The organism is Sphingomonas sp. Ant H11 (genome assembly GCF_000797515.1).
In the GTDB taxonomy this organism is placed as follows: Bacteria; Pseudomonadota; Alphaproteobacteria; order Sphingomonadales; family Sphingomonadaceae; genus Sphingomonas.
In genome coordinates, this window is record NZ_JSBN01000008.1 from 1 (window position 1) to 57421 (window position 57421).

The following is a 57421-nucleotide window of genomic DNA, read 5'->3' on the forward strand; positions in this document are numbered from 1 at the left end:
CGTTCACAGAGCGACATCCGCGCGGATCGCGATCATTGACCGGTTGCTGGCCGATCAGCGCGCGCGGCTCGCCGCGAAGCAAGCGCCGGTCGCGCGCCTGATGGCGGCGCTGCAATCGCTCGCGCGGCGTCCCGCGGTGATCAGCATGGTCCAGCCCGGTTCGGTCGACGATCTGGTTCACGTCCGCGCGGTGCTGTCGAGCACGCTGCCGGTCATCCGCGCGCGCACCGCCGATGTCCGCGCCGATCTTGCGCACACGCGGGCGCTGCAGGAACAGGCTGCGCTGGCGACGCGCGCGCTGGCCGAAAGTCGCACACGGCTGGAGGCGCAGCGGCTGGCGCTGACGCGGTTGGAGGCGGAACACCGCTTGCGCTCGCGCACGTTGGGGCGCGATGCGCTGTTCGAATCCGACCGGGCCATCGCGCTCGGCGAAAAGGCCCGCGACATCGTCGATCTGATGGATACGATCGGCAATCAGGCGGCGACGCGGGAGAGCCTGGAATCGCTCCCGGGACCGTTGCCGCGTCCGCCGCGGCCGGGGGAAGTCGCGGCACCGGTCGACCAGGGGCACTGGTCGTCCGCCGCCCCGCCTTATCGTCTGCCGGTCCAGGGCAAAATCGTAACCGGCCTTGGCGAAGTGTCGGCGGCGGGCGTGCGGTCGCGCGGGCTGACGCTTGCGCCACTCGCGGGTGCGCAAGTCGTCGCGCCCGCTGCCGGACGCATCGCCTTTGCCGGGCCGTTTCGGGATTATGGGGCGATCGTCATTATCGATCATGGCGGCGGCTGGACGTCGCTGGTGGCAGGGCTCGGCAGCGTCAGCGTGCGGATCGGCGAAGCCGTCGGGCAGGGCGCGCCGATCGGTCAGGCCCAGCGTGGCGAGGCTCCGCGCGTGACCGTCGAACTGCGGCGGCGCGATCGCGCGGTGGACATGACCGCGCTGATCGGCTGAGTCACGCTGCGTTCAGGGCCACCATGCTTTGCTCTGCGATGAAACCCCGCTACGGTGCGGCGATACCCTCTTGGTCGTACGAGTATCGAAACGATGTCGCGCTTTTCCACCTCGCTGTTTCAGGCCTCCGCAATTGCCGCGGTGCTGGCCATTGTGCCGATCGGCACCAGCGCAATGGCGGCGGTCGACACCGGCACGTACCGCGAAATGTCGGTGTTTCTCGACGTGTTCAACCGGGTGAAGGCGGAATATGTCGACAAGGTCGATGACAAGGTGCTGGTCAAGGGCGCGATCCAGGGAATGCTCGCCGCGCTCGATCCGCACAGCGCATATGAGACCGGGCTCGATTACGACAATCTCAAGATCCAGACGATGGGTAGTTATGGCGGCCTTGGCCTCACCGTCACGATGGAGGATGGCGCGGTCAAGGTGATGTCGCCACAGCCCGATGCGCCGGGCGCGCGCGCCGGGATCAAGTCGGGCGACTATATCACGCATATCGACGGCAAATTGATTTTCGGCGATTCGCTTGATGAATCGATCCAGAAGATGCGCGGCGCGCCGGGCACCAAGGTCGCGCTGACGCTGTTGCGTCCAGGTCGCGACAAGCCGATCCAGGTCACGCTGGTGCGCGAGAAGATCGTGCAGAAGCCGGTCAAATGGAGCGTAAAGGACGGCGTCGGCGTCATCACCATCACCGCCTTTTCGGAACATACCGGGGAGGCGGTTACGGGCGCGATCCGGGGCATCGTCAAGCAACTCGGCCATGATCCGCTCGGTTACATCATCGATTTGCGCGACAATGGCGGCGGCTTGCGCGACGAGTCGATCGCCGTTGCCGACAACTTCCTCAGCAGCGGTGAAATCGTCTCGCAGCGCGGTCGCGACAAGGCCGATATCGAGCCGTTTTACGCCGAATCCTATGTGAAGGGCGATCTGGCGCATGGCGTGCCGATCATCGTGCTGACCAACGCCGGGACCGCGTCCGCGTCGGAAATCGTCGCGGGGGCTCTGCAGGATCACCACCGCGCGCTGGTGATGGGCGAACGCTCGTTCGGTAAGGGGTCGGTGCAGACGGTGATCGATCTTGGCGACAATGCCGCGCTGCGATTGACCACTTCGCGGTATTATACCCCGTCGGGACGATCGGTGCAGGAGGGCGGGATCGAGCCCGATATCGCGGTGCCGCAGCTTTCCGACCCCGATTACAAATCGCGCCCGGTGTTCCGCGAGGATGATTTGCGGCGCCATCTCATCAACGAGGTGAAGGCCAATAACGGGGCTCTGGAGGAGGACGGCAAGGTCGATCCGCGCTTTGCCGCGACGGCGGAAGAGTTGAAGGCCAAGGGGGTCGACGATTTCCAGCTTAGCTACGCGCTGAAAACGCTCGCGCGGCTGTCCTCGACCCAGCAATCCGTGACCGCGGCGAAATAAGCGATGATCCGGGACCGTTTTCGCGCCGCACGTTTGCTCGCGTTGCTGATTCCGCTGGCGTTGCTCGGCGGTGCGCTGGCCTTTCAATATATCGGCAAGCTCTATCCGTGCGAGATGTGCTGGTGGCAGCGGTATCCGCACATCGCGGCGCTTGTGCTGGCGGCGCTGGCGTTTGTCGTGCCGGGACGGGCGGCGCGGACCGCGCTCGTCGGGCTGGCAGCTTTGGCGATTTTGCTGAGCGGCCTGATCGGCGTCTATCATGCCGGGGTCGAATATCATTGGTGGGCGGGCGTTACTGCCTGCACCTCCACCGTATCGGGCCCAATCACGCTCGACAGCATCATGAACGCGCCGATCATCCGCTGCGACGTGGCGCAATGGACGTTGTTCCATATTTCGCTCGCCGGATACAATGCGCTCTTTTCGAGTGCGGGCGCGCTCGCCATCTTCGCGCTGATGCAGAGGAAGGCAGCATGACTCGTTGGAAACCTGGCGACCCGAAGCGTGCAACCGCATCGATGGTACGGGTCGATCAAGCAGGCGAATATGGCGCGACGCGCATCTATGCGGGGCAGCTTGCAGTGCTGGGCGATCGCAGCCCGGCGGCGCGCGCGATTGCCGGCATGGCCAATCAGGAAGAACGCCACCGTGCGTTTTTCGATTCGATGATGGCGCGGCGCAGTGTGCGCCCGACCGTGCTGCAACCGTTTTGGGATGTCGCCGGTTTCGCGCTTGGGGCGGTAACGGCGGCGATGGGTCCTGAAGCCGCGATGGCTTGCACTGCCGCCGTCGAAACGAGATCGACAAGCATTATGCCGAGCAACTCGATGTGCTAGGTGACAGCGATCCGGAGCTTTCGGCCGCCATCCGCGATTTTCAGGCCGAAGAGGTCGAACATCGCGAAACGGCGCTGGCGGCAGGTGCGGAAAACGCTGTCGGGTATCCGTTGCTCAGCGCGGCCATCCGGCTGGGGTGCAAGGTTGCCATCGCGACCGCGAAACGGATTTGACGGGAGACAGGATCATGGCGAACCTGACGACGAAGACAGCGCTGGCGGCGACATTGCTTACGGGCATTGGCCTGGGCGGTTTGGTGCCCGCGCCGCTCGCGGCGCAGAACGTGCCGGTACCGACGCTGGTGATCTACGGCACGCAAAAGTGCCCGACCGATGCCGATGGCAATGAAATCGTGGTGTGCGTCCGCCGCAAGCCTGGCGAGCAGTTCCGCATTCCCAAGGAATTGCGCGAATTGAAGGTCACGCCGGAAAACGAGAGCTGGGCGGCCAAGTCAGCGGCCAATGATCGGGTTGGTGCGACGGGAATCGGCAGTTGCTCGACGGTAGGTGCCGGCGGATCGACCGGCTGCTTCGCGCAGGCCGGCCAACGCTATAAGCGCGAAAAGCAGGACGCCAAAGCTGACCAGCGCGCCATAGAAGCCTCTTTGCCGTAATGGGTTGAGCGTGCAAGTGCGCGAGATGCGAACGGGGCCGTCGCTGATTGGGAGTTGCTCTGCGCTTCCCTTGGGCCGCTCGCTCGGCCAATGGCTGTTCGCCTGATTACATGAGAGAGCCTGACACGACCGTTCGCGCGCCCCATGCGGCGGCGCTTCTGCTGTTCGCGCTGGTGTGGCTGTCGTGCATATGGTTCGGCTCGTTCGAGCTCAATCCCAACAACGCCACACGCCTGTTTGGCGCACTCGCGCTGGTCGAACGCGGTGAGGCGACGATCGATCGCTATGAGACGCTGACGATCGACAAAGCGCAGTTCGCGACCAAGACGGGCACGCATTACTATATGGACAAGGCCCCCGGCATGACGCTGATGGCGGCACCGGTGGTTTGGGCGGCCGACCATTTGGCGGGAGCGCAGTCCTATGACGAGGTGATCGACATCACCAATCTCCGGCTCGCGAATTTCCTGCGGCTTCGCTTGTGGCTGGCGGTGGCATTCGGCGCGGCGGTGTTGACGGCCTTTGCCACCGTGCTGCTGTTCGATTTCGGCACCGGACTCACTGGCAGCCCAGCCGCCGGGCTGTTTGCGGCGCTGGGCTATGCCTTGGGATCGGTGATATGGGGCTGGTCGACCACGATGTTCGGCCACGCTTCGGTCGCGGCGCTGTTTCTGATCGCGACCTGGGCGATCTGGCGCGGCACATCGGGCGCGAAGGAGCTTGGGCGTTGGCGCTATCCGGTGATGGCCGGGTTGGCGCTTGGCTGGGCGGTTGCGGTGGAATTTCAGGCGGCCTTGGGCGGCATTGCCATCGGGCTATGGGCCTTGTGGCGCAGCCGGGGGGCGGTGTGGCCGATGCGGTGGCGATTGTACGCGCTGGCGGTCGCGGCGGCCGTGGTCGCGGTGCTGCCGATGTTGGCCTATAATCAGTTTGCCTTCGGAACCCCGTTCATGACCGGCTATCGCGGCGTGGTCGGGTTTAGCGGGATGAACCAGGGGCTGTTCGGCCTGACCTATCCAAAACCGGAAGCGCTGCTTGGCATTACCCTGGGACTCCGGCGTGGATTGTTCTGGGTGGCACCCGCGCTCGCAATGGGTGCGGCGGGCGTGATCCTATTGCTGCGCGATCGCGCGACGCGCGACCTTGGCGTGCTGGCGGTCGCGGTGATCGTGATCGTACTCTCGCTCAATGCGTCCTACGCTTATTGGGATGGCGGCGCGTCAACCGGGCCGCGCCATTCGGTGCCAGCGATTCCCTTTCTCGCGCTCGGCCTCGCTCCATTCTGGGTATCGCTGCGCTCGCGCGCGGCCAAGCGCTCGGCGGCGGCACTGCTCGCGCTGTCGATGATCGTCAATCTGGTGATCGCATCGACCGACATCTTCGCGCCCGAAAACATGGCGATGCCGGTGTGGACGCGCAATTTTTGTCGGCCTGTTCGCGCACGGCAAGTTCAATACACTGGCCAATGTCTATTGGGGGTGGCAGCCGTGGTTCGGTTTTGCGCTGTATCTCGACGTCGCGCTGCCGACGCTGGCGCTGATCCTGTGGTGGACGCGGCGCGCGGAGCGGGATCGGCAGCGTACGGGGTCAGTATAAGCGGCCGCCATTGGGCACGGGCAGCGTGGGCTGAATCAAGACGACCTCGCCATCCTCGTCGGGAAAGCCCAGCGTCAGCACTTCGGACATCACCGGACCGATCTGGCGCGGTGGAAAATTCACCACCGCGGCCACTTGGCGACCGGGCAATTCCTCCAGCGTGTAGCGTTTGGTAATTTGCGCCGAGGACCGCTTGATCCCGATCTCCGGCCCGAAATCGATCTTCAACCGATAGGCCGGCTTGCGCGCCTCCGGGAAGGGCAAGGCCTCGACGATCGTCCCGACGCGGATGTCGAGCTTCAGGAAATCGTCGAAGGTGGCGCGCTCAGAAATCGACATCGTCATAATGTTTCGGCGGCACGATGCCCTCCATCCGTTCCGACAGCAAGGGACGGAAGCTCGGGCGGCTCTTGAACCCGCGATACCATTTCGCGGTCTGTTCGTGATTCTTCCAGTCGATTCCGCCGAGATAATCGGCGACCGAAATTTGCGCCGCGGCGGCGAGGTCGGCCAGACTCATCGTCGATCCTGCCATCCAATTATGATGGTCGAGCAAATAATCGGTATAATCGAGGTGGCGCACCGCCGCCTTCATCGCGTCGCGCAGGCGGCGCGCATCGGGCGGTTCCTTGGTGACCAGGCGCTTTTCCATGCGTTCGTGCAGCAGCGGCGCGACGATGTCGGCGAAGAACTGCGAATCGAACCAGGCGACGAGACGGCGGATTTCGGCGCGGTTGACCGCCGTGCCGTTGAGCATCGCGTTCTTCTCGACGGTTTCCTCAAGATATTCGCAGATCGCCATCGAATCCATCAGGCGGATGCTGCGCAGCGCGTCGGTCATCACCGGCACCTGGCCCGCCGGGTTCAGGTCAAGAAACTCGTCCCGCTGTTCCCACGGGTTTTCGCGGACGAGTTCGCAGCCGACGCCCTTTTCACCGAGCAGCAGGCGCACCTTGCGCGAGAACGGGCAGAGGGGGAATTGAAAGAGTTGCCACATAGGCCCGTCGTAGAAGCTGCGCGGCGGTGGGGGAAGATGGCTTGGCGCGGGATTCGTTCGATCGACCCCGTCCCGAGATGTCGGACGCCAATCCGGACGTTAGCGTAGCGACTCCATTTCCGCCCGCGTCTGGTCGAGCAGATGATGGATGCGGTCGGAAGTGCGCTTGAGCTCGGCGCTCATGCTGGCGACATCCTGCATCGCACGCCCTGTTGCGGCGATCGCACCGCGTGCGCTTTCGTGCAGGTCGCGGCGGTAATTGGGGTTGGAGCGTGCTGCCAGATCCCCAAGGGTGTTGTCGGGACGGACATTCGCGCGCGGATCGGCATAATGCGCCAGCGGGCCGACATGGGTCTGGAGCAAGGCATCCGCGAATTCGTCGACGGTTGCCGCAAGGCCTTCCTGGACAAGTGGCATCGACAGCGCCGAGCCGAGTTGCTGCGCATCGACTGCGGGCGGTTGCGGTGCGCGGTCCTGCGCGAAGGCTGGCCCCGCCAGGCAGAGTGCGAACACACCGATCAGAAAAGGACGCATGACAACCTCGAATCTGGCCTGGAACATGGGCCGAGCGCGCGAACCGTTAGCATGATTCGCGCGCCCGGTCGATCATTCGGCGGCGATCTGCTCGACCCGGTCGTCGAGTGGATGCGCGAGGCGGGTCAGCATTTCCTTGGGCACCACTTGCCAGAAATGGTCGACCGCGCGGCCCCAATCGTCGAGCAACGCGCCCGACCATTTGCTGTCGGTCGCGGCATGATGCGCGCGCACCAGGCCGAGCAGCACCGCTTCCCAATGCAGCGAGGACAGGCGGTTCCAGGTGATGTTCTCGGGGTTGGCGCGCCGCGCGAAGCTGCCGTCGGCATCATAGATGAACGCCATGCCGCCGGTCATGCCTGCACCGAAATTGGCACCGACCGGGCCGAGCACGACGCGGTGCCGCCGGTCATATATTCGCAGCCATTGGCACCGCAGCCTTCGACCACCACGGTCGCGCCCGAATTGCGCACCGCGAAGCGTTCGCCCGCCTGACCCGCTGCATAGAGCTGCCCGAGGTTGCGCCGTAGAGCACGGTGTTGCCGATGATGGTGTTGTCCTGGCTGGCGAGCGGCGAACTGACCACCGGGCGAACGACGATGTTGCCGCCCGACAGGCCCTTGCCGACATAGTCATTGGCGTCGCCAAACACTTCGAGCGTGATGCCCTTGCACAGGAACGCGCCGAGGCTCTGCCCGGCCGAGCCGCGCAGGCGGACATGGACATGCCCGTCGGCGAGGGCCGACATGCCGAAGGTCCGCGTGATCTCGCTCGACAGCCGAGTGCCGACCGCGCGGTGCGTGTTGCGCACCGAATAGGTCAATTGCATCTTCTCGCGCCGGGTGAAGACGGCGGCGGCGTCCTTTATCATCTGCGCATCGAGGCTGTCGGGCACTTCGTTGCGGCGCGTTTTCAGGCTGAAGCGGCGCTGATCGTCGGGTGCATCGACCTTGGCGAGGATCGGGTTGAGATCGAGGTCATCGAGATGCTCGGCACCACGGCTGACCTGGCGTAGCAATTCGGTGCGGCCGATCACTTCGTCCAAGCTGCGGAAGCCGAGCCGGGCGAGGATGTCGCGCACTTCCTCGGCGATGAAGGTCATCAAATTGATGACCTTTTCGGGCGTACCGCCGAATTTGGCGCGCAAAGCGGCGTCCTGCGTGCACACGCCGACCGGGCAGGTGTTGGAATGGCATTGCCGCACCATGATGCAGCCCATTGCTACCAGCGACAGCGTGCCGATGCCGAACTCTTCCGCGCCCAGGATCGCGGCGATCACGATATCGCGCCCGGTCTTGAGGCCGCCATCGGTGCGCAGCTTGATCCGCCCGCGCAGGCCGTTGAGCGTCAGCGTCTGGTTGACCTCCGACAAGCCCATTTCCCACGGCGTTCCGGCATATTTGATGCTGGTCTGCGGCGAGGCCCCGGTCCCGCCGACATGCCCGGCGATCAGGATGACGTCGGCATGCGCCTTCGCCACGCCCGCCGCCACCGTGCCGATCCCGGCCGAGGAAACGAGCTTCACGCACACGCGCGCGATCGGGTTGATCTGCTTCAGATCATAGATGAGCTGCGCCAGATCCTCGATCGAATAGATGTCGTGATGCGGCGGTGGCGAGATCAGCGTCACGCCCGGCGTCGCATGGCGCAGCTTGGCGATGAACTCGGTCACCTTGAAGCCGGGCAATTGCCCGCCCTCGCCGGGCTTTGCCCCCTGCGCGACCTTGATTTCGATCTCGTCGCAGGCGTTGAGATATTCCGCTGTCACGCCGAAGCGGCCGCTGCGATTTGCTTCACCCCCGAATTGGCGTTGTCGCCATTGGCATAGGTTGATAGCGCGCACTGTCCTCGCCGCCTTCGCCCGACACGGCCTTGGCACCGATGCGGTTCATCGCGATGGCGAGCGTTTCATGCGCTTCCGGGCTGAGTGCGCCCAAGGACATGCCCGGCGTCACGAAACGCTTGCGGATTTCGGTGATCGCCTCGACCTGATCGACCGGCACGCCCTCGGCCGGGAAGTTGAACTGCAGCAGGTCGCGCAGATAGATGGGCGGCAGCCCCTCCACCCCGCGCGAGAATTGCAGATAGGTGGAATAACTGTCGGTCGACACCGCCGTTTGCAGCAAGTGCATGAGTTGCGCGGAATACGCGTGCGTTTCGCCGGTGTGGCGCTGGCGATAGAAGCCGCCGATCGGCAGCGATGCCACCGCCGAGTCATACGCCTTGTCGTGCCGCAACTGCGCGTTGAGGTGGAGCGAGGCATAGCCCTCGCCCGAAATCTTCGCGGGCATCCCCGGGAACAGGTCGTTGACCAGCGCACGGCTGAGGCCGACCGCCTCGAAATTATAGCCGCCGCGATAGCTGGAGATTACCGCGATCCCCATCTTGGACATGATCTTGAGCAGGCCCTCGTCGATCGCGGTGCGATGCCGCGCGAGGCACTGCGCCAGAGTCAGATCCCCGAACAGGCCGCGCGCATGGCGGTCGGCAATCGCGGCCTCGGCGAGATAGGCGTGGACCGTGGTCGCGCCGACACCGATCAGCACCGCATAATAATGCGTGTCGAGGCATTCGGCCGTCTGGATGTTGATGCTGGCATAAGAGCGCAGCCCCATCCGTACGAGGTGCGTATGGACAGCCGCCGCCGCGAGCACGCCGGCGATGCCGATCCGGTCCGGGCCGATGCCCATGTCGCTCAGGAACAATTCGCTCTTGCCCTGACGCACCGCCGTCACCGCTTCGGCACGGATGCGCGCAATCGCGGCGCGCAGCGTCTCGGGGCCGCCACCGGCTTCGAAGGTGCAGTCGATCTCGGCCGCTGTGCGCCGAAATGCGCCTTGAGCTGCGCCCAAGCGGTGCCGTCCAGCACAGGCGATTGCAGCACCAGCACGCCATCGCGCCGATCCTCGGTGTCGAGAATATTGGCCAGGTTGCCGAAGCGCGTCTTGAGCGACATCACATGGCGTTCGCGCAGCGGATCGATCGGCGGGTTGGTGACCTGGCTGAAATTCTGCCGGAAGAACTGGCTGATCAGCCGCGGCTTGTCGGAAATGACCGCGAGCGGGGTATCGTCGCCCATCGAGCCGATCGCTTCCTTGGCGCTTTCGACCATCGGCGCGAGGATCAGCTCCATATCCTCCAGCGTCTGCCCGGCGGCGATCTGGCGGCGTGTCAGCTCGGCGCGCTCGAAATGCGTGATCGCCTCGCCTTCGGGCTGCGGCAGATCGTCGATCCGCTTGAACGCGCCGATCATCGCGGCATAGTCGGCCTCGCCCGCGATGCGGTCCTTGATCGCGCGGTCGTGCAGCAGCACGCCTTCATCAAGGTCGATTGCGAGCATCTGCCCCGGTCCCAGCCGGCCCTTTTCGACCACGGTCGATTCGGGCACGACGACCATGCCGCTTTCGGAGCCAACGATCACCAGACCATCGATCGTGCGGACATAGCGCAAGGGGCGCAGCGCGTTGCGGTCCATGCCCGCCACCGCCCAGCGGCCATCGGTCATCGCCAGTGCGGCGGGTCCGTCCCACGGCTCCATCACGCTCGCCAGATATTGATACATGGCGAGGTGTTCGGGCGGCATGTCGATGCTGTCGGCCATCGCCTCCGGCACCAGCATCAGCTTGGCGGTCGGCGCATCGCGGCCAGAGCGGCAGATCGCCTCGAACACCGCGTCGAGCGCGGCGGTGTCGGATGCGCCCGCCGGGATCACCGGCTTGATGTCCTCGGACTGCTCCCCGAACGACAGGCTCGCCATCTTGATCTCGTGGCTGAGCATCCAGTTCTTGTTGCCGCGAATGGTGTTGATCTCACCATTGTGCGCCAGCGTGCGGAACGGTTGCGCCAGCCACCATTGCGGGAAGGTGTTGGTCGAATAGCGCTGATGGAAGATCGCGACGCGGCTCTCGAAGCGCGGATCGCGCAGATCGGGGTAGAAGATCGACAGCGATTCGGCGAGGAACAGGCCCTTGTAGATGATCGAGCGGCACGACAGCGAGCAGATGTAGAAGCCCTGGATCTGTGCCGCGATGACGCGCTTCTCGATCCGGCGGCGGACGAGATACAGGTTCTTCTCGAACTCGGCGGCGGTCTGGTCGTCGGGCAGGGGCCCCGCGATCATGATCTGTTCGATCTCGGGACGGGTGGCGAGGCCCTTCTGCCCGATCACCGACACGTCGACCGGCACCTGGCGCCAGCCATAAATGGTATAGCCTTCCTCGATGATCGCGCTTTCGACGATCGTGCGGCAGGCTTCCTGCGCGCCGAGATCGGTACGCGGCAGGAAGATCATGCCGACCGCGAGCCGGTTGGGCAGCGGACGGTGGCCCGAGGCGGCGATCGCATCGTCGAAGAATTTGAGCGGCAGATCGATATGCAGGCCAGCGCCGTCGCCGGTCTTGCCATCGGCGTCGACCGCACCGCGATGCCATACGGCCTTCAGCGCATCGATTGCCGACTGCACGACGCGGCGCGAGGGCGTGCCATCGGTCGCCGCGACGAGACCGACGCCGCAAGCGTCGCCCTCAAATTCGGGGCGGTACATGCCGTGTTCGGCGAGATAGGCGCGTTGGTCGATCATTGCGTTTTCACTGGCGGCTGGAGGGCGGTGATTTGCTTAACGAGATCTGCGATGTCGGACTGCACCGTTTTCATCGATTGCGTCATTATGTTGCGTTGCCAGGCGGCGATGTCCGGATCGCTCATGATCGTCATGGAATTCGCCGTGTAAACCTTGCCGGTCGGGGTCGAGAAGAATGCCGACAAATCATGGAGTTGGGATATATCGAACCGACGCGCGTAAGCGTGCGCCATCGCGTCGGCCATTCCGGGCAGGTTTGCGTTTAATACCTGGGTCGATCGAGCGAATTGACGAGCGACAAAGGCATCGAAGATCGTTTTGACGCGCGGGTCCTTGTTAACCGCAGCCGCAAATTCAGGATTGGCCATGAGCGGCTGACGAATGTTGGCGGTCATCGCCGCCATCATACCGTTCATCATTTGCTCCCGGGTGGCCGGGGGGAAGATTTGGTCGATGAGCAAGCGGGCTGCGGCGAGGCGGGCTGGATCAACTGCGGGCACCGCAGCTTCCGACGTTGCGGTCTGGCTGATGGCGGGGGCGGCGGGGGCGAGGATCGCGGCCGCGAGCAAGATCATCCTCTTCACGCCGCTTTCCTCCCTGCGCTCGCCTTCGCCTTCAGATATTTGTGCATGCTCGCCGCGACATCGCGGCCGTCGCGGATCGCCCAGACGACGAGGCTCGCACCGCGCACGATGTCGCCTGCTGCGAACACGCCGTCGAGCGATGTCATCAGCGTTTTGTTATCGACCAGCACGGTGCCCCAGCGCGTCGTGCCGAGTTCGGGTGCACCGAACAGCTTCGGCAGATCCTCGGCATCGAAGCCGAGCGCCTTGATGACGAGATCGGCGGGCAGATCGAAGCCTCCCTCCGGGTCGATTTCGGGCGCGCGGCGGCCCGAGGCGTCGGGTGCGCCGAGGCGCATGCCGCTTGCTTTCACGCCGCCGACCGCCTCACCGCCGGTGAAGCTTTCCGGCGCGGAGAGCCAGACGAACTCGACGCCTTCCTCCTCGGCGTTGTTCACTTCGCGCTGCGAGCCGGGCATGTTGGCGCGGTCGCGGCGGTAGAGGCATTTTACCGACGCCGCATTCTGGCGGATCGCGGTGCGCACGCAATCCATCGCGGTATCGCCGCCGCCGATGACGACGACATGCTTGCCCGCTGCATTGAGGCTGCCGTCATCGAAGGCGGGCACGGCATCGCCGAAATTCTTGCGGTTGGAGGCGGTGAGGAAGGCGAGGGCATCGACCACGCCGTTCTTGTCGACCCCGGGTGCCTTGATCGCGCGGGCGCGGTAGACGCCGGTGGCGATCAGCACCGCGTCATGGCGTTGGCGCAGCTCGTCGAGCGTGGCATCGCGGCCGACCTCGAAATTTTCATGGAAGACGATGCCGCTCGCCTTGAGCCGGTCGACCCGACGCATGACGACGGGCTTTTCGAGCTTGAAGCCGGGGATGCCATAGGTCAGCAGCCCGCCTGCACGATCGTACCGATCATAGACATGCACGTCATAGCCGTTGACGCGCAGATATTCGGCGGCGCTGAGCCCTGCGGGGCCTGCACCGATCACCCCGACCGATTGGCCGCGCGGCGTGCCGGGCACGAGCGGCTCGACCCAGCCTTCTTCCCAGGCGGTATCGGTGATGAACTTCTCGACCGACCCGATCGTCACCGCGCCGTGGCCGGAAAATTCGATGACGCAATTGCCTTCGCACAACCGGTCCTGCGGGCAGATGCGGCCGCAAATCTCGGGCATGGTCGAGGTGGAATTGCTCAGCTCATAGGCTTCGCGCAGGCGCCCTTCTGCGGTGAGGCGCAGCCAGTCGGGGATGTGGTTGTGCAGCGGGCAATGCACCGAGCAATAGGGGACGCCGCATTGCGAGCACCGCCCGGCCTGATCCTCCGCTTCGGGCGCGGCATAGCGCTCGGCGATTTCGCGGAAATCCTCGGCACGGATCTCGGGTTCGCGCTTGGCTGGATAAGCCTGCTCGCGATCGACGAACTTCAGTAGCGACGTGTCGGCCATCTGCGCCCCTTTCGAGGGCGCAGATACCGTGGCTTACGCGGATTGTCACGACCAAAACGGCTTTTAGGACAGCATGTGTGACCTATAAAATGCGTCGTTTGATGTGAGGGGTGCCAAAACCGGTTTTTGTCTAGCTTATATAATTCCGAACCGGCCCTAAATGCTCAAAAGCCATGCGAGGGCGATGCTTCCCGCAACAATCCGATACCAGGCAAAGGGGATGAACCCGAATCGGGTGACGATACCGACAAAGGCTTTCACCACGATCAGTGCCACGACGAAGGCGACCGCGAAGCCGAGTGCGATGGCCGCCAGCCCGACGCCGTGCCCGCTGACCAGCTCATGCCGGTTCTTGACCAGTTCGAGGGTGGTTGCCCCCAGCATGGTCGGGATGGCGAGGAAGAAGCTGAACTCGGCGGCAGTGCGCCGCTCCACCCCCAATGCCAGCGCGCCAAGGATGGTCGCGCCCGAACGGCTGACCCCCGGCACCATCGCCAGACATTGCAGGAAGCCGATGCCGACCACTTTGGGCAGCGGAATATCCGCCACGCCGACGATGTTGCTCTTGGGGGCGAAGCGTTCGACCGCGATGATCGCAAAGCCGCCGACGATCAGCGCGATCGACACCACCTCGGCATTGCCGAGCAGCGCCTCGATCTGCTTGTGGATGGCGAGGCCGATGACGGCGGCGGGGATGAACGCCACCAGCACGTTGCGCACGAAGCGGATCGACACCGGATCGCGCCGCAGCAGCCCCATGCCGACCGCCCAGAAGGTTCGCCAGTACAGCACCACGATCGCCAGGATGGCACCGAGCTGGATGACGATGTTGAACACCTCCCAGCGCGCCGCATCATAGCCCAGCAGCTTGGTCGCCAGGATCAGATGCCCGGTCGAGGAGACGGGCAGGAACTCGGTCACCCCCTCGACAATGCCGAGGAGGATGATGTTGATGATCTCGTTCACGAAAATCCCCTGTTAATCGGCGCTCAGGCCGATGCCGGCACCGCGAACCGTCCGCCCTTGCGATATTGCACCAGCCACCCCGCCGCCACCGCGTCGAGCGGCGTTGGGGTGATTCCCAGCGCGGTTAGCCCGTTCGTGGTGGTAACGACATTATCGTTTGCCAACATCTTCCATTGATCGGATGTGATCGGCGCGCCGGGCAGGAAGCCGAACGCTGCGATCGCCCCGCCAATGGCGTCGGGCAATTCGACGATATGCGGCGTGCGGCGGACCGCCTTGGCGATCCAGCGCACCAGCGCACCCATCGACAGAATGTCGGGGCCGCCCAGCTCCAGCGTCTTGCCCGCCGACAGCGCCGGATTTTCGATCGCGGCGACCACCGCGTCGGCGACGTCGCCAACGTACACTGGCTGGAATTTGGTTCCTGCGCGCAGCACCGGCACGACCGGCGCGCTGGCAATCATCTTGGCGAAGCGATTGATGAATTGGTCCTCGCGGCCGAACACGATCGACGGGCGCAGGATCGTAGCGCTGGGGAAGGCCGCGCGCACCGCCGCCTCGCCCTCGCCCTTGGAACGGCCATAGGCCGAGGGCGATGCGGGATCGGCCCCGATCGCCGAAATCTGCACCAGCTGGGCAACGCCTGCGGCTTTCGCAGCCTCGGCGACGATGCGCGCGCCCTCGACATGCACCCGTTGGAAATCCCCGCCGAGGATGCCGACCAGATTCACCACCGCATCCGACCCGGCGACCGCACGCGCAATCGATTCGGGCTTGGCGAGGTCAGCGGCGACGAATTGCGTCTGGCCGAGCCCGCCCTGCGGCTTCAGAAAGAAGGCTTGGCGCGGATCGCGCTGCGCGATTCGCACGCGCGCGCCCCGTGCGAGCAAGGCTTGCGCGACATAGCGGCCGAGAAAACCCCCGCCGCCAATCAGCGTAACCAGTGTGTCTTTCATGTGGTGCGCCTCGTAAATGCCGTCTGAACCGGTAATTTGTCCCTTGCCCCAGCAACGCCCGTGTTGACAAGGCCGACTCCGCTCCCCTAAGGGCCGCTCCCTACCCAGTGCCCGGATGGCGGAATTGGTAGACGCACCAGCTTCAGGTGCTGGCGCTCGCAAGGGCGTGGAGGTTCGAGTCCTCTTCCGGGCACCATTTGTTTTCTGTTCGTTCCATCTGGGAGCGTCCAGGGACGCCAGGCAAGCGGCTGGCTTCAAAGCACAAATTCATTGACGATCGCTGGCAACCGTCCGGGTTGATCCAGCGGAATTCAGCAAAAGAGACACAAAAGAGGTCTCATTTTGTGTCTGCTGGTGACGTGCTCCCCAGAATTCATGCCATTGGTAATTAGCTCGTCAGTTGGAGACGAGTGATGCGGCGAAGCGATTTACCGAGGATCAGATCATTGGGGTACTGCGCGAGCATGAAGCTGGCGCGAAGACGGCCGATCTGTGCCGGAAGCACGGGATCAGCGATGCAACCTTTTACACCTGGAAGTCGAAGTACGGCGGACTGACGGTGTCCGACGCGGCACGATTGCGAGCGCTGGAAGATGAGAACCGACGGCTGAAGAGGCTGCTGGCGGAATCGATGCTGGACGTGTCGGCGCTGAAGGATCTGCTGGGAAAAAACTGACCCGGTCTGCGGAGCGCTACGCTGCGGTGGAGAAGCTGATGGCCGATCACGGCTTCTCCGAGCGTCGTGCCTGCAGGCTGGTCGGGGTCAATCGGTCGGCGTGGCAATATGAGCCGCTTCGCGGGAAGGACGATGCTGTGCGCGAACGGATGCGCGAGATCGCCAACGAGCGCCGTCGGTTCGGCTATCGTCGGCTGGCGATCCTGCTCAGGCGCGAGGGGGAAGGCATGAACTTGAAGAAGGTGTATCGGCTGTATCGCGAGGAGCGGCTGACGGTGCGCAAGCGTGGCGGCCGCAAGCGGGCGCTCGGCACGCGGGCGCCGATGGCGATCCCGCAGGAACCCAACCAGCGCTGGTCGCTCGACTTCGTATCTGACTCGTTGGCCTGCGGCCGGCGGTTCCGTATGCTCAACGTGATCGACGATTACAGCCGGGAATGCCTGGCGTGCATCGTCGATACCTCGCTGTCAGGTCGGCGCGTCGTCCGCGAGCTGAGCGCCATCGCCGAACGTCGCGGACTGCCGTGCATGGTGGTCAGCGACAATGGCACCGAGCTCACCAGTCACGCCGTTCTCGCCTGGTGCCAGGAGACCGGGGTCGAGTGGCATTACATCGCGCCGGGCAAGCCGCAGCAGAACGGCTTCGTCGAAAGCTTTAATGGTCGCTTGCGCGACGAGTGCCTGAACGAGCACCTGTTCCCATCGCTGGCTGCGGAGACGGATCATTGAGGCATGGCGGACGATCTATAACACCGTGCGTCCGCACAGCAGCCTTGGCGGGTTGGCACCCGCCGAGTTTACGAACCGCCCCCGCCAGCGGCATATGAACACCGAAGCTAAGTTATCAGCGGCCTGAAAATGTGGAGCACGTCAAAAGGGGCCATGGGCATCGGACCAAGAGATGACCGCAATTGTCCGAAGCCGCCACCTCGATAGCGAGGCCCGACGAGATCACAGCGTCGCCTTGCCGATCGAGGCTCCGCCGTCGACGTGGAGTGTCTGGCCGGTGATGAAAGCTGCATCGCCCGAGAGCAAAAAGGCGATGGCTGCGGCGATTTCATCAGGCTTTCCGAGCCGCTGCATGGGAACGCCCGCGAGGTAGCGCCGCTCGCCTTCACTGCCCGGCTGATTGTTGGCGCGGAACAGCTCGGTTTCGGTCGGCCCGGGCGCAACTGCATTGACCGTAACGCCGGTGGTCGCGAGTTCCAGCGCCCAGCTGCGGGTGAAGCTGACGAGCGCCGCCTTCGCCGCTGCATAGGCGGTCCGTTCGAGGCTGCCCAGGATGGTCAGGCTGGAAATGTTGACGATCCGGCCCCAGCCGCGATCCTTCATGCCCGGCAGGATCGCCTGCGCGGCCTGGAGCGCCGGGTGCAGGTTCACCCGCATTACTTCCTCCAGCGCAGCTAGCTCGACTTCGCCGAGCCGCTGCGGACGGACGAGCCCGACATTGTTGATCACGCCATCAAACGCGAAGCGGCGGGTAAGATCGGCGAGTGCTGCATCGGTGGCGGCCGTGTCGGCAAGATCGACGGGTACAAGCGTGCCGGGGAAATCGGCGGTCGCCTGTCGGGCAATGCCGACGACCTGCTGGCCGTCAGCGGCGAGGCGATGGGCGAGCGCGAGGCCAATGCCCTTGCTGGCACCGGTGATGAGGAAGGTTCGGGTCATGGTCTTCTCCGGACAGACGTGCTCCCGGTGCTTTCGCACCCGAAGCGCTACGGGCTTCAGGCAGCGACGTTGGCAGCGCGGCGCAGTGTGGGGAGCATGTCTTCGGGTTCCGGGCGGCGCGTATAGTCCGGGTTCACCTCGGCATAGAGAATCGTGCCATCCTGGCCGATGACGAAGCGCCCCGGCATCGGCAGCGTCCAGCTCGGATCGCCGTTGAACGTCGGCAGATCGTTCTTCAGCGTCTTGTACAGGTCGACCAAATAGTCGGGCATCGCGAAACGCAGGCCGAACGCCGCCGCCACATCGTTGCGCGGGTCCGAAAGGATCGGGAAACCGAGTTCGTTCTGGCGCACGGATTTGCGGCTGTTGACGGCGGTCTGCGGCGAGATGGCGACGAGGCTGGCACCAAGCTTCTTGAACTCGGGCAGCGCCGCCTGGAGCGCCTGCAACTCCATGTTGCAATAGGGGCACCAGACACCGCGGTAGAAGCTGACCACCAGTGGCCCCTTCGCCAGCAGATCGGCGGAAGCGACTGGCGTGCCGTCTGGATCGTTGAGCGTGAAGGCTGGTGCCGCCTCGCCGGCCTTGAGTGCCCGCGCAGCCGCGCCGCTGGCGATCAGTTCGGTGGTCGCGCGGTCCATCGTGTCGATTACCTCGGGCGGCACGGCATAGGGTGGCTTTCCGGCGCGGAAATCGGCTTTGAAGGCATCAAGCCTGGCTTGAAGAGTCATGAGAAGTCTCCTTGGATCGAATGCCGGGAAGCGGAATTAATGGTCTTGCGGAACGAGCGCGCTGACGCGTTCGATCGCACGCTGGACGCCGGGGCGAGCCTCGACCTCGGCATACCAGCGCGCGACGTTGGGCGTGTCGTCGAGCGCGACGCCGGCAAACGCGCGCCGCCACAGCCAACCGAAATGGGCGATGTCCGCTATTGTGAACGCATCGCCCGCGACGAAGCGGCGCTCCGCCAGCACGCGGTCCAGAACCGAAACGGTCCGCTTCGCTTCTGTCGAGAAACGCTCGATGGCGATCGGCTGCGGCTCGGCAGCGAAGCGCTGGAAGAATCCCGACTGGCCGAACGCCGGCCCCAGCCCCGAGGCATGGAAGAACAGCTGCTCGAATACCCACGCGCGCCCTTCGCCGGCCGATGGCATGAGCATTCCGGTCTTTTCGGCGAGATAGATCAGGATCGCGGCGGACTCGGTCAACACCAGCCGCCCGTCGGGACCATCGGGATCGATCAGTACCGGCACCTTGCCATTGGGGTTGAGCGCCAGGAAATCGAGTGCTTTCTGCTCGCCCTGGCGGACATTCACGGAACGCAGCGCATAGTCGAGCCCCAGCTCCTCCAGCGCGATCGGCACTTTGACGCTGTTGGGCGTCGCAAAAGCATAGACTTCTAGCATCGTCATCATCCCGGCGCGCTCCGGACCATCCGGGAGCGCTGCCATGAGATGCCTCTTCGTCGCTCGACAGGGCAGCGGCCTTGAAGCAATAATGCTCATTCCCAGGAGGAATGACGTGGACCGATATCAAGCAATGGCGACTTTCGTCCGCGTGGTGGAAACGGGCTCCTTCTCTGCCGCCGCCCGACATCTGAACGTCGGTCAGCCGGCCGTCTCCAAAACGATCGCACAACTGGAAGACCGGCTTCAGGTCCGCCTGCTGATTCGCTCGACCCACGGCCTGAAGCCCACAGAGGCCGGGCAGCGCTTCTTCGAGCGCGCGCGCTCGGCCATCCGGGAAGCCGACGAGGCCGAACTTGCAGCGCGCGGCGCGGGTGCCGGATTGTCCGGGTGCCTGCGCGTCTCGGCGGCGACGACTTTCGCGCGGCTGCACATCGTGCCGCTACTGCCGCGCTTTCTGGAACAGCATCCCGAACTGGAGATCGACGTGATCCTCGATGACCGCGTCATCGACCTCGTCGCCGAGGGGGTCGACTTGTCATTGCGCATGGGCACGCTGGCGGATTCCACGGCGACCGCGCGCAAACTCGCAACCGGCGGCAGATCGGTGCTGGCCACACCGGCTTATTTCGCGCGCGCCGGGGAACCGAAGAATCCTGCCGACCTCGCCGACCATGAAGCCGTAGTCTACGGCCAGACGGTCAGCGTCTGGTCGTTCAGCTCCGGCGGCACCGAGTCTTCGGTGGCGGTGCGCGGTCGCGTGCGCGTAAGCGCGGCCGAAGGGCTCCGCGCCGCCGTGCTCGCCGACATGGGCGTCACCATCGCCTCGGATTGGATGTTTGCGCCTGAACTGGCGAGCGGCGCGGTGCGGCGCGTCCTGACCGACTGGTCGCTTCCGTCGCTCGACCTGTGGGCCGTGTTCCCTGCGGGCCGAATGGCGAGCGCCAAGGCCCGCGAGTTCGCAAACTTCGTGGAAACGGTGATGGCAGACGGTCATTCCGTGCAGGCATAAAGATTATCACTTCAGGCTGTCATCCGCGTCCATCCGGAATGGCCTAGCTGATCCGCACGCCGACCGACGGGGTCGGCACAGACAGAAGGATCAGCCGTCATGGCCAAGTTCGACACCTATCGCGACGCCTTCCCCAACGCCCGCTTGACCCGCAAGGACAATGGCGTGCTCGAAGTCGCGCTGCACACCGACGGCGGCAAGCTCGTCTTCAACGGCCATACCCACGAGCAGTTCGTCGACCTGTTCCATGCGATCGGCGAAGATCGCGACAATCGCGTCGTAATCCTGACGGGTTCCGGCGATGCCTTCATGGATGCGATCGATCCCGAGGGCTTCGATTTCTTCACCCCTAGGGGCTATGACAAGATCCTGCGCGAAGGCCGCAAGGTGCTGTCGAACATCCTCGATATCGAAGTGCCGATGATCGCCGCGCTCAACGGGCCAGTGCTGCTGCACAGCGAATATGCGCTGCTCACTGATATCGTCCTCGCCACGCCAGAGACGGTGTTCCAGGACAAGCCGCATTTCGAGTTCGGCATCGTTCCGGGCGATGGCGTGCATGTCCTGTGGCCGCACGTGATCGGATCGATCCGCGGGCGCTATTTCCTGCTCACCCGGCAAGTTTTGGACGCCGGGACAGCGAAGGACTGGGGCGTGGTCAATGAGATCGTGGCGGCCGACCGCCTGCTCGCCCGCGCGCACGAGATCGCCGACGGCATCGCAGCGCTGCCGCCGCTCACCGGCCGCTATACGCGGATCGCACTCACCCAGGGACTGCGTCGATTGATTGAGGCGGATGGCGGCTATGGCCTTGCGCTGGAAGGCATCAGCGCTGCGGACGTCGCCCGCACGATGGCGGCCCAAGCCTGACATTTGCGCCGCCGCTCGGCAACGCGCGGTCGGTGGCGTCCCCCTGACCGGGAATTCTTGAAGGTCCGCTTCGCTCAGAAGCGGACCTTTACTCATTGCGGGCCGGATGGGGTATATTGGTCGTGACCAGCGTTCGCTGAGCCATCGACGTAACCACCAAGCATATATTTGAACCGGCTGTTATGGCTTGCGGCTTTGCAAAACCTGCCGGTCGGCAATCAGCGAAGTCTGCTCGTTCGCAAGCCGAATACCGGAAGCCCGGCGAATGTCCGCTCCCTCCGCAAACCGCCCTTCTCCATCGGACCTGCGAATGACGGCTTTGTCCCAGGTTTCGCCCTTCCAGCTGGGCTGTAGTTTGAGCGTGCACCGACGAATGGATGTCGGAAGTTGGGAAGGCGAAAAAGTCTCGGGAGTGGCCGCTCGTGGGTCACCGCCGCCACGAAGCTGGCAGCACCTGTTTTCGCGGTTCGACGGACGGGCGCAAGCGACTGCTAAAGTCCAGAGCTGCCATTGGTTTGCAGAGCAGTATTTCACGCCCCGATGCCGTTCCCGGAAGTGCCACATGCTCTCAGTCCGGCGTCTGGCAACACGCGGCATCCGTGGAAGCCCATTCAGCGTCGTTTGGCATTGCGCATCGCAAGCATTGCTTCGGGTTCGTCGGTCAGCAACATGGAGGCACCGGCGCGGACGAGCGCACCCCACACCGCATCCGGGGCCCGCAGAGCGTCGCGGTCGCTGCCCGCGCCGACCACGAAATTGCCGTCCAGCATGTTCACCCAAAGCCGCACACCCAGCGATCGCGCGCGTGCCGAAACCGTCGTGAGCATCGACAGTGGCAGGCGATACGGCAATTCGATGCCAACAGGCTTCACGCTGCCCGCCATCTGCGCGGAGATGATATCGGCGATGGCGAGGTCGCGATCGTCGACATCCTGCGGGATCACCAGGAACGCCACTTCGTCATACGGTGCCATTGCTGCAAGCGGTAGCGATCCGGCACCGACCCGCGTCTTGAGCGTCACGCGATCTTGCGCACCGGCTTTGCGCGCGGCGGCGATGACTTGCGGATAGACGGCGTCCTTCACGTCGAGGTTGAGGACGATCCGATCCTTCGCGAGTTCCAGCATCTCGTCGAGCGTCAGCACGGCCTGATCAGTCATTGCCGCCGCCGGGCCGCCTTCGCCCTGACGCAGGTGCAATAGCTTGATCTGGGCCAAAGTGAGATCGGCGACCTTGCCGCTGCCGTCGGTGGTACGGTCGACACTGTCGTCGTGCATGATGACGAGATAGCCGTCGCGCGTTTCGCGTACGTCTGTTTCCATCATGTCTACGCCCATCGCCGCGCAGCGCTGCAAGGCGAGCGCCGAGTTTTCCGGCGCGGGCCCATACCCATGATGCGGGGCGGGCGCATGGCAGCCGCGATGCGCGACGACGACCAGCCCGCCCTGCGGATTGCGAACGTTGGCCATGATGTCGCGCGGTGTCGCCGCGCCCGCTGCGCTGCTCGCGAACAGCGCGAGGGCGGCGGTGAAGGGGAGAATTTTCATAGAGAGAGAGCCCAAATGGGAGAAGCGCGCCTTCGGGCGAAGGTTCGCGCGCCAGGAAAAGGCCCGGACGATCCCGTCCGGGCCGACAGGTCAGCGTGGAACGATCACCATTTCAGGCCGACCACGAAGCGGACATTGCGGCCCCATAGGGGACGGCCGAAGATCGCGTCGGGCGTGCCCTGACCGGACAGAGTGTCGCCTGCGGTATTGCCCTCGGTCAGGCCATGCGCGTTGGTGACATTGTCGCCGACGATCTGGAAGTTCCAGGGTCCATGATCGAACGTCATGCCTGCGCTGAAATAGCCATAGGCCGGCAGCGCGGTGGTGTTCGTCACATCGACATAGCGTTTTCCGACGTAATCGTAGCGTCCGTAGACGCTCAGTCGGTCACCACCATGGAACTTGAAATCGAGGCTCGGACGGATGTTTCCGTAGATTTTGGGCTGCCGCACGATCTGCTTGCCGGCCACTGCGCCGGCGCTAGCCCCCGTGGTGCTGGTGAAGTTGATGTATTTGGGGTCCTGCACCGTAACCGCGCCCGATACCGACAACGGACCCGCGACCCGCAAAAGCCCGTCCGCCTCGATGCCCTTGTCTTCGGCCGATCCGACGAAGGCGACGATCTGGTCGCTGCGCCCGGTGGAAGGGTTGAAGGTGGTGAAGCTGGCGCTCAATGGATCGAATTTGGTATAGAAACCGGTGAGATACAGGTAGGAATGCCCGACCAGCGCCTTCACCCCTGCCTCGTAGAGCTTTGCCTTCGATGCGGTGAACGAAGAACCGGTGATCGCGACGGCGGACGCATAAGCGGGCACTTCGAGTTGCGATGCGCGCGCGTAAATGCCGAAGCGGCTGCTGAGATCGTAGTTCACGCCCGCCGTCCAGTTCGTCGCCTTGGGCTTGAATTTCGTGGTGACGATCGCGCCGGTGAAGCCTCGCGTCGCATTGTCGGCGAGCGTCGCCGCATTGCCGAGATTGTACGAGCCCGTGGTCTGGGAAAAGCCGTTATAGCTGTACCATTCCTGCCGAAGGCCGAGGTCGATCCGCAGGCGGTCGGTGATGTCCCATGTGTCGGTTCCGTACACCGCGACCATCTGCGCATCATATTTGCCGCCGACCAGCGACGCCGCGTCGTTCAGCGCGCCATTGTCGGTGACATAGCCCTTGACCGATCCATCGGCCCCGTAAGCGACGAGGTCCAAGGTCTTCGGCTGCGACGTGACCTGGAGCAGGTAGTTTTGATAGACGGCGAAGACGCTGCTGCCCCAGTCCGCGCCATAGACGCCGACGCGAATATCGTGGCTGCCCAAGGGGGTGTCGAACTTGCGCGTGACGCTCACGTCGCCTTGGCCGGAATAGAATTTCGCGTCGGTCGAACGATATTGCGCCGAAAGCACGAGGCCGGACTGGCTGGCGGGATCATAAAGCGAGGCACCGTTGGTGCCCGCAAAGGCATAGCCAGATACGCGACATTGCCGAACGCCGCCTGCGCCGCCGCCAGATTGCTGTTTGCAAAGGTGGTGGCGACCAGCGGATTGGAGGTCGTGTACAGAGCATCGAAGTGCGAGCGCCCCTCGGTATAACCGGCCTTGGCGGAGACGTGCCACCCGCCGAAGTCACCCTCATAATCCAGTTGGGCGTTGCCGAAGCGCATATGTCGGCCATTGGCGAGATCCCCGCTCTGATTCTGCACAACGCCCGCGCCGTTGCGATACGCGATGTTCACCGAGCGCAGCGCCGGGGTGTCGAGCGTACCCGTCAGCGAATTGAGGTAGGGATTGAGGCTGACGGAGGGATTGCGGGGATCGGCAGTCGGCAGCGAGAGATAGAAGATGTTGCTGTCGTTGGTGTACTGGCCCGAGAGCTTGACGAAGCCGTTCGCAAAATCATGCTTCAAGTTCGCGCGGATCTGCCCGCCGCGATCGGACGGGAAGCCGGCATCGCGGTAGCCGTCATTCTGTCGCAGGAAGCCGCCGACCGCGTAATAGGTATCGTGACCCAGCGGTCCCGATTGATAGGCATCGAGCCGGTAGAGGCCGGTGGTCCCGACCGTCACCTGCGCCTCGCCCTGCGGTTTATCGCTGCCGGTGCGGGTGATCACGTTCGCGATCGCGGCCGCACCGCTCGCATAAATCGGTGCCGGGCCGCCCCGCACGACCTCGACCCGCTGGGTCATCAGGTCGGGACGGTTCATCCCGTCGCCCGCGTTGAAGAAATACCCGTCGAGATCGTGGAACAGCGGCAGGCCGTCCTGCTGGAAATAGAGATAGCCGCGGTCGGTCGGAATGCCGCGCACGCGGGTGATGTTCTGCACTTCGCCGCCGGTTGACTCGACCTGGATGCCCGGGACGACGCTGAGCAGCTGCGCCATGCTCTGGGGCGCGAGCTTCTTGATATCGTCCGAAGAAAGCGAATTGACCGCGTAGGAAACGTCGAAGCGCCGTTGCGCGCGAGCAGATCCGGTGACGACGATATCGACCGGCTGTTCGGCTTCGGCCTTAGCGGGAGCCGCGGCGTTCGCCTGGTCGCCGGGCGCGGTCTCGGCCAGCGCCGGGCCACCGGCAAAGAGCGCCAGGACGGCGGCATTGGTGAGCAGGCTTGTCTTGATTCGCATGATAATCCCCTTGAATTTGTTCGAGGGGCGCTTTCGTCGGGTTCGGTGACAGTTTTAATTGATTTCATGAAATTAAATCAGAGAGTTCCAAATGCGGTCAACGCCTACTTTCAAGCACGTCGTGGAGCGGAGCGAGCGCGGCACCCAGCACGACGGCCTTACTCCCAAGGCGGGATGCGTAGATCTGTGGCGTTGGCGCACGGAGCCCGCTGAAAAGGCGATTGCAATGCTCGGTCACCTGCGCCGCCAGCCTATCCAGGACCGATTGAGGCAGCGCGCCTGAAATGACCACCGCGCCGGGGTCCAGCCACGCGACGCCGCTATGCGTGGCTGCGGTCAGTTGCTTTGCAGCACGCGCGATCCATGTGTCGAAAACCGCGCGATACGGGTCCAAAAGGCCGTGCAGGTCGGCGAGAGATGCGACATCGGCACCTGCCCGGCGCAGGGTTTCCAGAAGATCGACCCCGGACGGCCTTGGTTCGCTGCCCGGAAAGAGCCGTCCGACCTCGCCCGCATTGTGGAACTCGCCGGAGAACAGGTCGCGCTCCGCGATCAGGCCGCCGCCGACACCGTGGCCGAGAAAGAAGACGAGGATCGAACGGTGCTGGCGGATGATTTCCGGGCGATAGAATTCAGCCAGCGCCGCCGCAGCCGCATCATTCTCGATCCACACGGGCATGCCCAGCACATCGCCTAGAACCTCCCGCAACGGAATATTGTCCCACGGCGCGATCCAATCGACGACCGCGCGACGGTTACGATCGCCATCGATCGCGTACCCCGCGACCGCTACGCCCAGGCCCAGGAAGCGGCCCCGCATAAAGCTGCGCTGCGCGACCAGAGTGCGCAGTCGCGCCTCGACCGTCCTTGCGAAAACCCTCGGATCATTTTGCGTAAAAGGCAGCGTATCCTCGAACAGAATCTCGCCCCGAAAATCGATTGCGACAAGCTCAAGCCATCCCGGGTGTACGGTCGCGCCGACCGACCATCCGCCATCGCCGGCGATCGCGACGGGAATCGTCGGGCGTCCGCGACCCGTCTCGGAATTCGTCGGAATATCCTCGACAAGCTGCATGTCGGCGAGCTGCTGCGTAATCCGCGTCAAGGTGGCGGGGTTGATGCCGAGCGTTTGGGCGAGGTGCACGCGCGCGGTCGGGCCATGGATGCGCAAATGCTGCACGACGCGCCGCTGCGCTTCGCTGAGAATGAGCCTGGTGGGCGAAGACATGCGCATAACGCCCGATTATATAATTGCAGTGCGTCAAAAAATGAAGGGTGAGCCCTTTATGGCGATCGGGCCATGTCCCGCTTCTCCCAGCCTTCGGGCGTATCCCTGCCAACCGAGCCGATTCCGCTCTCGACCAAGCTCGCTTACAGTTCGGGCAATCTGGGCAAGAGTTTCCTCTGGAACGCCTTCGAGAGCGTCCTGCTCTATTTTCTCGTGTTCAATGCGGGCCTGTCTGCAGCGTATGCCGGTGCACTGCTCGCGTCGCTGATGGTGTGGGACGGCCTGGCCGATCTGGCGATTTCCTATCGATCCGACTGGACCGGACGGCGCGATGCGCAAGCACGCCTGATCCGGGTCGCGGCGCCATTGTGCGGTGCCGGTTTCGCGCTCATTTTCGCAGCACCAGGATTTGGCGGCACCGCCCTAACCGTCGCCGCCGTCGTCGGAAGCAGGATCGGCTACACGCTGGGCGATGTCGGGCATAACACCCTGCTCTTGCGAGTCGTTCGAACCGAGCGGGATAGCGGAGACGTCTCCGCGCTGCGTCTTATCTTCAGCGCGCTTGGCGGGAGCGGAGTCGGTTTGGCGCTGGCCAAGGTTCTGGCAATCGGCGATCAGGCGGGGCGCAGCCATGCCTTTGTCATCTTCGGCGTCGTCGGCGGTGCCCTTTACGCATCGACCTTGATCTTCGCGCAAATCGCGACCGCGCGGCTCGCGGATGGCGAAAGAAAGCCGCTTAAAGTCCCGGCCATAACGATGCTGCGACGTTTGCTTGCCAATCCTGCCTATCGCTTCGCGCTGTGTGTCGTCGCCATCCAGAGCATGTTGATCCCCTTTTTCTCGCGCGCGCTTCCGTTCTTCGGCCACGCCGTGATGCGGGACACGGCCTGGGCGGGTTGGGCGCTCGCCAGTATGACGTTTGGCCAGGGCGTTGCGCTACCTCTCTGGATGATCGTCGCGCGGCACATTCCGACGCGCACTGTCTTGGCCGTATCTCATATTGGCCTCATCCTATCGATTGGCTGCTTCGCGTTCAGCCTGACCTCGACCGCTGGCATGATCTTTCTCGCATTGCTTGGCGGAAGCCAGGCGGGCATGAACACCGCCATCTGGGCGCTTCTGGCGATGAGCGTGCAATCGGAACGCGGCAACGGGATTGTCGGCGAAGCCTTTCCGATCGGGCTGTTCGTCGCGACGTTGAAGGCCGCGTCCGGGTTGGGCACCGCGTTGCTTGCCGTCCTCGTCGCCAAGCTCCTCCCGGTTTGCCCATTATGTCCGCCGATTTCGCCTTCATTTGTCCTGTCGGGCGCGCTTGGTATTCCTGTCCTGGGTGCGATCTGCGTCTTGTACTTGCAGTTTGCCTCCTCCAGACGCCGATGAATGCCTCGGTTCATGACCGAAATCTGAGGCTGACGCTTCTTTGCCGGCACGTGGCTTAGTCTATGAAATTTAAGCGCATTTCGCCTGTCTTCTGGCGATGACGCCTTACCTGTCTTCTCTCCGCTCAAAGTCGAATGCGAGCGCTGACCTGCACCGAACGCGGCGCGCCGGGTGCGTAGAAGGTCGAGGATAATAGCGGGCGCTCGCCGCCGATCACCGGGGTGGCGAAGGGGCGCGCTACGAAACGGCCAGTGCCGTCGAATGCAGTCGCCGCGAGCTGCGCGGCGGTGGCATATTGCTTGTCGAGCAGGTTGTTCACCTGGAGCGTCAGCGTGACGGCCCTGGTAACGTGCAGTTCGGCACCGCAATTGATGACCGCATACGGTCGCGTGCTCCCGGCACCGAGGTAATAAACGCCGTCGGGCACATGCGCGTTGTTCTCGTTGCCGCGCGCAAAGACGCCCGAAACAGCGATAACGTCAACATCGAGCGACAGGCGCTTGATCGGATCCCAGCCGACCGCCGCCTTGGCGATCGAACGCGGGATTAGCGGAATGCGATTTCCCCTGCTGATGGCGATCGTGCCGTCAAACCCGGGGGCGACGCCGTCATTGCTGCTGTTGCCCGAGGCACCGACGTGCTCGCTGCTGCGGTACGTGGCGTCGAGCCAGGTATAATGGCCCGAAAGCCGAACTGCACCGAACGTGGCGGTCGCATCCAGATCGACGCCTTGCCGCCGCGTGCGGCCAAAGTTCCGGAAATAGCCAAAGCCTGCGGCGTCGTTCGCGACGAATAGAATGTCGTTGCGGCTGTCGGTGCGAAAGGCACCGATGCGCCAGGTGAGGGGGCCATGCGTGCTGCCATGTACGCCGACCTCAAGCGTCGTCGCGGTCACCTGGTTGAGCGGTGGATCCCCTGCCAACGCATTGGGCAGCCGACACGGGCTTGCCGGATCGGAGCAGCCGAGCTCGATCGCCGAGGGCGCGCGGCTGGTCTGCGCGATCGCGGCATCGAAGCCGAGCTGCTTGAACGGCATCCAGGCGACGGCGATAGCGGGGTTGAAGGCGGAGAAGCGATGATCGCCCGTCAGCGAACCGGTTCCGGCAACGGGCGTGATCCGGTCGCGATTGCCGACGCTCGTGCGATCGTAGCGTGCCGACAGATCGACTCGCAGCGTGCCGGTCAGCATCAGCGAATCGGTGCCGTAGAGGCCGAGATTGGTGGTCCGACCGTGCAGGTCGACGCGCGCGTCGAACGCGGTTTCGGATTGCTGCGTCCCGTCGGCAAACGCACCCGGGCCAGTGACGCCGACCACGCCGCGCTCGGCAGTCAAATAGGCGAATTGGGCGGATTGCGCGAAGTCGGCCTGGCTATCCGAATAGCTCGCGCCGAACGTTAGCGTCTGGTGCAGCCCGGCGAATGTCGCGGTAAGTGTTGCCTCCATGCTCGCGCCCCATTCGCGCTGGTCGGTCGCCGAACGGTTGATCAGGCCGTTGCATTTTTCGTTGGGCTCGGTGTCGAGCAGCGCCTCGGCGATACAGCGATAGCGCGGGAAGGGCGTGTTGCCCTGCGTTTCGCCACTTAGCGGAAAGCCGCTAATGTTGGCCGCAGCCAAGGCGGCGCGCTCGGCGGCGTTGGGCTGGTATAGATTTTCGCCGAGCGCATTGTCGTTGACGTCGCCATTGAAGGTGCGGGTCTTGATCCGCCGCCAATAAAACGTTTCCCGACAGCGACAGTGCGTCCGATACGGTGTGCTTTGCGGTCAGATTGACCAGCCCCGAGCGGTTCCGCGTGACGTCGGGCTGGGTGTAGACGCTGCGGCGATCGGCGGCGAGCAGGCGCTGTTCTTGCAGTCCGTTGCCGTTGAGGTCGGTGTCCGCGTAGCTCGTTGAAAGCTGCAGATGCGTCGTCGCATTCGACCAGCCGAACTTGGCGAATCCCTGATAGGCGCTGGAGGTCGAAAAGGCGCGCCAGCCGCGCTCGTGAAAGGCGTTGCCGCTGACGAACCAGTCGAACCCGCCGCGGATCGCGCCCCCGGCCTGCGCCTCGAGCGTGCGGCGTGCGAACGATCCGACGCCGACATCGAGCAGGTAGCCGGGGTCCGAGTTGCCGTCCTTGGTGCGGATCGATACCGCACCCCCCAGCGAGTTGCGCCCGAACAACGGGTTCGAGCCCGGCACGAGGCTAACCGAGCGGATTGCTGATTTGGGGATCAGGTCCCAGCTGACGATATCGCCGAACGGCTGGTTGAGCCGAACGCCGTCCAGGAAGACCGACAACCCCTCCGGCGTGCCGAGCAGCGGGGAAGCGGTGAAGCCACGATAGTTGATGTCGGGCTGAAGCGGGTTGCCCTGCATTTCATTGACGAACACGCCACCGCTCAGCCGCTTGAGATAGTCTGTGAGGTCATTGGCATGCGCGCGCTGGAGCTGCTCGTCGCTGATGGTCTGCGCTGGAAAGCGCAGCGCGCCCTCGCCGACATCAAACAGGGGCGTGGCGGTGACGACGATATCGGGGCCGGTCTGGTCTTGCGCAAAGGCGGCGAGCGGGAAGACGAGCGCTGCCCCCGCAATGCCGACGCGCGAGAACAGCCGCACCGCGATCGGGCCCTCCGACTTCGCGCTCCCGTCCATCACCGGGCCGTACAGCGCAGCGGCACGGGGGCAATGTCGGTGAAGGTGGCGACGTCGCCAAACACCGTGGCCGCCTCGGGCGATGCCAGCGCGGCGTCGAGCGCCGCGCCATCGCTGAACTCGAGCACCGCGACCGCCGCATAGGCCGGAGCGGGTTCCTCTGGAATAAATGCGGAGGCGCGGGTCAGCCCATACCGCGTCCAACTATCGCGTACGAGCGGCAGATGCCGGTCCAGATAGGCATCCAGGTCGAACGTCGCGCCGTCGGTTCGGGGATAGGTGACGAGCAAGGTGGTCATGTCAGCGCGCCTTTGCGAGATAGCCGACCATCCGCTTCTTAGCGAAGGGCGGGAGATTGGCCGCGCGCGCGGCGGCGAGATTGGCGGACGGGCCGTCGCCGGCCTGCACGACCGCGACCATCCCCATTGAATAATGCGGTGCGCATTTGATGCCGTAGATGCCGGGCGTGGTGACAACGAGATCGAAAGACTTGCCCATCGCACCTTTGCTCGGCGTGACGCCGGCGGGCAGCATCGTGGGGATCAGCTCGGCATTGTGCACCGGGCTGGTCGGCACGAAGCGTACTGTGTCGCCCGGATTGGCCTTCACGAAGGCGGGGACGAACACCATCGCGCCTTCGGGGCCGCTATCCCTCATCTCGACGACGATCGTCTTGGCGGGCACGGTCTTGGGTGCCTTCGCACTTACGCCGGTCGCTCCCAGCGCGGCAGTCAGACACAATGCGGCGGCGATCAGTCTCGACATCATCTTCTCCTCACGATCGTCTCGCGCGGGCGCTCGGCCTTGGCAGCGGACGCTTGGTTATCGCGAGCGAGCATGGAGGCAGACTGACGGTCCGCAAATTGCCCTTTGGTGCAATAGCGCGGTCGAGGGTTTTGGGCACAATAGAGGCAGATAGCCCGCATTGGTGTCAGCCACCGGGCTCATATCCAGGAGAGAAACTATGCTGCACCAGGCGCTCGAAGGTTTGAAAGGCAAGGTCGCGATTCGCTCGACTTATGACAATTACATTGGCGGCCAATGGGTCGCGCCGGTGCAGGGGCGCTATTTCGACAATCCCTCGCCGGTGACCGGCCAGACGGTGTGCCAGGTGGCGCGTGGTACCAAGGAAGACATCGATCTCGCACTCGACGCCGCGCACAAGGCGAAGGACGCGTGGGGCCGCACCTCTTATGCCGAACGCGCGGTGATCCTCAACAAGATCGCCGACCGGATCGAGGCAAATCTGCCGCTGATCGCGATGGTCGAGACAATCGACAACGGCAAGCCGATCCGCGAGACGACCGCCGCCGACATTCCGCTCGCGATCGACCATTTCCGCTATTTCGCAGGCTGCATCCGCGCGCAGGAAGGGGGCATTTCCGAGATCGACCATGACACGGTCGCGTATCATTATCACGAGCCGCTGGGCGTGGTCGGCCAGATCATCCCGTGGAATTTCCCGATCCTGATGGCGGTGTGGAAGCTCGCGCCCGCACTTGCCGCCGGCAATTGCATCGTGCTCAAGCCAGCCGAGCAGACGCCGATGTCGATCATGGTCTTGATGGAGATTATCGGCGATCTGCTCCCGCCGGGTGTGCTCAACGTCGTCAACGGTTTCGGCGTCGAGGCGGGCAAGCCGTTGGCGCAGAGCCCGCGCATCGCCAAGATCGCCTTTACCGGCGAGACCACGACTGGCCGCCTGATCATGCAATATGCGACCGAAAATCTGATCCCGGTCACGCTCGAGCTCGGGGGCAAGTCGCCCAACATCTTCTTTGCCGATGTGATGGATCAGGACGACGATTTCCTCGACAAGGCGCTCGAAGGGTTCGCGATGTTCGCGCTCAACCAGGGCGAGGTGTGCACGTGCCCGAGCCGCGCGCTGGTGCATGAAAGCATCTACGACCGCTTCATGGAAAAGGCGGTCGCCCGCGTCGAGAAGATCGTGATGGGCAGCCCGCTGGATCCTTCGACCATGATCGGCGCGCAGGCGTCGAACGACCAGCTCGAGAAGATCCTGTCCTATTTCGATATCGCGCGCGACGAAGGAGCGAAGATCCTCACGGGCGGCGAGCGCGCGCAGCATGGCGACGATCTGGGCGGCGGCTATTACGTCAAGCCGACGATCATCTCGGGCAACAACAAGATGCGCGTCTTCCAGGAGGAAATCTTCGGCCCGGTGGTGGCGGTGACGCCGTTCAAGGACGATGCCGACGCGCTCGCGATCGCCAATGACACGCTCTACGGGCTCGGCGCGGGGGTTTGGACCCGCGACGGAACGCGCGCCTATCGCATGGGTCGCGGGATCCAGGCCGGACGGGTGTGGACCAATTGCTACCATCTTTACCCGGCGCACGCTGCGTTCGGCGGGTACAAGCAATCGGGGATCGGGCGCGAGAACCATCGCATGATGCTCGATCACTATCAGCAGACCAAGAATTTGCTCGTCAGCTACAGTCCGAAGCCGATGGGGTTTTTCTAGCGTATCGACCGAAGCCCGGCGGTCTGTTCCCTTGGCCGTCGGCTGCGGCGGGTCTTCGGACCCGCCGCTTTTTCCCGCGTTTTCAGGAGCCGAGCGTGACGCCACCTGCCCGTATTCTCGCAACCGACGCCGCGATCGCCTTGATCGATCGGCTGAGCGCGATCCACGGGCGGGTGATGTTCCACCAGTCCGGGGGATGCTGCGACGGATCGGCACCGATGTGCTACCCTGCGGACGAGTTTCGGGTCGGTGGGCAGGACATTTTGCTGGGGCGTATCGCCGACGACGTGCCGGTGTGGATCGGTGCCGCGCAATTCGCCTATTGGCGGCATACGCAGGTGACGATCGATGTCGTGCCCGGGCGCGGCGCGGGGTTTTCGCTCGAGGGGCCCGAGGGACTGCGCTTCATCATCCGCAGCCGCGTCTTCAGCGACGCCGAGGTCGATGCGCTCGACGCGGCGGGCGTGCCGGTCTGCGGTGCCGGATGATCCATGGCAATCGACGCACCCGTGCAGGCATGACATGATGCCGCTCATGCTCGATGCCCCCCCGCCCGCGCGGTTGCGTTCCCCGGTCCGTACCGCTGCGACGCGGCTTGCGGATCCCGATGCCGCAGCGCAGGCGCTGTTTGCTGCCCTCGACCCGATGACGCTTGCCGGCGTGCTGATCTTCAGCTCCAGTCGCTACGCGCTCGATGGGCTGGCCGAGGCGATCAACCGGCGTAGCGAAGGGCTGTGCGTGGTGGGATGCACCTCTTCGGGTGAAATTACTCCGGAAGGCATCGCCGAGGGCACGATCGCTGCGATCGGTTTCCCGGCGAGTGATTTCACGCTCAACGCTGTCCGCTTCGATCATCTCGATTCGTTCGATGCCAGCCGTGCGCAAAGCGTCGTGCGCGCGCTGGTCGCCGAATCGACCGCCGCCTCGGACGCGCTTGGTCCCGAGGTGACGCGCGCCGCGATCTTCCTGGTCGACGGGCTGTCGCACCGCGAGGAGATGCTCACCGTCACCGTGCAGGATGCGCTTGGCGAAATCCCCCTGATCGGGGGATCTTCCGGCGACGGGCTCGACTTCAAGGAGACCTTCATCTTCCAGGACGGTGCCTTCCGCCGCGATGCCGCGCTCGTCGCGATCCTGTCCTCGGCGCGACCGATGCAGGTGTTTCGCTCGCAGCATTATGCGCCGGGACAGGTCAAGATGGTGATCACCGGGGCCGATCCGGTGGGGCGCGTCGTTACCGAAATCAACGCCGAACCGGCGGCGGAGGAATATGCCCGGCTGACCGGGACGACCGTCAACCAGCTCGGCCCCGCAGTCTTTGCCTCGCACCCGCCGATGGTGCGCGCCGGCGGCGAATATTATGTCCGATCGATCCAGTCGGCCAATCCCGACGGCAGTCTGACCTTCTATTGCGCGATCGACGAAGGTGTTGTGCTGACGCTGGGCGAGGCACGCAACATTCTCGACGGGCTCGGCACTTTGTTCGACGATCTCGACCGCAGTGTCGGTGGGATCGACCGGATCGTCGGGTTCGACTGTGTGCTCAACAAGATCGAGGCCGAACAGCGGCAATTGACCCGCAAAGTCTCTCGCATGTTCGTCGAACGGCGCGTCACTGGCTTCAACACCTATGGCGAGCAGTTCCACGCGCTCCACGTCAACCAGACCTTCAGCGGCCTGGCGATCGGCTGGGGGGACTGATGGCAACGCGGATCGCCGTGCCCCAAAGCCACGATGCCGCGCGGATCGCGGCGCTCGAGGCTGAGATCGTCAAACTCAAGCGCATCAACACCGCTCTGATCGACCGCGTCGAACGCTCAACCGATCTTCAGGGCAATGCCTTCTCGCTGTTCGAAACCGCGATCTCGCTGGAGGGCAAGGTGCGCGAGCGTACCGCCGATCTGGAACAGGCGCTCGACGCGCTGGCGCGCAGCAACGCGGCGCTCGGGATCGCCAAGGAGACGGCCGACGATGCGCAACGCCGCTTGCGCGATGCGATCGAGAGCATCAACGAAGGCTTTGCGATTTTCGATGCCGATGATCGGCTTGTGCTGTGCAACCAGACCTATCTCGGCCTGTGGCCCAAGATCGCCGACCGGATCGTCCCCGGAATCTCCTTTTCCGAAATCACCGACATGATCGGCAAGGACGGCACCACGCTTGGGGCGATGGTCGCACACGACCGCTGGGTGTCCGAGCGGATGGCGCAGCGCATGGTCGCGAGCGGCGGGCATGTCCACGCGCTTGCCGACGGCCGCTGGATCCAGATCAACGAATTGCGCACCAGCGAGGGCGGGATCGTCGGCGTCTATACCGACATCACGGAAGTGAAGGCCGAGGATGCGCGGCTGCGCGCGCGTGAACTCGCCGAGAAGAGCGCGATCCTCCAGGCGACGCTCGATACGATCCCGCAGGGCGTGTGCGTCTACGATGCCGAGCGTCGGCTGGTCGCGTGGAACGATCCGCTGCTCGCAGTAATCGGTCTGCCCGCCGATGGGATCGCGATCGTCGCGACGCATGACGGGTTGGTCGCGGGATGTGTGGCGTTGAACGGACCGATGGAGCCAGACCTGCCGCTCGCTTGGCTCGAAGACGGCGTGCGCGATGCCGTCTCGCTCCGACGTTACCGAAGCGGCAAGGTCGTAGAGGTTCACCGTGCACGCATGCCCGATGGCGGGATGGTGATGAGCTTTGGCGATATCACCGAAAGCCTGCGCGCCGCCGAGCGGCTGCGCGAGACCAACGAGACGCTCGAACGCCGTGTCGAGGAACGTACCGCCGACATCAACGCGGTCAATCGCGAGCTCAGCCGCGAAAATGCCGAGCGCCTCGCGGTCGAGGCGGCACTGCGCGACGCCAAGACTGCAGCCGAACAAGCCAATATCTCCAAGACGCGTTTCCTCGCTGCGGCGAGCCACGATCTGTTGCAGCCGCTCAACGCTGCGCGGCTGTTTGTCGCCGCCTTGAGTGACCGGCGGCTCGCCTTGCCGACGCGCGCGCTGGTGCGCCAGGCGGGGTCGGCGCTCGATTCGGTCGAGGATCTGCTCGAATCGCTGCTCGAGATATCCCGGCTCGATGCCGGTGCGATCGTCGCCGAGCCGATCGACTTCGCGCTCGACGAAATGCTGCGCAGCATGAAAGCCGAATTCGCACCCGTCGCGCGCGAGCGTCGGTTGACGCTGCGGATCGATGACGGTGTGTTCTGGGTGCGCTCCGATCCGCGCCTGTTGCGGCGGATTCTGCAGAACCTCATCGGCAATGCGTTACGCTATACCCAGGCCGGGTCGGTGGACGTCTCGGTTCGCGTCGAGGGTGAAATGCTGCAGGTCGAGGTGATCGACACCGGCCCGGGGATCGCGCCCGAGCATCATGTCGAGATCTTCGAGGAATTCCGGCGAATCGGCGAGCATGGGCGTGATCGCGGGATGGGGCTGGGGCTGGCGATCGTTCAGCGCGCGGCGCGGATGCTCGGCCATGCGCTGACCGTCCGCTCCGCGCTCGGCGAGGGCTCGCGCTTCGGGGTGGAGGTTCCGCTCGGCACGCCCAGCGCGCACGTGTCGCATACCGTCGCGCCATCGCGCAGCGGGCCGCTCAACGATCGGGTCGTGCTCGTGATCGACAATGAGACATTGATCCTCGAAGGCATGTCGGCTCTGCTCGAGGGGTGGGGCTGCACCGTGCTGAACGCACGCGACATGGCGACCGGGATAGCGCAAGCCAACATCTCGCGGCCCAATCTCCTCATTGCCGACTATCACCTCGACGACGGCCAGACCGGGGTCGGCGCGATTGAGGGCTTGCGGGCTGCGGAGGGTGCCGCGATCCCCGCGATTATCATCACAGCCGATCGTACCCCCGAATTGCGCGATCATCTGGCTGCGGCGGGCTTCCACGTCCTGCAGAAACCGGTCAAGCCCGCGCAGCTCCGCGCGCTGATCACGCGGCTCACGCAGTAATGTCAGGCGTCGGTCCCGAATTTCACCTTGTTGACGAGGATGACGGCCTGCGTGCGGCTGAACACCTTGAGCTTGGCGAGGATCGCCGAGACGTGCGCCTTGACCGTCGTCATCGAGACATCGAGCTCATAGGCGATCTGCTTGTTGAGCTTGCCCGCGACGACGAGCCGCAGCACGACCTTTTGCTGCGGCGTCAGGCTGTCGATGCGGCGCTGGATGTCGGCATCCTCGAGCGTCTCGGCGGCCTCGATCTCGTCCATCTCCGGGGCATAGAAATCCCCCGCGAGTACGGTCTTGAGCGCATCGACGATCGCACTGCGCCGCAGCGATTTGGGGATGAACCCGGCCGCCCCCGCCGCCAGCGCACCGCGTGCAAGACCGCGCTCCTGCGCCGCCGAGACGATGACCACGGGTACCGAGGGGAAGCGCTCGCGTAGCGCGATCAGCCCGGAAAAGCCGACCGCGCCGGGCATGTTGAGATCGAGCAGCACCAAGTCGAAATCGCCCTCGCGCGCGATCACCGCGCTGGCTTCGTCGAGCGAGGAGGCCTCGAACAGCTCGCATTGATCGAACGCCACCGCGATGACGGTGCGCAAACCATCGCGCACCATCGGATGGTCGTCGGCGATGAGCACGCGTTCCACGTAATCCAGATCCCCCTGTTGCGCCGTTCCGCTTGCCGAGCGTAGTCCGATTGCGCGGGAAAGCGAAACGGGGGGCGGCATTCGCCACCCCCCGCCGCACGGCTCCGCTCGACGCCGGATAGAGCCGTGCCGCTCACGATTTCGGCAGCTTAAACACCCACAGCGCACCACCCTGATTGATGTGCTGCACCGCCTTGGCGACTTCGCCGCCCCACAAAGGCACCGCGCCGCCCCAGCCCGACATCACCGCGACATATTGCTCGCCATCGGTTTCCCAGGTGATCGGCGTGCCGACCACGCCCGATCCCGTGTTGAACTTCCACAATTCCTTGCCGCTCTTGGCGTCGAACGCCTTGAGATATCCCTCGGGCGTGCCTGTGAACACGAGGTTGCCTGCCGTGCTCAGCACGCCGCCCCATAGCGGTGCCTTGTTGTTATATTCCCACGCGATTTTTCCCGTCGCCGGATCGATCGCGCGGAGCACACCGATATGATCCTCATAGAGCGGCTTGATCGTGAAGCCGGCACCGAGGAACGCCGCACCCTTCTTGTAGGCGATCGGCTCATTCCAGATATCCATGCCCCATTCGTTGCTGGGCACGTAGAACAGACCGGTCTGCTGGCTGTACGACATCGGCATCCAGTTCTTGGCACCAAGGAAGGCGGGGGCCGCGAACACGGTCGTTCCCTTTTCCGCGGTGGGCGGGCCGGGTCGGTTGGCCTCGACATAATTGGGCCTGCCGGTCTTCAAGTTATAGCCTGTCGCCCAAGTTGTTTTTGAGACGAACGGGGTGGCCTGCAGCAACTTGCCGTTGGTGCGGTCGAGAATGAAGAAATAGCCGTTGCGGTCGGCCTTGGCACCGAGCTTCATCATCTTTCCGCCGCGCATCGCGTCGAACGGGATCAATTCGTTGACTCCGTCGAAATCCCAGCCGTCGTGCGGTGTGGTCTGATAGTGCCATTTGATCTGGCCGGTGTCGGGATCGATCGCGAGCGTAGAGGCGGTGTAGAGATTGTCGCCGGGGCGCAAATGGCTGTTCCAGGGCGCAGGATTGCCCGTGCCCATGTAGATCAGGTTGGTATCGGGATCGTAGGTGCCCCCCAACCACGTCGCGCCGCCACCCTGCTTGTACTGGTCGCCCTGCCAGCTCGCATTGAGCTTGCCGGTCATTCCGTTTTCCTTGCCGCCCAGGGTGCCCATGTTCCCCTCGATCGTCGGACGCGTCCAGATCAGCTCGCCGGTGTTGACGTCGCGCGCCTGGATCTCGCCGATCACGCCGAATTCGCCACCCGAATTGCCGACGATGATCTTGCCGTGGACGATCATCGGCGCGGCGGTGAAGCTGTAGCCGGCCTTGTAGTCGGCGATCTGCTTGTTCCAGATGACCTTGCCGGTGTTGCGGTTGAGCGCAACGAGCCGGGCGTCGAGCGTGCCGAAGATGATCTTGTCGCCGTAGATCGCTGCCCCGCGATTGACCACGTCGCAGCACGGCACGATCGCATCGGGCAGACGCGCGTCATATTCCCATTTCTCCTCGCCGGTTTTCGCATCGAAGGCGAAGACGCGGGAATAGGAGCCGGTGACGTAAATCGTGCCGTCATAGACGAGCGGCTGCGATTCCTGCCCACGCTGCTTCTCCCCACCAAGCGAGGCGGCAAAAGCGGGAACGAGCTTGGCGACGTTGTCGGCGTTGATCGTGGAGATCGCACTAAAAACGCTGTGCGCGCGGCCCCATGCCGTAGGTGAGCACGTCGCCCGGGGTGTTGGCGTCGTTCATCAAGTCTGCATCGGTCGGGCCGACCGCCGCCCCCGGCGCAGCGGCCTCCCCCGGTGCGGCATCGGGTGCCGCCACGAGCGGTGCCGCGAGCAGCGCGCTTCCGATTGCGAAAATCGACGTCTGTCGCACAATGCGCTTCATCATCTTCTCCCCTGGTTGTTCTTTACGCCCGCCATTTCCGGCGAGGTCGGCTGCTGCTGCAGTACGATCGCTTCACGCTATCACGGTACGCGCGCCCGCCAATTGGACCTTGGGCCTAGGCGGCGGTCACGATGCGAGCGGCGCGCGCAGCGTCACGCCGTACCGGTCGAAGATCGCCGGAACGGTTTTGTCGGCAATCAGTTCGGGAAGCAGAGTGTCGAGCCGGTCGCCGAGATCGCGGCTGTCGTCCTTCACCGCCAGGCCGATGTCCCAACCCGGGCTGGTCAGCGCCGGGATCGGCCCCTTGCGCGCAACGATCGCGTCGCCGCCCTTCGACAGCGCGTGCTCGACTTGCGCGCGCGTCGCCATTGCGAGATCGGTCTTGCCTTCGCGGACCGAGTCCAACGCGACCATGCCGCTGGTCATGTGCACGACGTCGCTGCGCAGCGCGCCGCCGAATTGGCCGCTCATGTAAAAATCGGGAATGCTGTTGAGCTCGACCGCAATTTTGTGGCCCTTGAACCGGGCCGGCGGATCCTCGCAATCGACCGCGCGGCCGCAGCCGATCGCGAAGCTCTCGCGATAATAGGGTGCGACGATCACGACGCGATCGTTGCGCAACGCAAAGGCGCGGTCGAACGGCGCGTGCATCATGATGTCCGACAGCGTGCCGCCGGTGGCGGGGCCTTTCCACACCATGTTGCGCAAGTCGTCGTCGACATCGTCGCCCGCAAGGAAGTCCCGAAACTCGGGCCTGACGCCCAGCTTGTGCGCGATTGCAGTACCGAGATCGACGTCGATCCCGCGCAGCGTTGCGCCTTCCAACCACGCCCAAGGCGCGAAATCGCGATAGACCGCGATGCGCAGTATGCCAGCGCTCCGGATCTTTTTCGAGCGACGCCGCGCGCGCCGGGAATGCGGGGAGCGCCGCAGCCGCGCCGATCCCGGCAATCACGCCACGTCGGGTAAAGCCCGGGTTCATGGCACTAATCCTGGTGCTTGGTGTCGAGCCAGGAGCGGATCGCCCAGCCGGCTTTCTGCCCGAGAACATCGCCGAGCGGCGGCATATAGACCTTGCCGTCGCGCGCCGAGCCATGCTGGTAGCGATTGATGAACCACTCGTCGCCCGCTTCGCCGACATCGAGATAGCGCAGATCGGGCGCAATGCCGCCCGACATCGCTTCAAGGCCATGGCAGCGGGCGCAATTCTGGCCATATGCCGATTCGCCGATCTTGATCGCGGTCGCATTGCCGCGATACGGATTTTTGACGAGCCATGCCTCGCCAATGTCGGGCAGGGCGCTCGTGTCGACCGGTTGCGGCAGCACATTGCCATGCGCGAAGACCGCATTGCCGATCAGCGCGGTGGCAAGTCCCGTCGCCACAAGCAAAGCGAGCATCGACAGGCTGGGGATCTTCATCGGCTTCCTCTCCACGGCTTTCGCGGTCTTCGCGATTGAGTCGGGGGATGTAGGCGGGTGCAGGCCTGCGACCCTATTGCACTTAGGTACAGCATGCGCCCGCGCGCGATTGGACTAGACCCGTCTCATGCGGATTTGTCTTACCCTGCCCTTGCTTTGCGCTCTCGCTTTCGGGGGGAGTGCGCGCGCCGAGACGGTCTACGTCTCCAATGAAAAGGGAAACAGTATCACCGTGATCGACGCGACGTCGCTCAAGGTCGTGGCGACCTGGCCGATCGGCAAGCGCCCGCGCGGCATCGTCCTCTCGCGCGACGGCAAGTTTCTCTATGTCTGCGCGAGCGACGACAATGCCGTGCAAGTCATCGACCGCGCGACGGGCAAGGTCGTCGCTGACTTGCCGTCGGGCGAGGACCCCGAGCAGTTCGCGCTATCGCCCGACGGTACCATGCTGTTCGCGGCGAACGAACGCGACGCTGCGGTGACCGCGATCGATGTCGCCAAGCATGTCGTCGCCTGGCAAGTCGATGTCGGGGTCGAACCCGAAGGGATGGCGGTCAGCCCCGACGGCAAGACGGTTGTCTCGACCTCGGAGACCGATGACTCGGTGCATTGGATCGATCTCGCCAGCCACAAGGACTTTGCGCAGACTGCGGTCGGGATGCGCCCGCGCCACGCCGAATTCACCGCCGACGGCAAGGCGCTGTGGGTCAGTTCGGAAATCGGTGGCGAAGTGCAGATTCTCGACACGACCAGCCACGCGGTGACCAAAACGATCGCCTTCGCGCCCCCGGGGGTGTTCAAGGACAAGATCATGCCGGTCGGTATCCGCTTCACGCCCGACCGCAAGCAGGCCGTCGTCGCGTTGGGGCGCGCCGATACGCTTGCAATCGTCGACGTCGCGAGCGCGACGGTGACCGGATACATCCCGGTCGGGCGGCGCGTGTGGCACTCCGCGATCGATGCCGCAGGGAGCCGCGTCTTTTCGGCCAATGGACTTTCGGACAATGTCTCGGTGGTCGATCTCGCGACCAAGGCCGTGATCGCGACGATTGCTGTGGGCCGCGCGCCCTGGGGCGTCGTCGTCGCGCCCTGATCGGACGCCGCGCACCACGCACCAAAGTCCAATTCCCCGATCGCCGCCGCGGGCGCAGCGTTGGCGCACAGGCACCGCGAAAGGCGGGCCGCTATCAGGGGGAGGATATCCGTGAGGGGCACCACAACATTGCTGCAGGCGGTCTGCGCGGCCGCATTGCTGGCGGGCGCGACGCCCGCATTCGCGCAAGACGACACGACCAGCGCCCTGCTGCTGCGGCTGAAGGAGAAGGGCATCCTGACGCAGGCGGAATATGACGATCTGATCGCGCGCAAGCCACCCGCCGCGCCACCCGCCCCACAACCCGCTGCAGTCGCGACCAACCCGACCGCCGAGCCGCAGACCGCAGCTGTCGCGCAGCTCGACGACAAACGGCTGGTGCGGATGACGAGCAGCGGGATCGGCATGGAAGTCGGCGGCGTGACGGTGAAGTTCTCGGGCTCGGTCAACGCCTTCTATACGCATGATTCGCCCGATAAGCGCCTTGCCGGCACGACGGTCGTCGGCGGTCTCGCCAATACCGGCCCGCAGAACAGTTCGGCGATCCGCAACGGGCTGCTGCCGGGCATCTTCGGGCTCGACGTGTCGACCAACCAGGGCGGCTGGGACATTGCCGCGCACTTCGGCTTCTATCCCGGCATCAACAGCAATTCGTACGGCGGCAATGGTGCCAACGCCGCCGGTGCGCCAGTCGCGCTGGCGACCGCAGGGATCGATGCCCGGCAGACCTATATGACGATCGGCAAGCCGCATCTCGGCACCTTCAAGCTCGGGCGTGACATCGGCCTGTTCGGGTCCGATGCGATTCTGAACGATATCACCCTGCTGTCGGTCGGCACGCCGGGCAGCAATGCGGGCCCGTCGAACACCTCGCTCGGGCGGATCGGGATCGGCTATATCTACACCGACTTCCAGCCGCAGATCACCTACACCACGCCCGTGTTCGGCGGCTTTCAGGCGTCGGCCGGAATCTTCCAGCCGTTGTCGACGCTGACGGGCGGGGCCGAGGTCAACGGCACGCCCGGTTTTCAGGGTAAGGTCACCTATGACTTCAAGGCCGACACATTCACGGGTCACCTGTGGGCGTCGGGCATTACGCAGAAGCATGACGGCTTTGCCGGCGCGCCGAGCTATACCGGCAGCGGCTTCGATGTCGGTGGCAAGCTCGGCTATGGTCCGCTGAATGTGCTCGGTTATTATTATGGCGGGTCGGGGCTGGGGACGACGGCGCTGTTCGTCTTCTCGACCGATGCGCTCGGGCGCAAGCGTGACAGCAGCGGCTTTTACGGTCAGGCCAGCCTGACCTTCGACAAGTTCACGGTCGCGGGGAGCTATGGGCAGAGCAAGCTCGATCTCGCGCGTGGCGAGGTCAACCCGACGTTGCTCGACAAGAATAGCAGCTGGGTTGGACAGCTACGCTACGGCCTGACGAGCTGGGTTACGCTGCTCGCCGAATATATCCATACCAAGGCGGAGGCGCAGGGCCCGAACGAGGCCAAGTCCAATACCGTATCGGTCGGGTCGATCCTGTTCTTCTAATTGTGCAACTATGCGGTGGCGGGGGGCGGTTCGATCGAACCCATCTCGCCACCCGTCCTATTTTGAAAGCGCCGGCCCGTCATGCGTCGCTCGTCATTCCTTCCGTTGCTGGCGTTGGTGGTTCCATCGTCTGCGCTCGCGCAGCAAAGCCCCGCACCGTCTGCCGATCCCGCCGATATCGTGGTGCTCGGCCAGCCGCTTCCGCTTCCGCCGGGGATGCCGGCCTATGGCTCGGTAACGATCGGCCGTTCGCGCTTGACCAGCGATGCGACTGGGCGGGTCGAGGACGTGCTGCTCGACGTTGCGGGGTTCCAGCAATTCCGCCGATCGGACAGTCGCTCGGCCAACCCTTCGGCGCAGGGTGTGACGTTGCGCGCGCTCGGCGGCAATGCGTCGAGCCGCGCGCTTGTGCTGCTCGACGGTGTCCCGCTGGCCGATCCGTTCTTCGGGTACATTCCCTTCAATGCGATCTCGGCGGATCGGCTCGCTGGCGTGCGCGTGACGCGCGGCGGCGGCGCGGGTGCGTTCGGTGCCGGTGCCGTCGCGGGGACAATCGAGCTGGCGAGTGCGACCCGCCACGACCTGCCGACGATTGCGGCGGAGGCCTTCTACGGCAGCAACAACGCGCAGGAAGTGTCGGCAAGTGTCTCGCCCGATATTGGCGGCGGGTTCGTCAGCGTGTCGGGCAAGTTCGAGCGCGGCGACGGTTTTTACACCACGCCGCCATCCCAGTTCACCGCCGCGACCGTCCGCGCGCGCTACCGGGATGGATCGGGCACCATTCGCGCGGTCGTGCCGATCGATGCGCAGACCGAACTCCAGGTGCGCGGTCTGCTGTATCGCGACGAGCGGACGCTCCGCTTTGTGGGCGCGAACAGCAGCAGCGAGGGGGAGGATGCCAGCGTCCGGCTAATCCATCGCGGGGATTGGGCGATCGATGCGCTGGCATATGTCCAGGCGCGCAATTTTTCCAACCGCGTAATCAGCGCGACCAGCTTCAAGCTCACGCTCGACCAGCGCAACACGCCGGCGACGGGGGTTGGCGGCAAGATCGAGCTGCGCCCGCCGGTCGGGGCCGACCATGTTCTGCGCATCGGTGCCGATGTCCGGCTCGGCGACGGCGAATTGTACGAAGACGCCTATGCCGCGAGCGGCGCGGTCACCGCGCGGCGCAATGCCGGGGGCCATACCAGCACGACCGGTCTGTTCGTCGAGGATGACTGGACGCTCGGGCGACTGGTGCTGACCGCCGGTGTTCGTGGCGATCGCTGGACGATCACCCAGGGCTTCTTCCACGAGGCCAGCGCGACAGGCGCGACGACCACCGACACGCGCTATCACGACCGTCATGGGTTTGAGGGCACCGGGCGCGCGGGCGCGCTGTTCCACGCGAGCGACGCACTCGCGCTGCGCGCGGCGGGTTATACCGGCTTCCGCTTGCCGACGCTCAACGAACTCTATCGCCCGTTTGTGGTTTTCCCGATTACCACGCAAGCTAATGCGGCGCTCGGGCTCGAACGGCTGCGCGGAGCCGAGGCCGGGCTCGACCTCACGCCGGTCGCTGGCGTCACCCTCGGCATCACCGGCTTCTACAACCGCCTCGACGGCGCGATCGCCAACGTCACGATCGGGCCCAATCTGCGCCAACGCCGCAACGTCGATGCGATCGTCGCCAAGGGGATCGAGCTCACCGCGCGGGCCGCGCGCGGGCGCTTTTCGGTCGATGGCTCCTATGCGTTCAGCGACAGCCGGGTCCACGCATCGGGTGCATCGCGACAGCTTGATGGCTTCATCCCGGCGCAGAGCCCGCGGCACAGCGGCAGCGCGACGCTCGCCTGGGCATCGCCGCGTGGTTTCGCCGCCTCGCTCACCGCGCGCTATGTCGGCAAGCAATATGAGGACGATCTGCAGACCGACGTGCTCCCGTCCGCGACGACGCTCGACGGGGTGCTCACACTGCCCGTCGCCAGGCGTGTGGCGGTCGTCCTGCGCGGCGAAAATCTTTCCGACGAAACGGTGATCACCCGCAACGCGGCGGGATCGATCGACGTCGGCACCCCGCGCACGCTGTGGATCGGCGTGCGCTTGCGATGAGGAAGACAGACGTGACGCCAGATATCTATCCCGTTCCGACCAACTGGGCGACCGAGGCGACGATCACCGCGGAACGCTATACGACGGACTATGCCCGCTCGCTCGACGACGCCGATCGGTTTTGGCTCGAACAGGCAGAACGGCTCGACTGGTTCACCCCGCCGAGCGTGGCCAATCAAAGCAGTTTCCACGAAGCCGATTTCGGCGTGCGCTGGTTCGCCGATGGGGTGCTCAACGTCTCGGTCAATTGCATCGACCGGCATCTCGCGACGCGCGGCGATCAGGTCGCGATCGTGTGGGAGCCCGACGCTCCCGATCGCCCTGCGCGCCACATCACCTTTACCGAACTCCATGCCGAAGTGTGCCGCTTCGCCAACGTGCTGAAGGCGCAGGGCGTGCGTAAGGGTGACCGCGTAACGCTATATCTGCCGATGATCCCCGAGGCGGCGTTCGCGATGCTGGCGTGCGCGCGAATCGGCGCGATCCATTCCATCGTCTTCGGCGGCTTTTCGCCCGAGGCGCTGGCCGGGCGGATCACCGATTGCGACAGCCATATCGTCATCACAGCCGACGAGGGCTGTCGCGGCGGCAAATGCATCCCGCTCAAGACCAATGTCGATGCCGCCGCCAAACTCACCACCTGCCTCGACACGGTCATCGTGCTGCGCGCGACCGGCGGCCCCGTCGCGATGCAGGACGGACGCGACGTCTGGTATCACGAGGCCGCGGCGCAGGTGGATGCCGAGTGCCCGCCCGAATGGATGAACGCGGAAGATCCGCTGTTCCTGCTCTACACGTCAGGATCGACGGGCAAGCCCAAGGGCGTGCTTCACACCACCGGCGGCTATCTGCTCTGGGCGGCCTATACCCATGCCTGCGTGTTCGATTGCCGCGACGGCGACACCTATTGGTGCGCCGCCGACATCGGGTGGGTCACCGGGCACAGCTATATCGTCTATGGCCCGCTCGCCAACGGCGTTACCACGCTGATGTACGAGGGCGTGCCCAACTGGCCGACCCCGGCGCGGATCTGGCAAGTGGTCGATCGCCATCAGGTGACGCAACTCTATACCGCGCCGACCGCGCTACGTGCGCTGATGCGCGAGGGCGACGGCTTCGTCACGCAGACCAGTCGCGCCTCGCTCCGCCTGCTCGGTTCGGTCGGCGAGCCGATCAATCCCGAGGCGTGGCGCTGGTATCATGAGATCGTCGGTGAGGGGCGCTGCCCGATCGTCGATACATGGTGGCAAACCGAGACCGGCGGGCACATGATTACGCCGCTGCCCGGTGCGACGCCGCTCAAGCCCGGTGCCGCGAGTGTCCCGTTCTTCGGGGTCGAGCCGGCGCTGGTCGATGCGGCGGGCGCGGTGCTCGAGGGAGCGATCGAGGGCAATCTCGTCCTCACGCGGAGCTGGCCGGGGCAGATGCGGACCGTCTGGGGCGACCATGCGCGCTTTTTTCGAGACCTATTTCTCGGCTATCCCGGCGTCTATTTCACCGGTGACGGCGCACGACGCGACGCCGACGGGTATTGGTGGATCACTGGCCGCGTCGATGACGTCATCAATGTTTCGGGGCATCGCATGGGAACTGCCGAGGTGGAATCGGCGCTCGTGCTGCACCGCGCCGTCGTCGAGGCGGCGGTGGTTGGCTTCCCACACGACATCAAGGGGCAGGGGATTTACGCCTATGTCACGCTCAATACCGGCGAGGTGCCGAGCGCAGCGTTGCGCAAGGATCTGGTGGCGTGGGTCCGCACCGAAATCGGCCCGATCGCAACGCCCGACGCGATCCAGTTCACCCCCCGGCCTGCCCAAGACGCGGTCAGGCAAGATCATGCGCCGGATCCTGCGCAAGATCGCCGAGGGGGACATCGCCACGCTCGGCGATACCAGCACGCTGGCCGACCCGGCGGTGGTCGACGATTTGATCGCCAACCGCGTCGGATAACACACGCGTCTCGCCGTGTTTCCTCGCAAAAGAGAGCGCTCCGTGTGCGCAGGAGCCTATGCGGAGCGTCAGCGCCCTGCGTCGATCCGGGGCAGGAGCTCGGCCTCAAGCCCCGGATAGAGATGAGCGACGGAGCGCTGCAGTTCGTAGCGCGCGGCCTGCAGCGTCGCGAAACGTGCCGGGATCATGACGTTGCCCGCCGCGACATTGTCATCGCCGGCGATGACCGACGCGCGCAGTGTGGCGGCGAGCCAGTCGAGCCAGTCGCGCGTCTGGACGATCGCAGTGGCGGGGGGTGGGATCGACCGGGCCATGTCCCGGCACGACGCGCTTGTGACCCAACGCTTCGAGCGTCTTCAGCGAATCGTGCCATTTCTCCAGGTCGGCATGTGGGGTGGAGGGCGCGCGATCATGGAACACGAGGTCGCCTGCGATCAGCGTTCCGCTCGCTTCGTCGAGGATCGCGAGGTCGGCCGGGCTGTGTCCCGCCAGCGGGAGCAGTCGAAACCGCCGTGCCCCGAATGTTTCGTGATCGGCCGTCAGGATCGCGCCCGGCGGCGTGAATTCGGTCCCGCGCATCCAATCGCCGAGCAGCCGGTACATCCCATCAGAAAAGCCGGCACCCTCGCTCTTCAAGAGGTTCGCCAATTGTGGCGTGGCCGCGACGATCCCGGGCGCGAAAGCGGCGGCACCATAAATATGGTCGGGGTGGAGATGGGTCAGATAGACGCGAACCACCGGCTGGCCGGTCAGCGCTTGGGCCGCCTGCTTGAGCGCGACGCCATAGCGCAGCGACGGGCCGCAATCGACGAGCACGGTCCCGCCCTCGGTTGCGAGAATCGTGATATTGGCGATCGCGCCACCATTGGCCATCGCGATCGGCGCATCGACGCCTCGCACGACCCACAGCCCATCGGCAACCTTCTCGGGAATGATCCGATAGGCGAGCGGCTGGGCGCGGGCCGGCAGCGCGATCGCGCCAAGCAGACCCGCCAATGCGATCCGGCGATCGATCATCTAGCGGACCGCGGCCAGCGCGGGTGTCGCCTCGCGCACCGCGAGCGACCCGTCATAGCGGATCCCGTTGGTGTCGCTGGCGCGCACGGCCACCGTCTCGCCCGCTGCTGTCTCGGCGATGATCGAGATCGTCGGATCCTCGGCGACCGACGCCTCGATCCGCATCGTTCCGTATGCCTTGCCCGCCCCGCTCAGGGTGAGCGTGTCGAGATTGTACGTCGGGATGTTCGCGACGAAGCCGGTATCCATCGGGTGGCGGAAGGCCACCCGGATGTGTGTGCCGTCGGCCCCGCGCACCGCGACACCGCGGACTTCGCCGAGATGGTCTGCCCAATCGCCCCTGACACGACTTGTCGGCGGGGTCGAGCAGCCCCCGCCCGCTGCATCGATCCAGCCGCCGCCGACGAGCCAACTGCCATCGGCGAGCTGCACCGCACCGCGCACCGGGGTGCGCTGGTCGAGCTTGATTCGCGTCGCAAGAAACGCCCGGGCACCGGCGAGCGTATAATCGATCGCAAGCGGAATTGGGTTAAGGTCGGCGAACAGCAGGATACGCTTCACCCCCTCAATGCCGCGCGCGTCGACTGTCACGGGAAAGCTGGTCTGGTTTTCGGCGATTTCGGGAAAGATCACATGAACGCGATCGTCGAAGCGGACGGGGTCGTTGCCGAACAGCGTGTCGCCCAATCGCTGCCACATCGGCGATCCGAGCGGATCGGCGGGCAGGGTCGCGTGCGCCGGTAGCGGTGCCAGCGCCAGCAATAGCCCCCCGATCCAGGGTAGCGACGATACGACCATAATCTTCTCCCAAAGCACAGCTTAGCAGCGCGGCGACGCCTGCTACTATGCGACTTTGGGCCAAGCGGAGCGTTGCGGATGCGAAGGGCAATCATGCTTGCGGTGGCAGTGCTAGCCTCGACCGGGGGTGTGGTACAGGCCGACTCCCGCCCCCCCAGCCGAAGCCCCACTGTTCGATCCGATTACAGGTTATCGAATGAGCCATTATCGCGGCGTGATCCCTTCAATCCCCGAAGGTGTCAGGCGCGTCGACGTCGCGCAGGCACATGCCTTGTGGCGGGCGGGTGCCATTTTTATCGACGTCAATCCTGCACCCGGTGCGCTCCGCGACGTCGAGACCGGACGATGGAGTCTTGCCGAGCCGCATGCCTCGATCCCAGGCGCGCATTGGTTCGCCGAGAGCGGGCGCGGCGAACTCGACCCCGGGATCGAGCAAGCCATGCTGCTCGCGTGCGCCGTCTGGCTGCCCGGCACCCCCATCGCCCGCTTGTCGTGTTCTGCCAGGCCGATTGCTGGATGAGCTGGAACGCCGCACTGCGCCTGCATCGCGCAGGGCTGCCCGACATACGCTGGTTCGCCGACGGGCTCGACGGTTGGAAGGAGGCGGGCTTTGCCGTGACGCTGACGGTTCCAGCGGGATGAACCGAATTTTATGGAGTGTCGCTTGGACCTGCGATGGTTCGTCAGGCGCGCAAGAGAGACGCCAGTCGTGCCACTCGACGCCGGTGTCCTGGCACCCGGCATTCCCGGCTGTAGTCGTCGATGACGCTGAGCAGGCAGCGCCGCCGCCCATTGAGTACGATGACCAGCGAATACGAACGAGCGTACCAAAGGGCGGCCCTGGACTTCATGCGGATGGCTGCAGCCGCGTCGCTGCCGTTCTTTGGAACTCCCAACGCGTGCCGTATCGATAATCGAGCCTGTACGCATGCGCCCGTGCCGGATCATCCACCGACGTGCCGCATCATCCGTATTTTTGTCTTCGTTGCGAATCGTCTGGAATCATTGCGACAAAACGGCACACTATGCCGGTTATGAACGACGCCGCGATCGACCAGATTCTTGCTGCGCTCGCGGTGAACGTGAAGGAGTTCGCAGTCTGCGAGTTCACCGCGACCTCGGCGATTGAAATCAAGCAGCTCGACAAGATCGAGGTCCACTTCATTCTCGCGGGTACGCTCTATCTCGGCCTCGCCGACGGCGCGTGCATCGAGGCACCGGTGGGCAGCGTGGTCCTGGTACCGGCATATATCGATCAGGTGATCGGCGGTTCGGCCACGCCCTCCAAGATCCTCACTTCGCAGGAGACATGCAGCAGGCGGCGCGACGGCTTGATGCACTACGACGCTACGATGGGAAGCCCGGGCAGCGTCGTTGTCGCCTGCGGCCAGATCAAGGCCGACATCGGTGGATCGTTCGGGCCGTTCGAGGGGCTGAAAGAGCCGATCTGTTCGTATGTCGCCGATGAACCGGTCGTTGGCGTCGCCTTCTCGACGATCCTTCGTGAAACAGGCGTCGCGGCACTGGGGAGCAAAGCACTCATCGGATCGCTGATGAAGGCGTGCCTGATCCTGGCATTGCGCCGATCCGCTCAGGACCGTGGCTCGCGGGAAGTCCTCCCCGGCCTGTTCGAGCGGCCGTCCCTGGCGCGGGCGGTGGCGCGGGTCGTCGAGGATCCGGCCTCACATCATAGTCTGGCCGATCTTGCCCGCGCGGCCGGCATGAGCAGGTCCAAATTCGCGAAAGTCTTTGCGGAGACGGTTGGGTCGCCGCCGATGGAGTTCGTGAACCGCGCACGTCTCGACAAAGCGCGGCAGCTCGTCTTGTCGACGGACCTTTCGATCTCCGACATCGCCAATCATGCGGGCTTCGCCAGCCGCAGCCATTTCAGTCGCAGCTTTCGCAACGCATTCGGCATCGATCCGACGCGCATGCGCCGGAACGGCCTGAACGGGGATGCCCAGGATGCGCAATGAGCGAAAGTTTTCGGCAGTGAGAGCACGACGCATATCGGTGGCGGGCAAAAAGACCCCACGCGTTTTTATTTTGGGCGAGGCTGTAACCGTCCAGCCGGTTCCGCCGAATGACGGGACGTGCAACCCCACCTTCGTCTTGCGGTTCAACGATCGGCCAGCGCTGCGGTCCTGGTGCCGGGGAGCTCGTCGATGAGCGAGACCGCGGACCAATGGGGTCAATTGATGGCTGCGGCCCAAGAGGGGCATGCCGCCGCCTATCGGCGGCTGCTGGACGAGATCAGGCATTGGCTGAAGGGTTTTTACGCACGCCGCCTTCCCCCCGCTATGGTGGACGATGCCGTTCAGGACACGTTGATTGCAATCCACGAAAAACGGCACACCTACGACCCGGAAAGGCCGTTCAAGCCGTGGCTGATGGCGGTCGCCCGGTACAAATGGATCGATCGCCTGCGGTCGATGAGCCGCTCCCGGACCGAGGAACTCCCTGAAGAGATCGCTGTTGAGGACCATGAGCGCAACGTGACCAGCTCGGTGATTTTGGCGCGGTTGATGACCGAGTTGAAACCCGCACAGGCCGAAGCGATTCGGCTCGTGAAAATCGAGGGTTTTTCGGTTGAGGAAGCCTCCGAAAGGACCGGCCAGTCCGGATCCCTTATCAAGGTGAATATCCACCGGGGGCTGGCGCGGTTAGCCATGATTGTTCAGAAGCAAGCCGATGTCGAATGATGCGCTGATCGATAAACTGGTAGGGGATCTTCGTCCGGTGCCCCGGCCGAGGCTCGGCCCCCAATTTGTCACCCTCCTCATATTAGCCGTCGTCGAACTCGTCGGCTTCCTGGCGCTTGGCACGATCCGGCCCGATCTCGGCGCGGCGCTCGGCCGTGCGGCCTTCTGGTGGAAGATGGCGGGGCTCGGAATCCTCGCGCTTATTGGCGTGAATGTCGCTTTGCAGTCCTTCAGCCCGGTGTCCCTGCCACGAAAGGGGCTTCGCCGCTGGGGGCTTGCCCTCACGGCGATCGTCTTGGTCGGCGTGGTTATCGACGTTGCCGGTCAAGGCCTGGATGGGCTCGCTGCCCGATTGATGTGGCGAATGGGCGTCGAGTGCCTGGCCGTCATGACGGTCCTTTCGGTTCCGCCCGTGATCGCCCTTGGATATATGATGCGCCGAGGTGCGCCGACCGATCTTGAGGCGAGCGCATCGGCCGTCGGCGTAGCCGCAGCCGCGTGGGGCGCATTTATCTTCGCCTTTCACTGCCCGAGCGACGATCCCTTCTACATCGTGTTCTGGTACGCGCTCGGTTGCGCGGCCATCACGCTGGTCGCGCGTGCCATCCTCCCCTTGACCTCACGCTGGTAATACCGCCCGACAGCTTTACGCCGCCGGACGATATTCCGCGTAAGTCGGGCCCGGCCGTTCAACCGAGCCCAACGGCTGTTCAGCCCGCCTTCGGGGTGAGGCTGCCGCCCATCTTGGCGCACGACTTGGCGGAGAGGTCCTTGAAACCCTGGCCCTTGCAGTCGTTCTGGCCCTTGCAGTCATGCGTGCCCGACTTGCAGTCCGACTGGCCCTTGCACGAATTGACGCCGTAACAGGGCTGCACCTTGCCCGATGCGTGTGCGCCAGCAGCCTGCGCCGGGCTCACGGATGCGACACCTGCGAAGGCGAGCATGGCGGCGGCGGAGGCGATGGCAGCGCCGGTCTTGAAGGTCTTCATAGCAAACTCCTGAATTGAGACGTTGACTTGCCGAGTGGCAGCCATGTTTTCGCCGCGCGATGACGGGCGGTTACAGACGCATTTTAAAATCTAACTGCGGGGGCGACCTGTAACCGGGGCGCGCGTCCCAGCGGACTCATCGTCGTGGTCCGACCCTGTCAGCCTCCCGGACCACCGTGCGGCGCTCCCTCCCTTCCCGACGGACCGCCGCACGTGAGGCTGAATTGGAGACCGTAAGATGACAAGTCGTACCACCACCGCGCTCAGCGCCCTGCTGCTCGCGTCCCTCGCAGCCGGTGCCACCACGGCCGCCCACGCCCAGGCGAGCAAGCCGATGGAGAAATGCTACGGCGTCGCCAAGGCCGGCAAGAACGACTGCAAGGCCGGTGCCGGCACCACCTGCGCGGGCACTTCCAAGGTCAACTATCAGAAGGACGCGTGGAAGCTCGTGCCGGCCGGCACCTGCGCCAAGATCAAGACTCCCAAGGGCTTCGGCTCGCTCACGCCGGGTGCCTGAGGAGTCGACCGATGATCATGACCGCAGGCCTGGGTTTCAAGCTCGAGCATCTCGATGAAGCGCTGACAGCGCGTAACCCGGGCCTGTGGTTCGAGGTCCACGCCGAAAACTACATGGTCGATGGCGGACCGCGCCTGCGAGCGCTCGTCGCGCTGGCGGAGCGCTTCGCGATCTCGCTCCACGCGTCGGCCTCTCGCTGGCGTCGGTGGAACCGCCTGCGGAGGATCACCTCCGCAGGCTGCGGGCCCTCGCCGACCTGATCCGCCCGGCCGCCATCTCCGACCATCTCGCATGGCAAAAGTGGGAGGGTGCTCATCACTCCGATTTCCTCCCGTTTCCGCGAACGCGCCAGGCCCTCGACATCACTGCAGGTAACGTGGCGCGCGTGCAGGACGCGCTTGGCCGAACGATCATGGTCGAGAACCCGTCCCTTTATATTGACCTGCCGGGACACGAACTCGACGAAGCGACCTTCCTGTCGGAGCTGGCACGGCGCACCGGATGCGGTTTGCTGGTCGATGTGAACAACATCTTCGTCAGCGCCGCCAACCTACGGTTCTCGCCCGAGGTTCGGCTCGACGCGATCCCGGCGTCGATCATCGGCGAAGTCCATCTCGCCGGGCATCGCCCCGATCCCGACCCTGATAGCGGGTTGCTGATCGATAGCCACGATGCGCCGGTCTCCGACCCCGTCTGGCTGCTCTACCAACGCCTGATCGACCGCGTCGGGCCGCGTCCGACCCTGATCGAACGCGACGACGAAATGCCGCCCTTCCAGGATCTGATGCTGGAGCGCGACCGCGCCCACCGCCTGCTCGAGCAGAGGATGTCGATCGATGCTTGATGCCGCCGATTTCCAGCACGCCTTCGGCACGATGCTCGCCTCCCCGGATCCGTCGAACGACCCCGCGATGCGGCGCGCGCTCGCGGTCCATCGCAATACCGCAAGCAAGGCGGCACGCGACGCGCTGTTCGCCAACTACCCGGTGACGGCGGCCATGGTTGGAGAGGAAGCGTTCGCCGCGTGCGCAACCTCCTATATCGAGGCGGTACCGCCACGCGAGGCGCGTCTGTGCCTCTATGGCGACAGGTTCGGGCCCTTCGTCGACGCTTGGACCCCCTTTGCGGAAGCACCGTATCTTGGGCCCGTCGCGATGCTCGAACGCAATGTGACCGAGGCGCTGTTTGCCGCGGACCGCCCGCCGCTGGATGCGGCGGCCCTTTCCCGAGGCATCGATCCCGAGGCGCCCCTGCACTGGCACCCCGCAACGCGGATCGCGAAGGCGCTGATGCCGGCGGCGAGCCTATGGCTTGCGCACCAGCCCGACGCCCCACCCGACGCGCTCGATGCGATCGCCTGGGATCGGGAGATCATCCTCGTCACGCGCCCAAGCGATGCGGTCGAGGTCCGCGTCATCGACGGGCCGACCAGAGCTTTTCTCGCGGGCAAGACGCTCGCCGAGGCCGCTGCCAACGCGTCGAGCGAAGGCGGAGACGTCGCCTCGACATTCGCATTGCTGCTGTCCGCCGGTGCCTTCGCCGAAGATATTCCAAGGGGAGAATGAGAATGAACTACTACGCCCGCTTCTGCTCGCTGCTCGATCGGTTTCCCGGCTCGATCCTGCTGCTGGTCGCACGCTTCGGAGTCGCTGCGGTCTTCTTCATGTCGGGCCGGACCAAGGTCGATGGTATTCTGCACATCACCGACAGCACGTACTCGTTGTTCGAGACCGACTATAAGATCCCGCTGATCCCGCCGCATGTCGCTGCGCATCTGGCGACTTACCAGGAGCATCTGTTTCCGATCCTGCTGGTCCTTGGCCTGTTCAACCGGGTCGCCGCCCTGGGTCTGCTCGGCATGACCACGGTCATCGAGGTGTTCGTCTACCCGGACGCATGGCCGACCCATTTGAGCTGGGCAGGCCTCCTGCTCCCAATCATCTTCCGTGGCGGCGGCAAATTCTCGCTCGACTATCTGCTGGGCCTGGATCCGAAGCGCGAGCGCAAGGCACGGGATTATGCCGCAGACTGACCACCGGCAAAGCGCGCCGCTGCTCTCGCGGCGCGGCGCGCTTTGCTATGCTGCGTGGGGAATCTTGCACAGCAAGGTGGCGGCGGACATCTGGCACCTTGGCGCGGGGCAGCACGGCCTTGCGCTGCGGCATTTTTGCCAGCTCGCCGCCTGCGACCACACTGCGCGTAGCGGTGAACGTCAGCGGGAAGTGATCCGCTGGCGCAATCGTGAGTGGGCTACGAAACTACCGGGCGTTCCGCCTGGCAGGCGTTTTGAGGCGGCGACTGTTGAAATAGGATCGCGAGCAGCACCGCCGTGCTTGGAAAAACACCTGCGTAACCAACGATTCCGATGTTGCGGAACCGCATGTCGCCAAGGACGACGCCACTCAGCCCGGCAAGCGCCAGCGTCCCGCTGGTTGCCAGTAGCACGCGTATCGTCGTGGCGAGCCGACCGCCGCTGAAGACTGGAGCCGCCCACAGCACGGATAGCGCGAAGAAAATGTCCCACCCAAGAATGTCGATCGCATAGGCTACCGAGGGCCATTTGAACGACAGCAACAGGGGCGACAGTTTGGAGAACGCTGCTTGGTGGCCGACAATAAGTATGACGAAGTGTAAGGCGGATGTCAGGCCCGCCAAGACGCCCGCGAAGACAAGAGCCATAAGGCTGAACACCTTGGCACCCGCGCCGGCCCATGCATGTACCGAAACCATAAGCGCGACGAATAGCGGCATCAGCAAGAGGATCTCGATCTCCAGAAAAGAGAATAGCGGGTCCGGAATCGGTTGCTGCAGCGACCGGAGCGACAAAAGGCCAGCGATCAGCGTCGCGACGTATACGGCACCAAGGAAAGCAGTCCCGCTAGCCGCCACGATCCCGACCCGACGGGCGCTCTTCGTGAATGTGAGACCTACGGTCACGCCTCAATCGCTCCCCGACGCCGATTTACACGCCCCCTTCTTGAGCGGCAAGCCGGGCTGGGATCGGTCGAGGGCCTGAATTTGGCTCTTCTCGTCGAACGACAAGACGATCGCACGGGCTGGCGGAGCGGCTTCCTGGATCAGACGCTCGCCTCTCCCGATCCGGCGGCCGGGGCGGGGCGGTTCCGTTCAATCTTCGTTCGGCGTAACCGATTGCTCCTGTGCACCGAATGTAGGGAAGACTCGCGGCGTGGAGGCCCGTCGGCCGAGTGATCGACGGAGCATTTCATGAACACCGAAGCGTTGATTGCTGAACTATCCAGCGGCTTGCAGCCGGTGCCGCGCGGGGCGACGAAAATCCTTCTCCGTAAGGGGCTCATCACCGGCGCAGTGGTCGCCGGGGTCGCGGTGCTCTTCTGGCCCAGCCTTGGGCCGCGGCCCGACATCGCGACAGCTGTCATCACCCCGTCGTTCTGGATCAAGCTGCTTTACACAGCGTCGATTGCGTCCCTGGGTTTCGTGGCGCTTGACCGGCTGAGCAGGCCCGACGCGGCGAAGCTTCACTGGTCGCGGCTGCTTTGGCCCCCGGTCGCGGCGTTGGCGGCAATCGCCGCGATGCGCTGGGCCGCGGCCCCAGCCGGCGATTCCAAGGCGTTCTGGATGGGGACGAGCTGGTGGCAGTGCCCCGCTTACGTCGCCGCGCTCGCGCTGCCTGTGTTCGTCGGGTTGATGTGGGCGATGTCGCGGCTGGCACCGACACGGCTGCGGGCGGCAGGCGCGGCGGTGGGCCTCGTCTCGGGCGGCACCGGTGCGACGATCTACGCGCTGCACTGCAGCGAAAGCT

Annotated in this window: 48 protein-coding genes, 1 tRNA gene and 8 pseudogenes (1 of these 57 cut by a window edge); 28 read left to right on the top strand and 29 right to left on the bottom strand. The window is 64.6% G+C overall.

The window, feature by feature from the left end:
• The 5 genes and pseudogenes from NW75_RS02260 to NW75_RS02280 form a co-directional block, all read left to right on the top strand.
• Positions 1-949 (top strand): murein hydrolase activator EnvC family protein (locus tag NW75_RS02260; RefSeq protein WP_033963506.1); only part of this gene is annotated, 949 nt, incomplete at its 5' end.
• Between the two features lie 93 nt (positions 950-1042).
• Positions 1043-2383, top strand: a complete 1341-nt coding sequence (locus NW75_RS02265; RefSeq protein ID WP_033963508.1) for a S41 family peptidase — start codon at positions 1043-1045, stop codon at positions 2381-2383.
• Between the two features lie 3 nt (positions 2384-2386).
• Positions 2387-2860 carry a disulfide bond formation protein B gene (locus NW75_RS02270; RefSeq protein ID WP_033963509.1) on the top strand — a complete coding sequence of 158 codons (474 nt, stop codon included), beginning with the start codon at positions 2387-2389 and terminating at the stop codon, positions 2858-2860.
• Positions 2857-3392, top strand: a pseudogene (locus NW75_RS02275) (demethoxyubiquinone hydroxylase family protein). The gene NW75_RS02270 and the pseudogene NW75_RS02275 overlap by 4 nt, the downstream one beginning before the upstream one ends.
• Positions 3393-3406: 14 nt before the next feature.
• The gene (locus NW75_RS02280) at positions 3407-3832 is read left to right on the top strand and encodes a hypothetical protein (protein WP_033963511.1); all 426 of its coding nucleotides are present in this window, start codon (positions 3407-3409) and stop codon (positions 3830-3832) included.
• 1587 nt (positions 3833-5419) lie between these two features.
• On the opposite strand, the gene NW75_RS02290 is transcribed toward NW75_RS02280, so the two are convergent.
• From NW75_RS02290 to NW75_RS02325, 10 genes and pseudogenes are all read right to left on the bottom strand, one after another.
• Positions 5420-5767 (bottom strand): tRNA-binding protein, encoded by a 348-nt coding sequence (locus tag NW75_RS02290; protein ID WP_081988595.1) that lies wholly within the window; start codon positions 5765-5767, stop codon positions 5420-5422.
• On the bottom strand, positions 5754-6425 hold the full coding sequence (locus tag NW75_RS02295) for a glutathione S-transferase family protein (protein ID WP_033963514.1): 672 nt from the start codon (positions 6423-6425) through the stop codon (positions 5754-5756). Before NW75_RS02295 ends, NW75_RS02290 begins: the two co-directional genes overlap by 14 nt.
• Before the next feature lie 99 nt (positions 6426-6524).
• Positions 6525-6959 (bottom strand): hypothetical protein, encoded by a 435-nt coding sequence (locus tag NW75_RS02300; RefSeq protein WP_033963561.1) that lies wholly within the window; start codon positions 6957-6959, stop codon positions 6525-6527.
• 72 nt (positions 6960-7031) lie between these two features.
• Positions 7032-8838, bottom strand: a pseudogene (locus NW75_RS28040) (glutamate synthase-related protein).
• Complete coding sequence (locus NW75_RS28045) at positions 8753-9769, bottom strand: glutamate synthase central domain-containing protein (protein ID WP_443024429.1); 1017 nt, start codon at positions 9767-9769, stop codon at positions 8753-8755. The pseudogene NW75_RS28040 and the gene NW75_RS28045 overlap by 86 nt, the downstream one beginning before the upstream one ends.
• Positions 9691-11538, bottom strand: coding sequence for a glutamate synthase central domain-containing protein (locus NW75_RS28050; RefSeq protein ID WP_443024428.1), 1848 nt, complete (start codon positions 11536-11538; stop codon positions 9691-9693). The genes NW75_RS28045 and NW75_RS28050 overlap by 79 nt, the downstream gene beginning before the upstream one ends.
• On the bottom strand, positions 11535-12113 hold the full coding sequence (locus NW75_RS02310) for a DUF2059 domain-containing protein (protein ID WP_137902701.1): 579 nt from the start codon (positions 12111-12113) through the stop codon (positions 11535-11537). The genes NW75_RS28050 and NW75_RS02310 overlap by 4 nt, the downstream gene beginning before the upstream one ends.
• A gap of 5 nt (positions 12114-12118) precedes the next feature.
• A complete protein-coding gene (locus NW75_RS02315; protein WP_033963516.1) occupies positions 12119-13561 on the bottom strand; it encodes an NAD(P)-dependent oxidoreductase in 1443 nt (480 codons plus the stop codon).
• Positions 13562-13717: 156 nt separating this feature from the next.
• Positions 13718-14527 (bottom strand): undecaprenyl-diphosphate phosphatase, encoded by an 810-nt coding sequence (locus NW75_RS02320; protein ID WP_033963517.1) that lies wholly within the window; start codon positions 14525-14527, stop codon positions 13718-13720.
• Between the two features lie 23 nt (positions 14528-14550).
• Complete coding sequence (locus NW75_RS02325) at positions 14551-15483, bottom strand: complex I NDUFA9 subunit family protein (RefSeq protein ID WP_033963518.1); 933 nt, start codon at positions 15481-15483, stop codon at positions 14551-14553.
• Between the two features lie 109 nt (positions 15484-15592).
• On the opposite strand from NW75_RS02325, the gene NW75_RS02330 reads away from it, so the two are divergent.
• Positions 15593-15679, top strand: a tRNA-Leu gene (locus NW75_RS02330).
• A 204-nt stretch (positions 15680-15883) separates the two neighbouring features.
• Positions 15884-17014, top strand: a pseudogene (locus NW75_RS02340) (IS3 family transposase).
• A 95-nt stretch (positions 17015-17109) separates the two neighbouring features.
• Here the strand turns inward: NW75_RS02340 and NW75_RS02345 are convergent.
• From NW75_RS02345 to NW75_RS02355, 3 genes are read right to left on the bottom strand one after another with little or no spacing between them, the layout of a single operon-like run.
• Positions 17110-17826 (bottom strand): SDR family oxidoreductase, encoded by a 717-nt coding sequence (locus tag NW75_RS02345; RefSeq protein WP_033963520.1) that lies wholly within the window; start codon positions 17824-17826, stop codon positions 17110-17112.
• A gap of 56 nt (positions 17827-17882) precedes the next feature.
• Positions 17883-18557, bottom strand: coding sequence for a peroxiredoxin-like family protein (locus tag NW75_RS02350; RefSeq protein WP_033963521.1), 675 nt, complete (start codon positions 18555-18557; stop codon positions 17883-17885).
• A gap of 36 nt (positions 18558-18593) precedes the next feature.
• The gene (locus NW75_RS02355; protein ID WP_231564897.1) at positions 18594-19277 is read right to left on the bottom strand and encodes a glutathione S-transferase family protein; all 684 of its coding nucleotides are present in this window, start codon (positions 19275-19277) and stop codon (positions 18594-18596) included.
• A gap of 88 nt (positions 19278-19365) precedes the next feature.
• On the opposite strand from NW75_RS02355, the gene NW75_RS02360 reads away from it, so the two are divergent.
• Both NW75_RS02360 and NW75_RS02365 read left to right on the top strand, forming a co-directional pair.
• Positions 19366-20244 carry a LysR family transcriptional regulator gene (locus NW75_RS02360; RefSeq protein WP_197057694.1) on the top strand — a complete coding sequence of 293 codons (879 nt, stop codon included), beginning with the start codon at positions 19366-19368 and terminating at the stop codon, positions 20242-20244.
• A 99-nt stretch (positions 20245-20343) separates the two neighbouring features.
• Entirely contained in the window at positions 20344-21114 is a 771-nt protein-coding gene (locus NW75_RS02365; protein WP_033963523.1) for an enoyl-CoA hydratase/isomerase family protein, read from the top strand.
• 611 nt (positions 21115-21725) lie between these two features.
• Here the strand turns inward: NW75_RS02365 and NW75_RS02370 are convergent.
• The 4 genes and pseudogenes from NW75_RS02370 to NW75_RS02380 form a co-directional block, all read right to left on the bottom strand.
• Positions 21726-22661, bottom strand: coding sequence for a glycerophosphodiester phosphodiesterase family protein (locus tag NW75_RS02370; RefSeq protein ID WP_033963524.1), 936 nt, complete (start codon positions 22659-22661; stop codon positions 21726-21728).
• Positions 22662-22765: 104 nt separating this feature from the next.
• The gene (locus NW75_RS27630) at positions 22766-24268 is read right to left on the bottom strand and encodes a TonB-dependent receptor (protein WP_331385959.1); all 1503 of its coding nucleotides are present in this window, start codon (positions 24266-24268) and stop codon (positions 22766-22768) included.
• A gap of 563 nt (positions 24269-24831) precedes the next feature.
• Positions 24832-25275 (bottom strand): annotated as a pseudogene (locus NW75_RS27635) (TonB-dependent receptor plug domain-containing protein); the annotation flags it as partial.
• A 97-nt stretch (positions 25276-25372) separates the two neighbouring features.
• Complete coding sequence (locus NW75_RS02380) at positions 25373-26503, bottom strand: ROK family transcriptional regulator (protein WP_033963565.1); 1131 nt, start codon at positions 26501-26503, stop codon at positions 25373-25375.
• A gap of 72 nt (positions 26504-26575) precedes the next feature.
• On the opposite strand from NW75_RS02380, the gene NW75_RS02385 reads away from it, so the two are divergent.
• Positions 26576-27883: an MFS transporter gene (locus tag NW75_RS02385; protein ID WP_033963525.1), complete on the top strand. Its 1308-nt coding sequence runs from the start codon at positions 26576-26578 to the stop codon at positions 27881-27883.
• A 124-nt stretch (positions 27884-28007) separates the two neighbouring features.
• Here NW75_RS02385 and NW75_RS25730 read toward each other — a convergent pair whose 3' ends face one another.
• The 4 genes from NW75_RS25730 to NW75_RS02400 are packed head-to-tail and all read right to left on the bottom strand — an operon-like array spanning position 28008 to position 31284.
• Complete coding sequence (locus NW75_RS25730) at positions 28008-29498, bottom strand: TonB-dependent receptor (RefSeq protein ID WP_052192050.1); 1491 nt, start codon at positions 29496-29498, stop codon at positions 28008-28010.
• Positions 29479-30516, bottom strand: a complete 1038-nt coding sequence (locus NW75_RS25735) for a TonB-dependent receptor plug domain-containing protein (RefSeq protein WP_052192052.1) — start codon at positions 30514-30516, stop codon at positions 29479-29481. Before NW75_RS25735 ends, NW75_RS25730 begins: the two co-directional genes overlap by 20 nt.
• Positions 30516-30815 carry an EthD family reductase gene (locus NW75_RS02395; protein ID WP_033963526.1) on the bottom strand — a complete coding sequence of 100 codons (300 nt, stop codon included), beginning with the start codon at positions 30813-30815 and terminating at the stop codon, positions 30516-30518. Before NW75_RS02395 ends, NW75_RS25735 begins: the two co-directional genes overlap by 1 nt.
• 1 nt (position 30816) lies before the next feature.
• Positions 30817-31284, bottom strand: coding sequence for a pseudoazurin (locus tag NW75_RS02400; RefSeq protein ID WP_052192054.1), 468 nt, complete (start codon positions 31282-31284; stop codon positions 30817-30819).
• Positions 31285-31480: 196 nt separating this feature from the next.
• Between NW75_RS02400 and adh the strand changes: the two genes are divergently transcribed.
• The 4 genes from adh to NW75_RS02420 all read left to right on the top strand — a co-directional run bounded on the left by adh (position 31481) and on the right by NW75_RS02420 (position 36957).
• Positions 31481-33001, top strand: coding sequence for an aldehyde dehydrogenase (gene adh / locus NW75_RS02405; protein ID WP_033963527.1), 1521 nt, complete (start codon positions 31481-31483; stop codon positions 32999-33001).
• 95 nt (positions 33002-33096) lie between these two features.
• Complete coding sequence (locus NW75_RS02410) at positions 33097-33489, top strand: DUF779 domain-containing protein (protein ID WP_033963528.1); 393 nt, start codon at positions 33097-33099, stop codon at positions 33487-33489.
• A 46-nt stretch (positions 33490-33535) separates the two neighbouring features.
• Positions 33536-34702, top strand: coding sequence for an FIST N-terminal domain-containing protein (locus tag NW75_RS02415; protein ID WP_033963569.1), 1167 nt, complete (start codon positions 33536-33538; stop codon positions 34700-34702).
• Positions 34702-36957 carry a hybrid sensor histidine kinase/response regulator gene (locus tag NW75_RS02420; RefSeq protein WP_033963529.1) on the top strand — a complete coding sequence of 752 codons (2256 nt, stop codon included), beginning with the start codon at positions 34702-34704 and terminating at the stop codon, positions 36955-36957. Before NW75_RS02415 ends, NW75_RS02420 begins: the two co-directional genes overlap by 1 nt.
• Before the next feature lie 2 nt (positions 36958-36959).
• On the opposite strand, the gene NW75_RS02425 is transcribed toward NW75_RS02420, so the two are convergent.
• From NW75_RS02425 to pedF, 4 genes and pseudogenes are all read right to left on the bottom strand, one after another.
• Positions 36960-37601, bottom strand: a complete 642-nt coding sequence (locus NW75_RS02425) for a response regulator (protein WP_033963530.1) — start codon at positions 37599-37601, stop codon at positions 36960-36962.
• Between the two features lie 133 nt (positions 37602-37734).
• A pseudogene (locus NW75_RS02430) lies at positions 37735-39523 on the bottom strand (methanol/ethanol family PQQ-dependent dehydrogenase).
• A 123-nt stretch (positions 39524-39646) separates the two neighbouring features.
• Entirely contained in the window at positions 39647-40471 is an 825-nt protein-coding gene (locus tag NW75_RS02435; RefSeq protein WP_231564898.1) for a substrate-binding periplasmic protein, read from the bottom strand.
• 35 nt (positions 40472-40506) lie between these two features.
• Entirely contained in the window at positions 40507-40920 is a 414-nt protein-coding gene (gene pedF / locus NW75_RS02440) for a cytochrome c-550 PedF (RefSeq protein WP_052192066.1), read from the bottom strand.
• A 148-nt stretch (positions 40921-41068) separates the two neighbouring features.
• Here pedF and NW75_RS02445 point away from each other — a divergent pair, with 148 nt between their 5' ends.
• The 4 genes and pseudogenes from NW75_RS02445 (at position 41069) to acs (ending at position 47617) form a co-directional block, all read left to right on the top strand.
• Complete coding sequence (locus NW75_RS02445) at positions 41069-42034, top strand: PQQ-dependent catabolism-associated beta-propeller protein (RefSeq protein WP_033963533.1); 966 nt, start codon at positions 41069-41071, stop codon at positions 42032-42034.
• 111 nt (positions 42035-42145) lie between these two features.
• Positions 42146-43573 carry a porin gene (locus tag NW75_RS02450; RefSeq protein WP_052192060.1) on the top strand — a complete coding sequence of 476 codons (1428 nt, stop codon included), beginning with the start codon at positions 42146-42148 and terminating at the stop codon, positions 43571-43573.
• A gap of 81 nt (positions 43574-43654) precedes the next feature.
• Positions 43655-45667 carry a TonB-dependent receptor plug domain-containing protein gene (locus NW75_RS02455; protein ID WP_033963536.1) on the top strand — a complete coding sequence of 671 codons (2013 nt, stop codon included), beginning with the start codon at positions 43655-43657 and terminating at the stop codon, positions 45665-45667.
• Positions 45664-47617 (top strand): annotated as a pseudogene (gene acs / locus NW75_RS02460) (acetate--CoA ligase). The gene NW75_RS02455 and the pseudogene acs overlap by 4 nt, the downstream one beginning before the upstream one ends.
• A 68-nt stretch (positions 47618-47685) precedes the next feature.
• Here the strand turns inward: acs and NW75_RS02465 are convergent.
• Together NW75_RS02465 and NW75_RS02470 are read right to left on the bottom strand one after the other, a co-directional pair.
• Positions 47686-48634, bottom strand: a pseudogene (locus NW75_RS02465) (quinoprotein relay system zinc metallohydrolase 1).
• Entirely contained in the window at positions 48635-49432 is a 798-nt protein-coding gene (locus NW75_RS02470; RefSeq protein WP_033963539.1) for a quinoprotein dehydrogenase-associated SoxYZ-like carrier, read from the bottom strand.
• 196 nt (positions 49433-49628) lie between these two features.
• Here NW75_RS02470 and NW75_RS25740 point away from each other — a divergent pair, with 196 nt between their 5' ends.
• The 5 genes from NW75_RS25740 to NW75_RS02490 all read left to right on the top strand — a co-directional run bounded on the left by NW75_RS25740 (position 49629) and on the right by NW75_RS02490 (position 52765).
• Positions 49629-49952 (top strand): hypothetical protein, encoded by a 324-nt coding sequence (locus tag NW75_RS25740; RefSeq protein WP_231564899.1) that lies wholly within the window; start codon positions 49629-49631, stop codon positions 49950-49952.
• Positions 49949-50074: a hypothetical protein gene (locus NW75_RS27175; protein ID WP_269430254.1), complete on the top strand. Its 126-nt coding sequence runs from the start codon at positions 49949-49951 to the stop codon at positions 50072-50074. Before NW75_RS25740 ends, NW75_RS27175 begins: the two co-directional genes overlap by 4 nt.
• Before the next feature lie 392 nt (positions 50075-50466).
• Entirely contained in the window at positions 50467-51408 is a 942-nt protein-coding gene (locus tag NW75_RS02480) for a helix-turn-helix domain-containing protein (RefSeq protein WP_033963541.1), read from the top strand.
• 189 nt (positions 51409-51597) lie between these two features.
• Entirely contained in the window at positions 51598-52134 is a 537-nt protein-coding gene (locus NW75_RS02485) for a sigma-70 family RNA polymerase sigma factor (protein ID WP_033963570.1), read from the top strand.
• A complete protein-coding gene (locus NW75_RS02490) occupies positions 52124-52765 on the top strand; it encodes an NrsF family protein (protein ID WP_033963543.1) in 642 nt (213 codons plus the stop codon). Before NW75_RS02485 ends, NW75_RS02490 begins: the two co-directional genes overlap by 11 nt.
• Positions 52766-52844: 79 nt before the next feature.
• Here NW75_RS02490 and bufA2 read toward each other — a convergent pair whose 3' ends face one another.
• Entirely contained in the window at positions 52845-53123 is a 279-nt protein-coding gene (bufA2, locus tag NW75_RS02495; protein ID WP_033963545.1) for a BufA2 family periplasmic bufferin-type metallophore, read from the bottom strand.
• Between the two features lie 238 nt (positions 53124-53361).
• Between bufA2 and NW75_RS02500 the strand changes: the two genes are divergently transcribed.
• From NW75_RS02500 to NW75_RS02515, 4 genes and pseudogenes are all read left to right on the top strand, one after another.
• Positions 53362-53640: a BufA1 family periplasmic bufferin-type metallophore gene (locus NW75_RS02500; RefSeq protein ID WP_033963547.1), complete on the top strand. Its 279-nt coding sequence runs from the start codon at positions 53362-53364 to the stop codon at positions 53638-53640.
• A 17-nt stretch (positions 53641-53657) separates the two neighbouring features.
• Positions 53658-54484, top strand: a pseudogene (gene bufB / locus NW75_RS02505) (MNIO family bufferin maturase).
• On the top strand, positions 54477-55205 hold the full coding sequence (locus NW75_RS02510; RefSeq protein ID WP_033963548.1) for an HvfC/BufC N-terminal domain-containing protein: 729 nt from the start codon (positions 54477-54479) through the stop codon (positions 55203-55205). The pseudogene bufB and the gene NW75_RS02510 overlap by 8 nt, the downstream one beginning before the upstream one ends.
• Before the next feature lie 2 nt (positions 55206-55207).
• A complete protein-coding gene (locus NW75_RS02515) occupies positions 55208-55672 on the top strand; it encodes a DoxX family protein (RefSeq protein WP_033963549.1) in 465 nt (154 codons plus the stop codon).
• Positions 55673-55890: 218 nt separating this feature from the next.
• Here NW75_RS02515 and NW75_RS02520 read toward each other — a convergent pair whose 3' ends face one another.
• Positions 55891-56577 carry a hypothetical protein gene (locus NW75_RS02520; RefSeq protein WP_052192061.1) on the bottom strand — a complete coding sequence of 229 codons (687 nt, stop codon included), beginning with the start codon at positions 56575-56577 and terminating at the stop codon, positions 55891-55893.
• A gap of 288 nt (positions 56578-56865) precedes the next feature.
• Between NW75_RS02520 and NW75_RS02525 the strand changes: the two genes are divergently transcribed.
• A protein-coding gene (locus NW75_RS02525) for an NrsF family protein (protein ID WP_033963550.1) crosses the window boundary here: on the top strand, positions 56866-57421 show its 5' portion. Its footprint extends 92 nt past the window's final position; only the first 556 of its 648 coding nucleotides appear in the window; it begins with the start codon at positions 56866-56868; its stop codon lies beyond the right edge, outside the window.

Coding starts and splice junctions, on each gene's coding strand:
- NW75_RS02485 (WP_033963570.1), top strand. CDS start 51,598: ATGAGCGAGACCGCGGACCAATGGGGTCAATTGATGGCTGCGGCCCAA.
- NW75_RS02470 (WP_033963539.1), bottom strand. CDS start 49,432: ATGGTCGTATCGTCGCTACCCTGGATCGGGGGGCTATTGCTGGCGCTG.
- NW75_RS02400 (WP_052192054.1), bottom strand. CDS start 31,284: ATGATGTCGAGACTGATCGCCGCCGCATTGTGTCTGACTGCCGCGCTG.
- NW75_RS02380 (WP_033963565.1), bottom strand. CDS start 26,503: ATGTCTTCGCCCACCAGGCTCATTCTCAGCGAAGCGCAGCGGCGCGTC.
- NW75_RS02455 (WP_033963536.1), top strand. CDS start 43,655: ATGCGTCGCTCGTCATTCCTTCCGTTGCTGGCGTTGGTGGTTCCATCG.
- NW75_RS02290 (WP_081988595.1), bottom strand. CDS start 5,767: ATGTCGATTTCTGAGCGCGCCACCTTCGACGATTTCCTGAAGCTCGAC.
- NW75_RS02490 (WP_033963543.1), top strand. CDS start 52,124: ATGTCGAATGATGCGCTGATCGATAAACTGGTAGGGGATCTTCGTCCG.
- NW75_RS02415 (WP_033963569.1), top strand. CDS start 33,536: ATGCTCGATGCCCCCCCGCCCGCGCGGTTGCGTTCCCCGGTCCGTACC.
- NW75_RS02515 (WP_033963549.1), top strand. CDS start 55,208: ATGAACTACTACGCCCGCTTCTGCTCGCTGCTCGATCGGTTTCCCGGC.
- NW75_RS02325 (WP_033963518.1), bottom strand. CDS start 15,483: ATGAAAGACACACTGGTTACGCTGATTGGCGGCGGGGGTTTTCTCGGC.
- NW75_RS02395 (WP_033963526.1), bottom strand. CDS start 30,815: ATGACCACCTTGCTCGTCACCTATCCCCGAACCGACGGCGCGACGTTC.
- NW75_RS02510 (WP_033963548.1), top strand. CDS start 54,477: ATGCTTGATGCCGCCGATTTCCAGCACGCCTTCGGCACGATGCTCGCC.
- NW75_RS02420 (WP_033963529.1), top strand. CDS start 34,702: ATGGCAACGCGGATCGCCGTGCCCCAAAGCCACGATGCCGCGCGGATC.
- NW75_RS02300 (WP_033963561.1), bottom strand. CDS start 6,959: ATGCGTCCTTTTCTGATCGGTGTGTTCGCACTCTGCCTGGCGGGGCCA.
- NW75_RS02310 (WP_137902701.1), bottom strand. CDS start 12,113: ATGATCTTGCTCGCGGCCGCGATCCTCGCCCCCGCCGCCCCCGCCATC.
- NW75_RS28050 (WP_443024428.1), bottom strand. CDS start 11,538: ATGATCGACCAACGCGCCTATCTCGCCGAACACGGCATGTACCGCCCC.
- NW75_RS02280 (WP_033963511.1), top strand. CDS start 3,407: ATGGCGAACCTGACGACGAAGACAGCGCTGGCGGCGACATTGCTTACG.
- NW75_RS25735 (WP_052192052.1), bottom strand. CDS start 30,516: ATGGACGGGAGCGCGAAGTCGGAGGGCCCGATCGCGGTGCGGCTGTTC.
- NW75_RS02360 (WP_197057694.1), top strand. CDS start 19,366: ATGGCGACTTTCGTCCGCGTGGTGGAAACGGGCTCCTTCTCTGCCGCC.
- NW75_RS02265 (WP_033963508.1), top strand. CDS start 1,043: ATGTCGCGCTTTTCCACCTCGCTGTTTCAGGCCTCCGCAATTGCCGCG.
- NW75_RS27175 (WP_269430254.1), top strand. CDS start 49,949: ATGAGCTGGAACGCCGCACTGCGCCTGCATCGCGCAGGGCTGCCCGAC.
- pedF (WP_052192066.1), bottom strand. CDS start 40,920: ATGCTCGCTTTGCTTGTGGCGACGGGACTTGCCACCGCGCTGATCGGC.
- NW75_RS02270 (WP_033963509.1), top strand. CDS start 2,387: ATGATCCGGGACCGTTTTCGCGCCGCACGTTTGCTCGCGTTGCTGATT.
- adh (WP_033963527.1), top strand. CDS start 31,481: ATGCTGCACCAGGCGCTCGAAGGTTTGAAAGGCAAGGTCGCGATTCGC.
- NW75_RS02295 (WP_033963514.1), bottom strand. CDS start 6,425: ATGTGGCAACTCTTTCAATTCCCCCTCTGCCCGTTCTCGCGCAAGGTG.
- NW75_RS02385 (WP_033963525.1), top strand. CDS start 26,576: ATGTCCCGCTTCTCCCAGCCTTCGGGCGTATCCCTGCCAACCGAGCCG.
- NW75_RS02345 (WP_033963520.1), bottom strand. CDS start 17,826: ATGACCCGAACCTTCCTCATCACCGGTGCCAGCAAGGGCATTGGCCTC.
- NW75_RS02480 (WP_033963541.1), top strand. CDS start 50,467: ATGAACGACGCCGCGATCGACCAGATTCTTGCTGCGCTCGCGGTGAAC.
- NW75_RS02500 (WP_033963547.1), top strand. CDS start 53,362: ATGACAAGTCGTACCACCACCGCGCTCAGCGCCCTGCTGCTCGCGTCC.
- NW75_RS02445 (WP_033963533.1), top strand. CDS start 41,069: ATGCGGATTTGTCTTACCCTGCCCTTGCTTTGCGCTCTCGCTTTCGGG.
- NW75_RS02370 (WP_033963524.1), bottom strand. CDS start 22,661: ATGAAAATTCTCCCCTTCACCGCCGCCCTCGCGCTGTTCGCGAGCAGC.
- bufA2 (WP_033963545.1), bottom strand. CDS start 53,123: ATGAAGACCTTCAAGACCGGCGCTGCCATCGCCTCCGCCGCCGCCATG.
- NW75_RS02365 (WP_033963523.1), top strand. CDS start 20,344: ATGGCCAAGTTCGACACCTATCGCGACGCCTTCCCCAACGCCCGCTTG.
- NW75_RS25740 (WP_231564899.1), top strand. CDS start 49,629: ATGAGCCATTATCGCGGCGTGATCCCTTCAATCCCCGAAGGTGTCAGG.
- NW75_RS02355 (WP_231564897.1), bottom strand. CDS start 19,277: ATGGCAGCGCTCCCGGATGGTCCGGAGCGCGCCGGGATGATGACGATG.
- NW75_RS02350 (WP_033963521.1), bottom strand. CDS start 18,557: ATGACTCTTCAAGCCAGGCTTGATGCCTTCAAAGCCGATTTCCGCGCC.
- NW75_RS02315 (WP_033963516.1), bottom strand. CDS start 13,561: ATGGCCGACACGTCGCTACTGAAGTTCGTCGATCGCGAGCAGGCTTAT.